This is a genomic window from Streptomyces sp. NRRL B-24484 (assembly GCF_000717715.1).
Classification (GTDB): Bacteria; Actinomycetota; Actinomycetes; order Streptomycetales; family Streptomycetaceae; genus Kitasatospora.
Genome location: NZ_JOAI01000012.1, coordinates 55772 through 112398, shown reverse-complemented (window position 1 = coordinate 112398; position 56627 = coordinate 55772). Strand labels below are relative to the sequence as shown.

Below are 56627 nucleotides of genomic sequence, written 5' to 3'. Positions count from 1 at the left end.
GCACGGTGTACCGGTACGAGAAGTCCGGCGTGGTGCACGGCCTGACCCGCGCCCGCGGCTTCACCCAGGACGACGCGCACATCTACTGCACCCGCGAGCAGATGGCGGAGGAGCTCGACTCCACCCTCACCTTCGTGCTCAACCTGCTGCGCGACTACGGTCTGACCGACTTCTACCTGGAGCTCTCCACCAAGGACCCGGAGAAGTACGTCGGCTCGGACGAGACCTGGGAGGAGGCCACCGCCGTCCTCGCCAGCGTGGCCGAGAAGCAGGGCCTGCCGCTCGTCCCGGACCCGGGCGGCGCGGCCTTCTACGGCCCGAAGATCTCCGTCCAGACCAAGGACGCCATCGGCCGCACCTGGCAGATGTCGACCATCCAGCTCGACTTCAACCTGCCGGAGCGCTTCGACCTGGAGTACACCGCGGCGGACGGCTCGCGCCAGCGCCCGGTGATGATCCACCGCGCCCTGTTCGGCTCGATCGAGCGCTTCTTCGCCGTGCTGCTGGAGCACTACGCCGGCGCCATGCCGCCGTGGCTGGCCCCCGTCACCGTGACCGGCATCCCGATCACCGACGAGCACGTGCCGTACCTGCAGGGCGTCGCGGCCGAGCTGAAGAAGCACGGCATCCGGGTCGAGGTCGACACCTCCGACGACCGCATGCAGAAGAAGATCCGCAACGCCCAGAAGCAGAAGGTCCCCTTCATGCTGATCGCGGGCAACGACGACGTCGAGGCGGGCGCGGTGTCCTTCCGCTACCGCGACGGCGAGCAGAAGAACGGCGTGCCGGTCGCCGACGCGGTCGCCGAGATCGTGGACGCGGTGCAGCGCCGCATCCAGGTCTGACCTCGAACGCACCGGGCCGGGGCGGGTCCGAACGGACCCGCCCCGGCCTGTTCGTCTCCCATGTCGGGACGCATATGCTGATCGGCATGACGAGTGAGCCCGAACTGCAGCGGGGCGTGGGGGAGCCGGACGGCTTCCGCCGCCTGTGGACCCCCCATCGGATGGCGTACATCCAGGGGGAGAACAAGCCCACCGGCCCGTCCCCGAACGACGGCTGCCCGTTCTGCAGCATCCCGGGGCTCAGCGACGAGGAGGGGCTGGTCGTGGCCCGCGGCACGTCCGTGTACGCGGTGCTCAACCTGTACCCGTACAACGGCGGCCACCTGATGGTCGTCCCGTACCGGCACGTCGCGGACTACACCGAGCTGGACGCGGCCGAGACCGCCGAGCTCGCCCTGCTCACCAAGCACGCGATGACGGCGCTGCGCACCGCCTCGGGCGCGCACGGCTTCAACATCGGCATGAACCAGGGCGCCGCCGCCGGCGCCGGCATCGCCGCCCACCTGCACCAGCACGTGGTGCCGCGCTGGGGCGGGGACACCAACTTCATGCCGGTGGTCGGCCACACCAAGGTGCTGCCGCAGCTGCTCGCGGACACCCGCAAGATGCTGGCCGACGCCTGGCCGCAGGGCTGAGCCCATCGCACGGACACACAGCAGGGCCGGTGCCGCGGGATCTCCTCGCGGCACCGGCCCTGCGGTGCGTCCGTGTCCGGAAGGGCGGGCGGCTCAGCCGGCGTCGTAGGCGTCGGCCTTGAACGGGCGGACGGCCTGGTTCTCCGAGCGGCTGATGTTGGCGCGGTTGGTGAACCGCTCGACGTCCACGTCGTGCTCGGCGAGGAATTCGACGGTGGTGGTCTGCACCATGTTGAAGATCGGCTGGGCGCTGTAGAGCACCGAGTCGCTCTTGGCCCGGCTGTCCCACGTCCGGTCCGTCCACGCCTGGCGGAGGCAGAACGGCTCCGGCAGGGCCAGCGAGCCGCCGAGCCAGTTCAGCAGCCCGGGGATCTTGTGGAACGGCGCCCGGACGGCCTGCCGGACGACCTCGTCGTCGTCGATCAGCGGGAGGACGATGGTCTTCTCCTCCCAGAACTTGCCGGTCTTCGGGACGCTCTTCTCCTTGGGCTTGGGCTTGGCGGTGAACAGCCCGTTCAGCGGCCCGAGGGCGTGCCCGTACACGGAGACCCGGAGGTTGCGGCCCAGCACGGTGACCTTCACGGTGACGGTGGCGACCACCTGGCCGTTGTGCAGCACCAGCTGCGCGGCCACGTTGGTGTCGGTGTCGGTGCCGATGGTCTGCCGGTTGGCGATCTGCTGGATGCCGAAGTCGCGCATCCGGTAGCCGTCCATCTCCGGGGTGGACGGGCGGCCGATCTCGTCCGCCCCCTCGGGGATGTCCTGCACCACCCAGTGGGCGACCGAGACGTGCGGCATGTCGCCGCCCGGCACCTCGCTGGCGGCGACCGAGCCCAGCCGCTCGGCGATCTTGCGGGCCAGGTCCCAGCGGTGGAAGGTCCGGAAGTCCGCGTGCCCCGCGGCCGGCCGGAGGTCCTCGTTCATCTCCACCGCGACCCAGCGCATGCCCGCGCCGAGCAGGCCCTTGCGGCCCGCGTAGTGGTGGATGTTGGTCTCCTGCTCGGCGGTCAGCCGCTCCAGGCTGGCGCGCAGGTCGGTGGCCTTGCGGTCGAGGTCGTCGCGCGGGACGGCCTGCGGCACGGTGGCCGCGACCACGCCGCCCTCCAGCAGGGACTGCCAGCGGGTCCGCAGGTCGATCGTGCTGCGCAGGCAGATCCGCCGGGCGATGAACCAGCCGACCACCGGGGCCAGCATCATCAGCCGGAAGTACAGCGACCACGGGCCGGCCACCGGGGGCCGGATCGCGAACAGCAGGGCCAGCCCGCAGGCGACCAGCAGCGCCAGCGTGCCGTAGAAGCCCTCCCGGGCCGGATGCGACTTCTTCAGCTGGGCGCGCAACTGGAAGGCGGCCAGCCAGACCAGTGCGCCGGGCAGGAAGAGCAGGCCACAGACCACGGTGACCAGGGCGAGCTGCCGGTCCCGGGCGTGGCGCAGGTCGTTGGCGGCCAGGCAGTGCTCGACCACCATCCGCACGTCGGTGCCGAAGGACGGCACCAGCGGGTTCCGCTTGGCCGGCAGCGTGCGGTCGATCACGGCCCGGCTGAACGCCTCGCCGGCGCTCGGCCGGAACAGCTCGAAGCGGCCGTTCTTCAGCTTGGCGCCGAGCTTCTCCTCCAACTCCCTGAAGGTGCCGTCGCGGTAGGCCGCGGAGGAGAGCGCCGAGGTGACGGCGGTCTGCGGGCCGACGTCCGTGCGGGGTACCTGCGCACCCGGGGTCATGTCGAGCTGGGTCACGGCGGCTGCCCCTCCTCCCCTGGATCCGCCCTTGTCGGCCGCAGGCTATCGCGCCTCCGGCCGGTCGCGGGCAAGATCGTCTGAACCGGCGTCAGCCGCCCGCGGCCGAGCACCGTGCGGGGATCATGCCCACTTCGCGGCCGGTTCGATCCTCCGGGGTGTCACACGGGCCGGCGGCGGCCCGCCGTGCGGGAGGATCGGGCCATGGCCGAACTCATCGCGCACGACCCCGTGCTGGTCTTCGACGGGGACTGCGCCTTCTGCACCAGCTGCGTGACCTGGGCCGAACGCTACCCGCGGGCCTCGCTCTCCTCGGGCGGCTGGCAGGCCGTGCCGTACCAGTTCGCCGACCTCGCGGCCCTGGACGCCGGGGCCGGCGGCCGGGGGCTGGTCACCGAGGAACGGGCCGGCCGGGAGGTGCTGTGGATCACCCCCGGCGGACGGGTGTACGGCGGGGCGCAGGCGGTCGCCCGGCTGCTGATGCGCTCCGGCGGCGCCTGGGCGTACGCGGGCGCTGTGCTGGCGCTTCCCCCGGTGCGGCCGATCGCCGCCGCCGTCTACCGGTGGGTCTCCCGCAACCGCCACCTGCTGCCGGCGGGGACGCCGGCCTGCGCGATGCCGCGGCGGCTGCCCTAGGGGCGCGTGGGGGCACCTCGTGGCCTTCGGCCGAAGGCTGGGAGGTGCCCCCACGCGCCCCTCGTGGCTTCCCTTCCCTACGAGGCGTGTTCGTAGCGGGCGGCGAGGGTGGCGGGCATCGGGGCGTGCCGCAGGTAGCTGCGGGAGAACTGCCCGGTGCCGTGCGAGATCGAACGCAACTCGACGGGGTAGCGGACGAGTTCGAGCTCCGGGACCTCCGCGCGGACGAGGCTCATCCCGGGCCCGCCCGGTTCGGTGCCCAGGACGTGGCCGCGCCGTGCGGACAGGTCGCTGAGCACCGCGCCCTGGTACTCGTCCGGCAGCAGCACCTGCACCTCGTCGACCGGTTCGAGCAGCTGGATGCGCCCGTTGGCGGCCGCCTCGCGCAGCGCCAGTGCGCCCGCGGTCTGGAAGGCCGCGTCGGAGGAGTCCACCGAGTGCGCCTTGCCGTCGGTGAGGGTGACCCGGACGTCGACCATCGGGTAGCCGGCCAGCACCCCGTGCGCGAGCTGGGCACGGACGCCCTTCTCCACCGAGGGGATGAAGTTGCGCGGCACCGCGCCGCCGACCACCTTGTCGACGAACTCGAAACCGCCGCCGGGCAGCGGTTCGACGGTGAGATCGCAGATCGCGTACTGGCCGTGCCCGCCGGACTGCTTGACGTGCCGGCCGTGCCCGCTGGAGCTGGCGGCGAAGGTCTCGCGCAGCGCGACCCTGTAGTCGACGGTGTCCACGTGCACGCCGTAGCGGGTGCGCAGCCGGTCCAGGACGACCGCCTGGTGGGCCTCGCCGGTGCACCAGAGCACGAGTTGGTGGGTGTCCGGGTTCTGCTCGACGCGCAGCGTCGGGTCCTGGGCGGTGAGCCGGCCGAGGGTCTGGGCGAGCTTGTCCTCGTCGGCCTTGCTGTGCGCCTGGACGGCGGCGGGCAGCAGCGCCTCGGGCTGCGGCCACGGCTCCAGCGCCTCGGTGCCCTCGGTGAGGGTGTCGCCGGTGCGGGCGGCGGTCAGCTTGGCGAGGCAGACCAGGTCGCCGGGGAGCGCGTGCGGGACGGGCCGCTGCTGCTTGCCGAACGGGCAGCTCAGGCCGGTGACCTTCTCGTCGGTGCCGCCGGGCACGTGCAGCACGGTGTCCGGCCGCAGCGTCCCGGAGAACACCCGGGCGAGGCTGAGCCGGCCGACGTACGGGTCCTCGCCGGTGTGCACGATCTGGGCGGCGAGCGGGGCGTCCGGGTCGCAGGCGGGCAGGTCGTCGGCGCGGTCGAGCGGGGAGGGGAAGACCGCCGCGATCAGGTCGAGCAGCTCGGCGGCGCCGGGCGCGGCGCCGGTCGGGTCGGTGGGCGGTGCGGTGGCGAGCACCGGGTGCACCGTGCCGGCCAGGAACTCGCGGCGCAGCGCGTCGCCGAGCGAGGCGGTGTCCAGCTCCTCGCCCGCGACCCAGCGCTCCAGCAACGCGTCGTCCTCGCCGGCGATGGCCTCGACCAGGTGGGTGCGGTCCTCGTCGACGGTGGGCAGGTCGCCGGGCTCGCCGTAGGTGCGGCCGGTGAGCAGGTCGACGGAGCCGAGCAGCCGGCCGTCCTTCAGCGCGCTGTCGTGCAGCTGCAGGACGGAGTCCGGGTGGCCCTCGCCGAAGGCGTCCTGGAGGGTGGCGAGCACCTCGTCGAGGTGGACGCGGACGGCGTTGAGGTGGGTGAGGGCGATCGCGGTGGGCAGGTTCCGCAGCCGGACCTCCCGCCACAGGGCGAGGGTGTGCGCGGAGACCGGGTCGGTGGCGGAGACCACCAGGACGGCGGCCTCGGCGGCGCGCAGCGCGGCCTGCAGGTCACCGGCAAAGTCGGCGTAGCCGGGCGCGTCCAGCAGGTTGATCTTGCAGTCCTGCCAGGCCAGCGGCAGGAGCGCGAGCTGGACGGAACGCTGCTGCTGGTGCTCGACGTCCTCGTGGTCGGCGGCGGTGGTGCCGTCCGGGACGGTGCCGGCCCTGGTCAGCGCGCCCGCGGTGAGGGCGAGGGACTCGGCGAGGGTGGTCTTGCCGGCTCCGGTGGCGCCGATGAGGACGACGTTGCGGAGCCGGTCGGGTCGTTCGACGGTGGGGGCCGCGGTGTGGGTGGCTGCTCGGTCCGCCATGGCTGCTCTCCTGCTGTTCGCGGGTGGCTGCGGCGCGCTCGCGCGGGTCACAAGCGGTGCTCACGGCCGGGGCGTCGGTCGCCTCCGTGCCGTGCGTGGTGGGCCGGTCGGGCCGGCGGGCTGCTCGGGGGCGTGGGGCGGCGAGGCCCCGCGATCAGCGTGGATACCATTGTCCAGCCGGGCGGGCCGATCCGCTCGGCCGCCCGGCGGCACAGGGGCCGCGGGCGGAGTCCGGTGAGATCGGAGCGGTCCGGAAGGCCATGCTCAACAAATACGCGCGTGCCTTCTTCACACGTGTTCTGACGCCGTTCGCCGCGATGCTGCTGCGCTGGGGCGTCAGCCCGGACGCCGTGACGCTGATCGGGACGGCCGGGTCGGTGGCGGGCGCCCTGGTGTTCTTCCCCCGCGGGGAGTTCTTCTGGGGCACGATCACCATCACCCTCTTCATCTTCTCCGACCTGGTCGACGGAAACATGGCCCGCCAGGCCGGGCGCTCCTCGAAGTGGGGCGCGTTCCTCGACTCGACGCTGGACCGGGTCGCGGACGCCGCGATCTTCGGCGGTCTGGCGCTCTGGTACGCGGGCACCGGGAACAACGACCTGCTCTGCGCCGTTTCGGTGTTCTGCCTGGCCAGCGGCCAGGTGGTCTCCTACACCAAGGCCCGCGGCGAGAGCCTGGGCTTCCCGGTGAACGTCAACGGCCTGGTCGAGCGGGCCGAGCGGCTGGTGATCAGCCTGGTCGCGGCCGGTGTGGCGGGCCTGCACGCGTTCGGCCTGCCGTACGTGGAGTGGCTGCTGCCGTTCGCCCTCTGGGTGGTCGCGGCGGGCAGCCTGGTGACGGTGATGCAGCGCATCCTGACGGTGCGGCGGGAGGCCCAGGAGGCCGACCGGGAGACGGCGGGAGTCGAGGGGGCGGCGTGAAGGACCGATTGGTCTACTGGCTGTACGCGACCGGCTGGGCGGTGGTGAAGCGGCTGCCCGAGCGGGTGGCCCGTGCGCTGTTCGAGCGGATCGCCGACCGGGTGTGGCGCGGCCGCGGCAAGGGCGTGCTGCAGTTGGAGGCCAACCTGCGCCGGGTGCACCCGGAGGCGGACGAGGCACGGCTGCGCGAGCTGTCCCGGGCCGGGATGCGCTCCTACATGCGGTACTGGATGGAGTCGTTCCGGCTGCCGGCCTGGAGCCTGCCGCGGATCGCCGACGCCATGCGGATCAAGGGCCTGGAGCAGCTGAACGAGGCGATGGCCGCCGGCCGCGGCGCCGTGCTCGCGCTGCCCCACATGGGCAACTGGGACCTCGCCGGCGCCTGGATCGCCTCGGCGGGCGGCTACCCCTTCACCACCGTCGCCGAGCGGCTGAAGCCGGAGCAGCTGTTCGACCGTTTCGTGGCGTACCGCGAGGGCCTCGGCATGGAGGTGCTGCCGCTGACCGGCTCCGACGTGTCGGTGATCGGCACGCTCGCCCGCCGGCTGCGCCAGGGCAAGCTGGTCTGCCTGCTGGGCGACCGAGACCTGTCCGCCGCCGGCCTCCAGGTCGACTTCCTCGGCGAGCCGACCCGGATGCCGGCCGGACCGGCCGCGCTGGCGCTGCGCACCGGCGCGGCGCTCTTCCCGGTGACGCTCTGGTACGACGGCCCGCTGATGCACGCCGAGATCCACCCGGAGATCCCGCCGCCCGCCGAGGGCGAGCAGCGCGAGCGGACCTCCGCCATGGTGCAGGCCCTCGCCGACGTGTGGGCCGAGGGAATCCGGGAGCACGCCGAGGACTGGCACATGCTGCAGAAGCTGTGGCTGTCCGACCTCGGCACCGATCGCGCCGCCGGCGCGGGGCAGGGGGCGCAGCGTTGAGGATCGGCATCGTCTGCCCGTACGACTGGGACGTTCCCGGCGGCGTGCAGTTCCACATCCGCGACCTCGCGGAGCACCTGATCCGGCTGGGCCACGAGGTCTCGGTGCTGGCCCCGGCCGAGGACGAGTCGGCGCTGCCGCCGTACGTCGTCTCGGCGGGCCGGGCCGTCGCCGTGCCCTACAACGGCTCGGTGGCGCGGCTCAGCTTCGGCATCCTGTCGGCCGCCCGGGTGCGGCGCTGGCTGAACGACGGGCGCTTCGACATCCTGCACGTCCACGAGCCCTCCTCGCCGAGCCTGTCGATGCTGGCCGCCTGGTCGGCGTCCGGGCCGATGGTGGGCACCTTCCACACGTCCAACCCGCGGTCGCGGGCGATGATCGCCGCCTCGCCGATCCTGCAGCCGGGGCTGGAGAAGATGTCCGCCCGGATCGCGGTCAGCGAGTACGCCCGGCGCACCCTGGTCGAGCACCTCGGCGGCGACGCGGTGGTCATCCCGAACGGCGTGGACGTCCGCTTCTTCGCCGACGCCAAGCCCGATCCGCGCTGGCGGGGCGGCGTGCTCGCCGGCACCGGCGCCCCGGCGACGATCGGCTTCATCGGCCGGATCAACGAGCCGCGCAAGGGCCTGCCGACACTGCTCGCCGCGCTGCCCCGGATCCTGGAGGAGCGGCCCGGCACCCGGCTGCTGGTCGCCGGCAAGGGCGACCGCGAGGAGGCCGTCGAGGGGCTGGCCCCCGAGGTGCGGGCCCAGGTCGAGTTCCTCGGCATGGTGAGCGACGAGGAGAAGGCCCGGCTGCTGCGCAGCGTGGACCTCTACGTCGCGCCGAACACCGGCGGCGAGAGCTTCGGCATCATCCTGGTCGAGGCGATGTCGGCCGGGGCGCCGGTGCTCGCCAGCGACCTCGACGCCTTCCGGCAGGTGCTGGACGGCGGCGCGGCCGGCGAGCTGTTCCCGGTCGAGGACGCCGATGCGCTGGCCGCGGCCGCGGTGAAGCTGCTCGGCGACCCGGAGCGGCTGCGCGACCTGCGCGAGGCGGCCTCCCGGCACGTCCGCCGGTTCGACTGGGAGACGGTCGGCGCGGACATCCTGTCGGTCTACGAGACGGTCACCGACGGCATGCCGCCGGTGGCCGAGGACGAGCGGGTGGGCTGGCGGGAGCGGTTCGGCCTGGCCGCCCGCGACTGACCCGCACACCCGCAGGCCCGACCGTCGGGCGAGCGCACACACCAGAGGGGGCCCCGTGCCGCAGATCTCCGTCGACTACTCGCCGCGCCTCGGTTTCGACCGCCGGGCCTTCGCCGCCGAGCTGCACCCGCTGGTGGCGGCCGCGATCGACACCACGGTCGAGTCGTGCAAGACCCGCTTCCGCCCGGTCGAGGACACCTTCCTCGGCGACGGCGACCCGGAGCGGGCCATGGTGTACCTGGAACTGAAGATCCTCGCCGGGCGTGCCCCCGAGGCCCGGACGGCGCTGAGCGAGGCCGTGCTGGACCTGCTGAAGCGGCACGTCGGCGGCGGGCGGGTGCACCTGGCCGTCAACGTGGTGGAGCTGGACCGCGACGTCTACCGGGCGGCCGCCCTGTAGCCTGACCGGCCGTGACTACCTGGATCTGGGCCGCCGTCGCGGTCGTGCTCTTCGCGATGTACCTGAGCTGGACGGCCGGCCGGCTGGACCGGCTGCACGCGCGGATCGACGCCGCCCGGGCCTCGCTCGACGCCCAGCTGGTGCGCCGCGCCTCGGTGGCCCAGGAACTGGCCACCTCCTCGCTGCTCGACCCGGCGGCCTCGCTGCTGCTGTACGAGGCCTCGCACGCCGCCCGACAGGCCGAGGACGAGCACCGGGAGGTCGCGGAGAGCGAGCTGAGCCTGGCGCTGCGCGCGGTCTTCGCCGAGCCCGAGCAGGTCGCGGCGCTGCTGGACGCGCCCGGCGGCAAGGAGGCCGTGACGGATCTCACGGCCGCGGTGCGCCGGGTGCCGATGGCGCGGCGGTTCCACAACGACGCCGTCCGGGCGGCCCGTGCGGTGCGCGAGCACCGCCTCGTCCGGTACTTCCGGCTGGCCGGGCGCGCGCCCTTCCCGATGGCGTTCGAGATGGACGACGAGCCCCCGGCGGCGCTCACCCCCGAAGGCGCACCGGCCTGAACGGCTACTGTTTGTCGTACCCGGACGGTCCGGCTGGACTGTATGGCGCATCGGTAAGGGGCGTTCCGGGCCTACGATAAGTCGATAGCACTGGTTCATCTTCGAGTGAGGTCTTACGTGTCCACCACCCCCATCACCGCAGACCAGCCGCAGATCGGCACCGCCCGGGTCAAGCGCGGCATGGCCGAGCAGCTCAAGGGCGGTGTGATCATGGACGTGGTCAACGCCGAGCAGGCGAAGATCGCCGAGGACGCCGGTGCCGTCGCGGTCATGGCCCTGGAGCGCGTGCCCGCCGACATCCGCAAGGACGGCGGCGTGGCCCGGATGTCCGACCCGAACATGATCGAGGAGATCATCTCCGCGGTCTCCATCCCCGTCATGGCCAAGTCCCGCATCGGCCACTTCGTCGAGGCCCAGGTCCTCCAGTCGCTCGGTGTCGACTACATCGACGAGTCCGAGGTCCTCACCCCGGCCGACGAGGTCAACCACTCCGACAAGTGGGCGTTCACCACTCCCTTCGTCTGCGGCGCCACCAACCTCGGCGAGGCCCTGCGCCGCATCGCCGAGGGCGCGGCCATGATCCGCTCCAAGGGCGAGGCCGGCACCGGCAACGTCGTCGAGGCCGTCCGCCACCTGCGCCAGATCAAGAACGAGATCGCCAAGCTGCGCGGCTTCGACAACAACGAGCTGTACGCCGCCGCCAAGGAGCTGCGCGCCCCGTACGAGCTCGTCAAGGAGGTCGCCGAGCTCGGCAAGCTGCCGGTCGTGCTGTTCTCCGCCGGCGGTGTCGCCACCCCGGCCGACGCCGCGCTGATGCGCCAGCTCGGTGCCGAGGGCGTCTTCGTCGGCTCCGGCATCTTCAAGTCCGGCGACCCGGCCAAGCGCGCCGCCGCCATCGTGAAGGCCACCACCTTCTTCGACGACCCGAAGATCATTGCGGACGCCTCCCGCAACCTCGGCGAGGCCATGGTCGGCATCAACTGCGACACCCTGCCGGAGACCGAGCGCTACGCCAACCGCGGCTGGTAACCACCCGCGCCACGCCGGCCCGCCGCACAGCACGTCCGCGCGGCGGGCCGGCGCACGTCCCCCCGCCACGACCGAAGAGGTAACCACCGTGTCCAGCAGCACCCCGACCATCGGCGTCCTGGCCCTCCAGGGCGACGTCCGCGAGCACCTCATCGCGCTGGCCGCCGCCGACGCGGTCGCCCGGCCGGTGCGCCGTGCCGAGGAGCTCGCCGAGGTGGACGCGCTGGTGATCCCCGGCGGTGAGTCCACCACCATGTCCAAGCTGGCGCTGCTGTTCGGCGTGATGGACCCGCTGCGGGCCCGGGTGGCCGACGGCATGCCCGTCTACGGCACCTGCGCCGGCATGATCATGCTGGCCGACAAGATCCTCGACGGGCGGGACGACCAGGAGACCGTCGGCGGCATCGACATGACGGTGCGCCGCAACGCCTTCGGCCGGCAGAACGAGTCCTTCGAGTCGGCCGTCGACTTCCGCGGCCTGGAGGGTACGCCGGTCAACGGCGTGTTCATCCGCGCCCCCTGGGTCGAGTCGGTCGGGGCGGGCGTCGAGGTGCTGGCCGAGGTGCCGGCCGCCGACGGCCCGGACAGCCGGATCGTGGCCGTCCGCCAGGGCCACCTGCTGGCGACCTCGTTCCACCCCGAGCTCACCGGCGACCACCGGGTGCACGAGTACTTCGTGCGCATGGTCGAGGACGCCCGGCGCTGAGTCCCGCGGACGGCGCGCTGACCGTGTGCCACCTCGCGGTGACGACACCGGTAAGATCTCCTCTGTTCATTTCCCTTTGGCGACGTAAAGGAGCTGGCGATGTCCGGCCACTCTAAGTGGGCTACCACCAAGCACAAGAAGGCCGTGATCGACGCCAAGCGCGGCAAGCTCTTCGCCAAGATGATCAAGAACATCGAGGTGGCGGCGCGCACCGGCGGCGGCGACCCGGCCGGCAACCCCACGCTGTACGACGCCATCCAGAAGGCGAAGAAGAGCTCCGTCCCGATCGACAACATCAACCGGGCCGTCAAGCGCGGCTCCGGTGCCGAGGCCGGCGGCGCGGACTACTCGACGATCATGTACGAGGGCTACGGCCCGAACGGCGTGGCCGTCCTCATCGAGTGCCTCACCGACAACCGCAACCGCGCGGCCTCCGACGTCCGCGTCGCGATGACCCGCAACGGCGGCTCGATGGCCGACCCGGGCTCGGTGTCCTACATGTTCACCCGCAAGGGCGTCGTGATCGTCCCCAAGGCCGACGGCGTGGACGAGGACAAGGTGCTCGACGTCGTCCTGGAGGCGGGCGCCGAGGAGGTCAACGACCTCGGCGAGGCCTTCGAGGTGGTCTCCGAGGCCACCGACCTGGTCGCCGTCCGCAGCTCGCTGGTCGACGCCGGCATCGACTACGACTCGGCCGACGCCAACTTCGTGCCCAGCGTGCAGGTCGAGCTGGACGCCGAGGGCGCCCGCAAGATCTTCAAGCTGATCGACGCGCTGGAGGACAGCGACGACGTGCAGAACGTCTTCGCCAACTTCGACGTCTCCGACGAGATCATGGCCGAGCTCGACGCCTGATCACGCCCGTCCCGCCGCCCGGCAGTCCCCGTGACCGCCGGGCGGCGGCGTGTTCGGGTGCGGTGGCGCGGGCGTTGTCGGTGCCGCCCGGTACCCTGCGGAGGGCCGCGGGAGCGGGCCGGGCGACGACACGGAAGACGGGGTGCGGAGTGCGGGTACTGGGCGTGGACCCGGGGCTGACCAGGTGCGGTGTCGGCGTGGTCGACGGCGCCCCCGGCCGGCCGCTGCGGATGGTCGGCGTCGGCGTGGTGCGCACCCCGGTCGACGCGGAGATCGGCGTGCGCCTGCTACAGATAGAGCAGGGCCTGGAGCAGTGGCTGGACGAGCACCGGCCCGACCTGGTCGCCGTCGAGCGGGTCTTCGCCCAGCACAACGTCCGCACCGTGATGGGCACCGCCCAGGCCAGCGCCGTAGCCATGCTCTGCGCCACCCGCCGCGGCATCCCCGTCACCCTGCACACCCCGAGCGAGGTCAAGGCCGCCGTCACCGGCTCGGGCCGGGCCGACAAGGCCCAGGTCACCGCCATGGTGCAGCGCCTGCTCCGGCTGGACGCCCCGCCGAAGCCGGCCGACGCCGCCGACGCCCTCGCCCTCGCCATCTGCCACATCTGGCGGGGCGGCGCCCAGGGCCGCATCGCCGCCGCACTCGCCAAGGCCGCACCGGCGCCCGCCGCGCCCGCGGCCCGACGCCCCGCCGCACGTCAGGAGCACCGCCGATGATCGCCTTCGTCCAGGGCCCGGTGGCCCACATCGCGGCCGGCACGGCCGTCGTCGAGGTCGGCGGGGTCGGCATGGCCGTCCAGTGCACCCCGAACACGCTCGCCGGGCTGCGGCTCGGCGAGACCGCCCGGCTCGCCACCTCGCTGGTGGTGCGCGAGGACTCGCTCACCCTGTTCGGCTTCGCCGACGACGACGAGCGGGCCCTCTTCGAGATCCTGCAGGCCGCCCCCGGCGTCGGCCCGCGGCTGGCCCAGGCGATGCTCGCCGTGCACAGCCCGGACGCGCTGCGCGCCGCGGTCGCCGGCGGCGACGAGAAGGCGCTGATCGCGGTGCCCGGCATCGGCAAGGCGAAGGCCGCCAAGCTGCTGCTGGAGTACAAGGACAAGCTCGGCGCCCCGCACGGCGCCGTCCCCGCGCAGAAGCCGGTCGCCACCGGCCCGGCCCCCTGGCACGAGCAGCTGCACGCGGCCCTGGTCGGTCTCGGCTACGCTCCCCGCGAGGCCGACGAGGCCGTCGCCGCGGTCACCCCGGAGGCCGAGGCGCAGCCGGTGCCGGACGTCGGCGCCCTGCTGCGGGCCGCCCTGCGCGGCCTCAACCGGACGCGCTGACCGGCCGCGACCGGGCCCGCCGGCCGGCCGCGACCGCCGCCGGACCCGTCCGACCGCCGACGCTTTGACCATCTGACGACCAGTCGTCATGTCGACTTTGGAGCCGCTCCCGATGAGCCCGTACGACACCGACCCCGCCGACCGCCCGGCGGCAGACCGGCTGGTGGGGGCGGCCGCCGACGGCGAGGACCAGGCCGTCGAGGCGGCCCTGCGGCCGAAGCTGCTGGAGGAGTTCATCGGCCAGGAGCGCGTCCGCGAGCAGCTCTCCCTGGTGCTCCAGGCCGCCCGCCAGCGCGGCACCGCCCCGGACCACGTGCTGCTCAGCGGCCCGCCCGGGCTCGGCAAGACCACCCTGTCGATGATCATCGCCGCCGAGCTGGGCGCGCCGATCCGGATCACCTCCGGCCCGGCCATCCAGCACGCCGGCGACCTCGCCGCGATCCTCTCCTCGCTCACCGAGGGCGAGGTCCTCTTCCTCGACGAGATCCACCGGATGTCCCGGCCGGCCGAGGAGATGCTCTACATGGCGATGGAGGACTTCCGGGTCGACGTCATCGTCGGCAAGGGACCCGGCGCCACCGCCATCCCGCTGGAGCTGCCGCCGTTCACCCTGGTCGGCGCCACCACCCGGGCCGGCCTGCTGCCGCCCCCGCTGCGCGACCGCTTCGGCTTCACCGGCCACATGGAGTTCTACGCCCCCGCCGAGCTCCAGCAGGTGGTGCACCGCTCCGCCGCCCTGCTGGACGTCCACATCGACCCGGCGGGCGCCGCCGAGATCGCCGGCCGCTCCCGCGGCACCCCGCGCATCGCCAACCGGCTGCTGCGCCGCGTCCGCGACTACGCGCAGGTCAGGCACGACGGCCGGGTCACCCGCGAGATCTCCGCCCAGGCGCTGGACGTGTACGAGGTGGACGCCCGCGGCCTGGACCGGCTGGACCGCGCGGTGCTGGACGCGCTGCTGCGGCTGTTCGGCGGCGGCCCGGTCGGCCTGTCGACCCTCGCCGTCGCGGTGGGGGAGGAGGCCGAGACGGTCGAGGAGGTCGCCGAGCCCTTCCTCGTCCGCGAGGGTCTGCTGGCCCGGACGCCGCGCGGCCGGATCGCGACCGCCGCGGCGTGGCGGCACCTCGGGATGGCCCCGCCCGCACAGGGCGGCGGGGCGAAGACGACCGACCAGGCCGCTTTGTTCCCGGACGGCCTGTAGCCGACAACCGAAAAACGGGAGCATGCCAAGGGTCGCCACTTTCGGCGGCACACTGGCATGCTTGGCGTTGTCCGTACAGTGCGGGTCGCCTAGACTCCGCCGGACCGCCCCTCTCGACCGACGGGCCGACGTATACCAGGCCGCCGGCCGAGGCGGCCCGCAAAGGACCCTGGCTGTGGCTAATCTCATCATCCTCATCCTCCCGATCGTCGCGATCTTCCTGATGTTCCGCTCGCAGAAGAAGCGGCAGCAGCAGGCGGCGTCGATGCAGGCGACCCTCCAGCCGGGCGCCGGCGTGCGGACGATCGGTGGCATGTACGCCCAGGTCAAGGCGGTCAACGACGAGACCGTCGAGCTGGAGGTCGCCCCCGGTGTCGTGGCGCACTACACCAAGGGCGCCATCGCCGCCGTCCTGGAGCCGCTCGAGTACGACGCGATCATCAACGGCCGCCCGGTGGAGGCCGACGAGGAGCCCGTCGAGGCCGAGGGCGTCGAGGACGGCGAGAAGCCGCTGAGCCTCTCCAAGGACGCCGAGGCCGACGCCTCCGAGACCAAGTAGTACGGTCGGGCCCACCCAGGCCGTGCGGCAACCGGCCGCCGGCCCAGATGACCTCAGGGCCGCCCTGCGCCGCCGTCCTCCGTCCCGCCTCACGCCGGACCGGGGCGCGGCCCGCGGCGGCATGGACAGGGAGAAACGAGCAAGGTGGCAACACCCAAGTCGCGCCAGCGCGACGGTTACCCGGGGCGGGCGCTGGCCCTGATCCTGGTGGTCACCGTCGGACTGGTCGCCCTCATGTTCGGGACGGGCGTCAAGACGCCCCGTCTCGGAATCGACCTCGCCGGTGGCACCAGCGTCACCCTGACCGCCAAGTCGGACGACAAGGCCGCGATCAACAAGTCCAACATGGACATCGCGACCGGCATCATCCAGAAGCGCGTCAACGGTATGGGCGTCTCCGAGGCGGAGGTCCAGACCCAGGGCGACAGCAACATCATCGTCAACATCCCCAACGGCGGTGACAAGCAGGCGGCGATCGAGCAGATCGGCACGACTGCCAAGCTCTACTTCCGTCCCGTGGTCGCGCTCGCGCCGACCGGGGTCGACCCCTCGGCGCTGAACACCGGCTCGCCGTCCCCGTCCGGCTCCGCCACCCCGTCCGCGGGTGCCTCGGCGGGCGCCTCGGGCGCCTCCGCGACCCCGTCCGGCAAGGCCTCCACCGCTCCCAGCGCCAGCGCCAGCAAGGCCGGCCGCGCGGTCAGCGACGCGCTGAAGGCCGACCCGTCGGCCTCCGCCTCGCCCTCGGCCACCGCGTCCGGTTCGGCCTCCGCGGCCCCGAGCGGCGGCGCCACCCCGTCCGCGCCGACCAGCATGAGCCCCGAGCAGCTGACCGCGGCCCTCACCCAGGGCACCGTGCCGGCCGACGTCCAGCAGCAGTTCGCCGCGCTGGACTGCTCCAAGCCCGAGCAGCGCAAGGACTACCAGACCGACCCGAAGAAGAACGCGGTCGGCTGCTCCTACGACAAGGAGCAGGGCGTCTGGTACAAGTTCGCGCTCGGCCCGGTCGCCGTGAACGGCTCCGACGTGTCCAAGGCCTCGGCCCTGTTCGACACCCAGCGGGCCGGCGGCTGGCAGGTCGACCTGTCGTTCAACGACAACGGCTCCAAGGCCTTCGCGAGCACCACCGGTGCCCTGGCCACCCAGGCCTCCCCGGCCAACCAGTTCGCCATCGTCCTGGACGGCAAGGTGGTCTCCCACCCCTACGTCAGCCAGTCGATCACCGGCGGCTCGGCCACCATCTCCGGCAGCTTCAGCCAGGAGGACGCCAAGGGCCTGGCCAACGTGCTGAGCTACGGCGCGCTGCCGCTGACCTTCGACATGAGCGACGTCACCACCGTCTCCCCGCAGCTCGGCGGCGACCAGCTGCAGGCCGGCCTGATCGCCGGCGCCATCGGCCTGGCGCTGGTGGTCGTGTACTCGCTCGTCTACTACCGCGGCCTCGGCCTGGTCTCCATCGCCGGTCTGCTCGTCTCGGCGATCCTGACCTACGCGATCATGTGCCTGCTCGGCGGCAGTATCGGCTTCGCGCTGAACCTGCCCGCGGTCTGCGGCGCGATCGTCGCGATCGGTATCACGGCGGACTCCTTCATCGTGTACTTCGAGCGCATCCGCGACGAGGTCCGCGACGGCGCCCCGCTGCGGCCCGCCGTCCAGCGCGCCTGGCCGCGCGCCCGCCGCACCATCCTGGTCTCCGACTTCGTGTCGTTCCTGTGTGCCGCGGTGCTGTACGTCGTCTCGGTCGGCAAGGTCCAGGGCTTCGCGTTCACGCTGGGCCTGACCACGCTGCTCGACATCGTGGTGATCTTCCTGTTCACCAAGCCGCTGATCACCCTGCTGGCACGGCGGAAGTTCTTCGCGAACGGCCACCCGTGGTCCGGTCTCGACCCGAAGCGGCTCGGCGCCCGCCCGCCGATCCGCGGCAGCCGTCGCCGTCCCTCCGCCAACGCCCCCAAGGAGGCCTGACGCCATGTCCCTTCGGAACATCGGCCACCGGCTCTACCAGGGCGAGGTCAGCTTCGACTTCGTCGGCAAGCGCAAGATCTGGTACTCCATCTCGGGCGTCATCGTCCTCGTGGCGGCGATCGGCCTGGCGATGGGCCTGCACCTGGGCATCGAGTTCAAGGGCGGCTCGGTCTACACCGTCCAGAAGCAGGGCCTGACGGTCTCGCAGGCGCAGGACGCCGCCAACCACATCACCGGTGACACCACCGCGCAGGTCCAGAAGACCGGCGACGGCAAGATCCGCATCCAGGTCAGCTCCGAGGAGAAGGTCAGCGGTCCGGCGTTCTCGCAGGAGCTGTCCAAGGAGATCGGCGTCCCGACCAAGGACATCGACGCCCAGGTGATCGGCCCCTCCTGGGGCAAGCAGATCTCCCAGAAGGCGCTGCTCGGCCTGGTCGTCTTCATGGTGCTGGTCACCGCCTACCTGGCCATCGCCTTCGAGTGGCGGATGGCGCTGGCGGCGCTGGTCGCCCTGATCCACGACCTCCTGATCACCATCGGCGTCTACGCCCTGGTCGGCTTCGAGGTCACCCCCGGTACCGTGATCGGCTTCCTGACGATCCTCGGCTACTCGCTCTACGACACGGTCGTCGTCTTCGACACCGTGAAGGAGAACACCCGGGGCATCGCCAAGCAGAACAAGCGCACCTACAGCGAGGCCGCCAACCTGGGCCTCAACCAGACCCTGGTGCGTTCCGTCAACACCACCGTGGTCGCCCTGCTGCCCGTGGCCGCCCTGCTGTTCATCGGCGGCGGCATGCTCGGCGCCGGCACGCTGAACGACATCTCGCTCGCGCTGTTCATCGGTCTGGCGGCCGGCGCGTACTCGTCGATCTGCGTCGCCACCCCGCTGCTCGCGCAGCTGAAGGAGCAGACCCCGGAGATGCGCGCGCTCGCCAAGCGCGTCGCCCAGCGCCGGGCCGCGGACGCCAAGGCCGCCGAGGCCGCGGAGACCGAGCACGAGGACGGCGACGAGGTCGCCGCCGGCGTGGTCGGCCAGCGCAACCAGCCGGTCGCCCGCTCCCGCGGCAAGAACCGCCCGTCCGGCAAGCGCTGACCGGACGACGCAGCACCGCACGGTCCGGCCGGCCCGAGGAGACTCGGGCCGGCCGGACCTTTTCCGTTACCGGGTGTCGCTGCGGGTAAGGTCGAACCGCAGACCGGGCCCCCGCTGCCCGTCCGGCCCGCTGTGCACGTCCGGGCCCGTAGGCCCCCGCCGACCACCCCGAAGGAACCCACGTGACCTCCCCCGACCCCGTCCTCGCAGATCTGCTCACCAGCCGGATCAAGGACGTCCCGGACTACCCGAAGCCCGGCGTGCTGTTCAAGGACATCGCGCCGCTGCTCGCCGACGCCGAGGCCTTCGGTGCGCTCACCCGGGCGCTCGCCGGCCGCGCCGCCGAGCTCGGGGCGACCAAGGTGGTCGGCCTGGAGGCCCGCGGCTTCGTGCTGGCCGCCCCGGCGGCGTTCGCGGCCGGCCTCGGCTTCGTGCCGATCCGCAAGAAGGGCAAGCTGCCCGGCGACGTCTTCGCCCGCTCCTACGACCTCGAGTACGGCTCCGCCACGCTGGAGGTCCAGTGCGACGCCTTCGCGCCGGGCGAGAAGGTGCTGGTGGTCGACGACGTCCTCGCCACCGGCGGCACCCTCGGCGCCTCGCTGGACCTCGTCCGGGAGGCCGGCGCCGAGCTGGCCGGCGTGGTCGTGCTGATGGAGCTCGGCTTCCTCGACGGCCGGGCGCGGCTCGGCGGCCACCTCGCCGGGGCGCCGCTGGACGCCCTCGTCACGGTCTGACCCCGCGGGACCCGGGCGCGGCGGCAGGTCCGCGGGCCGGCCGCCGCGCCCTCGGGTCCCGGTTCCGCGCCGGGCGGCCGACCGGCCGGGCCGCACTCTCGGTACCATGAAGATTCATCCCCTCTCGGTTGCACGACCGACGGGTGCGACCGACGGCGCGACCGCCCGTACGAGGGGGAGGCCCTTGCGCCCCCGAGGAGTGTCCTTGCCCGACGAGGTTGTGCCCACCGCGGAGGCCGCCGCGCCCGAGAGCCGTCCCGCATCCTCCGGGACCGGCCCGGCGCGTCCCGCCCCGCCGCCCGCCCACCGGTCCACCTCCGGCGGCGGCATGCGCGCCCGCCTCGCCCGGCTCGGCGGCCAGCGCAGCAGCGCGGTCAACCCCGTCCTGGAGCCGCTGTTCCGCACCATTCGGGCGAACGACCCGAAGGCCGACCCGGTCCTGCTCAGGGAGATTGAGAAGGCCTACGCGGTCGCCGAGAAGTGGCACCGCGGGCAGAAGCGCAAGAGCGGCGACCCGTACATCACCCACCCGCTCGCGGTGGCGACGATCCTCGCCGAGCTCGGCATGGACGCCCCGACCCTGATGGCGGGCCTGCTGCACGACACCGTCGAGGACACCGACTACGGCCTGGAGACGCTCCGGCAGGACTTCGGCGACTCGGTCGCGCTGCTGGTCGACGGCGTCACCAAGCTGGACCGGGTCAAGTTCGGCGAGGCCGCGCAGGCCGAGACCGTGCGCAAGATGGTCGTCGCGATGGCCAAGGACCCGCGCGTCCTGGTGATCAAGCTCGCCGACCGCCTGCACAACATGCGCACCATGCGCTACCTCAAGCGGGAGAAGCAGGAGAAGAAGGCCCGCGAGACGCTGGAGATCTACGCCCCGCTGGCGCACCGGCTGGGCATGAACACCATCAAGTGGGAGCTGGAGGACCTCGCGTTCGCGATCCTCTACCCCAAGATGTACGACGAGATCGTGCGCCTGGTGGCCGAGCGCGCGCCCAAGCGGGACGAGTACCTGGCCACCGTGATCGACCAGGTGCAGGGCGACCTGCGCGGTGCCCGGATCCAGGCCCAGGTCACCGGCCGGCCGAAGCACTACTACTCGGTCTACCAGAAGATGATCGTGCGGGGCCGCGACTTCGCCGAGATCTACGACCTGGTGGGCATCCGGGTCCTGGTCGACACCGTCCGCGACTGCTACGCGGCGCTGGGCACCATCCACGCGCGGTGGAACCCGGTGCCGGGGCGGTTCAAGGACTACATCGCGATGCCCAAGTTCAACATGTACCAGTCGCTGCACACGACGGTCATCGGGCCCGGCGGCAAGCCGGTCGAGCTGCAGATCCGCACCTTCGACATGCACCGCCGCGCCGAGTACGGCATCGCCGCGCACTGGAAGTACAAGCAGCGCGCGGTGGCCGGCGCCTCCAAGGTCCGCACCGACACCCCGGCGCACGCCCGCAAGCACGACAAGGCCGACGCCGTCAACGAGATGGCCTGGCTGCGGCAGCTGCTCGACTGGCAGAAGGAGACCGAGGACCCGAGCGAGTTCCTGGAGTCGCTGCGCTTCGACCTCTCCAGCAACGAGGTCTTCGTCTTCACCCCCAAGGGCGACGTGATAGCGCTGCCCGCCAAGGCCACCCCGGTGGACTTCGCCTTCGCCGTGCACACCGAGGTCGGCTACCGCTGCATCGGCGCCCGGGTCAACGGCCGCCTGGTGCCGCTGGAGTCCGAGCTGGAGAACGGCGACACCGTCGAGGTCTTCACCTCCAAGGCGGAGAACGCCGGACCCTCCCGGGACTGGCTCACCTTCGTCAAGTCGCCGCGCGCCCGCAACAAGATCCGCGCCTGGTTCTCCAAGGAGCGCCGCGAGGAGGCCATCGAGCACGGCAAGGAGGCCATCGCCCGGGCCATGCGCAAGCAGGGCCTGCCGATCCAGCGCATCCTCACCGGCGACTCCCTGGTCACCCTCGCGCACGAGATGCGCTACCCCGACATCTCCTCGCTCTACGCCGCGATCGGCGAGGGGCACGTCGCGGCGCAGTCCATCGTGCAGAAGCTGGTGCAGGCGCTCGGCGGCGAGGAGGGCGCGACCGAGGACCTCGCCGAGACGGCCACCCCGACGCACCAGAGCCGCTCGCTGCGCCGCCGCGCCAAGGGCGACCCGGGTGTGATCGTCAAGGGCACCGAGGACGTCTGGGTCAAGCTGGCCCGCTGCTGCACCCCGGTGCCGGGCGACCCGATCGTCGGCTTCGTGACCCGTGGCAACGGCGTCTCGATCCACCGGTCGGACTGCGTGAACGTCGAGGCGCTCTCGCAGCAGCCGGAGCGGATGATCGAGGTCGAGTGGGCGGCCACCCAGTCCTCGGTCTTCCTGGTGGCGATCCAGGTCGAGGCGCTGGACCGCTCGCGACTGCTCTCGGACGTCACCCGGGTGCTCTCGGACCAGCACGTCAACATCCTGTCGGCGGCGGTGCAGACCTCCCGCGACCGGGTGGCGATGAGCCGCTTCACCTTCGAGATGGGCGACCCGAAGCACCTCGGCCACGTCCTGAAGGCCGTCCGCGGCGTCGAGGGCGTCTACGACGTCTACCGGGTCACCTCGGCGAAGAAGTAGGGCTCACCCTCAGGGGCAGCAGCCGGGGCGCGGGGAACTGCACGGTTCCCCGCGCCCCTCGGCGTTCACCCTCCTTCGCGGAGGTGCCGGATCTGGCGCTCGGCGAGTTCGGTGGTGCGGCGCATGTGGCGGGCGAGGAAGGCGAGTTCCTCGTCGGTGTACTCGGCGAGCATCGCGGCCCAGCCCTCGCCGAGTTCGCCCCAGAGCTCGCCGACGCGGGCCGCGGCCTCGGGCACCGGCTCGACCAGCACCCGACGGCGGTCCTCCTCGTCGCGCCGCCGGGTGACGTACCCGGCCCGCTCCAGCCGGTCGACCAGACGGGTGGCCGAGCCGCTGGTGAGACCGGTCAGCTCGGCGATCCGGCCGGTGGTGAGCGGTCCCTCCTCCAGGCCCAGCAGGTTGAGGCACTGCACGTCGGTGGGGTGCAGCCCGAGCCGGTCCGCCACCGCCTGGTTGAACAGCGCGTACGAGGCGAGGTAGCGGCGGGAGTCGGCTTCCAGGTCGTCCGGCCGCACGGGCATGGCGTCCCTCCGAGAAAATATCTGCGCGACGCAGAGAAGTCGTCCTACAGTGTCTGCATGACACAGACATCATATGTCGCAGTGGCCGGAGCCACCGGTACCCAGGGCGCCGCCGTGGTCGACGCCCTCCTCGCGCACGGCCTGCCCGTGCGCGCCCTCACCCGCACCCCCGACTCCGCCGCCGCCCGCGCGCTCGCCGCCGCCGGCGCCCGGGTCGTGGCCGCCGACTTCGACGACCGGGAGTCCCTGGACGCCGCGCTCGCCGGAGCCGCCGCCCTCTTCGCCATGTCGACGCCGTTCGGCACGGACCTCGCCACCGAGGTCCGCCAGGGCACCGCCCTGGTCGAGGCCGCCGCCGACGCCCGGGTCGGCCACATCGTCTTCACCTCCGCCGCGCACGCCGACCGCGACACCGGCATCCCGCACTTCGACAGCAAGTACCGGATCGAGCGACGGCTCGCCGGGCTCGGCGTGCCGTGGACCGTCCTCGGCCCGGCCGCCTTCATGGAGAACTACGCGGGGGAGTGGACCCTGCAGGGCCTGCGGGAGGGCAGCTTCGTGCTCCCCATGCCGCCCGAGCGCCCGCTCGCACTCGTCCCCGCCCGCGACATCGGCGCCTTCGCCGCCCTCGCGCTCACCCGTCCCGACGAGTTCGCCGGCCGCCGGATCGACCTCGCGTCCGACGCCCTCACCTGCCCCGGGATCGCCGAGGCGCTCAGCTCCGCCACCGGCCGGCCGATCGGCTTCCGCCGCCTCCCGCTCGCCGAGATCGAGGCGTACTCCGCGGACCTCGCCGCGATGTTCCGCTACTTCACCGAGCCCGGCCTGGACATCGACACCGCGGCGCTCCGCCGCGACTTCCCCGAGGTCGGCTGGCAGGACTTCCACGGCTGGGCGCACGGCCGTACCTGGCCGCTGTGAGCGGCGGCCCCCGGCCGGAGATCCCGTGACCGGAGGACCGGGACGGCCCCCGGGCGGAACGCGGGCACCGTGCGGCCACCGTGCGGCCACCATGCGGAAGGCCCCCGCCGCGGCGGGGGCCTTCCGGTCGTGCACGGGGGAGCGGGGCGTCAGCCGCCGAACTCCTCCAGGCTCTTCAGGGCCTGGTCCAGCAGGGCCTGACGGCCCGCCAGCTCGGACTCCAGCTTGGCGGCCCGGTTCGTGTTACCGGCCGCACGGGCCTTGTCCAGGTCCGCCTGCAGCTTGTCCACGGCCTGCTGCAGCAGACCGGTCATGCCGGCCGCGCGGGCCTTCGCCTCGGGGTTGGTGCGCTTCCACTCGACGTCCTCCGCCTCGCGGACCGCCCGCTCGACGGCGTTCAGCCGGCCGTCCAGCTGACCGCGGGCGGTGCGCGGCACGTGACCGATCGCCTCCCAGCGCTCGTTGACGTCGCGCAGGGCCGCCTTCGCCGCCTTGAGGTCGGTGATCGGCAGGATCGCCTCCGCCTCCAGCAGCAGCGCCTCCTTGAGCTTCTGGTTCTCGCCCTGCTCGGCGTCGCGCTCGCTGAACGCGGCGGACCGGGCCTGGAAGAACACGTCCTGGGCGCCGCGGAACCGCGCCCACAGCTCCTCCTCGGCGTCCCGCTGCGCCCGGCCGGCCGACTTCCACTGCGCCATCAGGTCGCGGTAGCGGGCGGCCGTGTCGCCCCACTCCGTCGAACCGGAGAGCGCCTCGGCCTCGGCGACCAGCTTCTCCTTGGTCTGCCGGGCGTGCTCGCGCTCGTTGTCCAGGGCCGCGAAGTGCGCCTTGCGGTGCTTGGAGAACACCGAGCGGGCGTGCGAGAAGCGGTGCCACAGCTCGTCGTCGCTCTTGCGGTCCAGCCGGGGCAGGCCCTTCCAGGTCTCCACCAGGGCGCGCAGCCGGTCACCGGCCTCCCGCCACTGGGTCGACTCGGCGAGCTGCTCGGCCTCGGCGACCAGCGCCTCCTTGGCCGAGCGCGCCTCCTCCTGGGCCTTCGCCCGGGCCGCGCGCCGCTCGACCTGGCGGGACTCGATCTCGCCGCTCAGCGTCTCGAGGCGCTTGGCGAGCCCCTCCAGGTCACCGACCGCGTGGGCCTCGGCCACCTGGGCCTTGAGGTGGTCCAGGGCGACCTGGGCCTCCTTGGCGGCCAGGTCGGTCTTGCGGACGCGGTGCTCCAGCAGGCCGATCTCGGCCTCCAGCCCCTGGTACTTGCGCTCGAAGTACGCGAGGGCCTCCTCCGGGGAGCCGGCCTGCCAGGAGCCGACGACGCGTTCGCCCTCGGCCGTCCTGACGTACACGGTCCCCTGCTCGTCGACACGGCCCCACGGGTCGCTGCTCACAGCGCCTCCTCCAATGACGTCCCGCCCGCCGCAGGGGCGTCGGAACGTCGTCCACAGTTGAATGTGCGGCGGACCGGTGGAGTCCGCCGTCCTGCCGCCGAATGGTGCCGAGGGTGACGGCCGACGGTCAGGGCACCCTATACAACAGCAACATAGGCGACCAGCGTCGGTGCTGTCCGCATCCGGGCCGGGTGATTTCCCGGCCGATCGCGGTGACCCGCCGGCCGCCGGCCGCCGGGTCACCGCGCCCGGGGATCAACCCTTGGTCGTCGTCACCGAGTTGAGCACCATGTCGGCGACCGGCGCGCCGTCCCCGCCGCCGCCCTGCACGCCGCCCGCGGCGATGTTCTGCAGGACGTCGAGGCCGCCCGTCACCTTGCCGAACGGGGTGTAGCTCGGCGGGAGCTGGGTGTCCTTGTAGACCAGGAAGAACTGGCTGCCGTTGGTGCCCGGGCCCGCGTTCGCCATCGCGACGGTGCCGGCCGGGTAGGTCGCGCCGGTCAGGTTCTCGTCCGCGAACTGGTAGCCGGGGCCGCCGGAGCCGGTGCCGGTCGGGTCGCCGCACTGCAGCACGTAGATGCCCTCGGTGGTGAGCCGGTGGCACTTGGTGTGGTCGAAGTACTTCTCGTTCGACAGGAACGCGAAGGAGTTCACCGTGTGCGGGGCCTTCGCGGCGTCCAGCGCGATGGTGATCTTGCCGCAGCTGGTGTCCAGGGCCATCGTGTACGAGGCCTTGGTGTCCACCGTCATCGCCGGCTCGGTCTTGAACTGCTTGCCGTTCGGGGAGCCCGGGGCGGGCGTGGTGCAGCCCTTGACCGGGGTGGCCGCCGCGGTCGGCGTCGGGGCCGCGGCGCTGTCCTTCGCGGGGCCGTCGTCCGAGGCGCTGAGCGCCCAGGCGCTGCCCGCGATGCCGACCACCAGGACGGCCGCGGCCGCGCCGATCAGCGTGTTGCGCTTGCGTGCCTTGCGCCGGGTCTCGACCCGGCGCTGCATCTGGCGCTCGTACTTCTCGCGGGCGAGCTGCCGCCGCCGCTGTTCGCTGCTGACCACCGGCCGTGTCTCCTGTGAATGCTGATGCGGGGATTGGGGGCGTTCCGGTGCGGATCATCGCATCCGCAGGCGGCCAAGTGTAAGGACCCCGAGCGTAAGTACGAGATCAAACGGCGCCGCCACTGGGCTATCTGGTTCGCTCCCGGTGCCGTGCCGCCGGTAGGCTGCGGTGTGACCGCGCGGTGACACGACCGCCCGCGACCTCCCGACTCGACCGAAGGACTCACGTGTTCGTCGCCGGATTTCCCGCCGGAGCCTGGGGCACCAACTGCTACCTGGTCGCACCGGCCGCCGGCGAGGAGTGCGTGATCGTCGACCCCGGCCACGAGGCCGCGCAGGGCGTGGAGGACCTCGTCCGCGAGCACGGGCTCAAGCCGGTCGCGGTGCTGCTCACCCACGGGCACATCGACCACATCGCCTCCGTGGTCCCGGTCTGCGGCGCCCGCGGCGTCCCGGCGTGGATCCACCCCGAGGACCGCTACATGATGAAGGACCCGGGCCGCGGCCTGGGCCGCGCGCTCGGGCAGCAGATCATGGGCTCGATCACCGTCGGCGAGCCGGACGACGTCCGCGAACTCACCGACGGCAGCGTGCTGGAGCTCGCCGGCCTGGAGCTCACCGTCGACCACGCGCCCGGCCATACCAGGGGGTCGGTGACCTTCAGGACGCCCTCGTCGGACCGGATCCCGCCGGTCCTGTTCTCGGGCGACCTGCTGTTCGCCGGCTCCATCGGGCGCACGGACCTCCCGGGCGGGGACAGCGAAGCGATCATGCGGTCGCTGACCCGGGTGTGCCTGCCCCTCGACGACGAGACCGTGGTCCTGTCCGGCCACGGCTCCCAGACCACCATCGGCCGTGAGCGCGCCACCAACCCGTACCTCCTGCAGGCGGCCGGTGCGCAGGACGCTCCGGCCCACCCGCGACGAGGAATGTGACGGAAGAGACGTTGAGCACCTTCTCCGCCCCCAAGGGCACCTACGACCTGCTGCCCCCGAGCTCCGCGACCTTCCTGGCGATCCGCGAGCGCCTCTCCGCGCCCGCCCGCCTGGCCGGGTACGGCTACATCGAGACGCCGGTCTTCGAGGACGTGAAGCTCTTCTCCCGCGGTGTCGGCGAGTCCACGGACATCGTCACCAAGGAGATGTACACCCTCACCACCAAGGGCGGCGACGAGCTCGCGCTGCGGCCCGAGGGCACCGCCTCCGTCCTGCGCGCCGCCCTCCAGGCCAACCTGCACAAGCAGGGCAACCTGCCGGTCAAGCTCTGGTACTCGGGCTCGTACTACCGCTACGAGCGCGCCCAGAAGGGCCGCTACCGCCAGTTCGCCCAGGTCGGCGCCGAGGCGATCGGCGCGGAGGACCCGGCGCTCGACGCCGAGCTGATCGTCCTCGCCGACGACGCCTTCCGCTCGCTCGGCCTGAGCGACTACACGCTGCTGCTCAACAGCCTCGGCGACAAGCAGTGCCGCCCGGTCTACCGCGCCGCCCTGGTCGAGTTCCTGGCCGGGCTCGACCTCGACGAGGACACCCGCCGCCGCGCGGAGATCAACCCGCTGCGCGTGCTGGACGACAAGCGCGAGTCGGTGCAGGCCCAGCTCGGCGGCGCCCCGATGCTGCGCGACTACCTCTGCGAGGACTGCAAGGCGTACGACGAGAAGGTCCGCGAGCTGCTCACCGCCAACGGCGTGGCCTTCACCGACGACCCCAAGCTCGTTCGCGGCCTGGACTACTACACCCGCACCACCTTCGAGTTCGTGCACAACGGCCTCGGCGCGCAGTCCGCGGTCGGCGGCGGCGGCCGCTACGATGGCCTCTCCGAGATGATCGGCGGCCCCGCGCTGCCGTCCGTCGGCTGGGCCCTCGGGGTGGACCGCACCTACCTCGCCATGGAGGCCGAGGGCGTCGCCCTGGACCTGCCCGCGCCCACCGCCGTCTACGCCGTCGCGCTCGGCGAGGAGGCCAAGAACGTCCTCTTCGCCAAGGTGGTCGAGCTGCGCCGCGCAGGGGTGGCCACCGACCTCGCCTTCGGCGTCAAGAGCATCAAGAACGCCATGAAGTCCGCCGACCGTTCCGGCGCCCGCTTCGCCCTGGTCGCCGGGGACCGAGATCTCGCCGCCGGGGTCGTCCAGCTCAAGGACATGACCACCGGCGAGCAGGTCCCCGTCGCCCTCGAAGCACTCGTATCCACCCTGAAGGAGAAGCAGCTGTGATCCGCACGCACGACGCGGGCACGCTCCGCGCGGAGCACGCCGGAACGACCGTCACCCTGGCCGGCTGGGTCGCCCGCCGCCGCGACCACGGCGGCGTGGCCTTCATCGACCTGCGCGACGCCTCCGGCACCGTGCAGATCGTCGTCCGCGACACCCTTGACGCCGCCGGCGAATCAGTCCACGAGCTCCGCGCCGAGTACTGCGTCAAGGTCGTCGGCGAGGTCCGCGTGCGCCCCGAGGGCAACGAGAACCCCGACATCGCCACCGGCGCCGTCGAGGTCGTCGTCAGCGCGATCGAGGTGCTCTCCGAGGCCGCCCCCGTCCCGTTCCCGGTCGCCGAGTACGAGCCCGGCACGGTCAACGAGGAGGTGCGCCTGCGCTACCGCTACCTGGACCTCCGCCGCGAGGGCCCGGCCCGCGCGCTGCGCCTGCGCTCCAAGGTCAACAACATCATCCGCCGGGTGATGGAGGAGAACGACTACCTCGACATCGAGACGCCGTACCTCACCCGCTCCACCCCCGAGGGCGCCCGCGACTTCCTCGTCCCCGTCCGCCTGCAGCCCGGCCACTGGTACGCCCTGCCGCAGTCGCCCCAGCTGTTCAAGCAGCTGCTGATGGTGGCCGGCATGGAACGCTACTACCAGATCGCCCGCTGCTTCCGCGACGAGGACTTCCGCGCCGACCGCCAGCCGGAGTTCACCCAGCTCGACATCGAGGCCTCGTTCGTCGACCAGGAGGACGTCCTGGCCCTCGGCGAGAAGATCATCGGTGCGATCTGGCGCGACGTCCACGGCTACGAGGTCCCGAACCCGCTGCCGCGGATGACGTACGCGGACGCGATGGCCCGCTACGGCTCCGACAAGCCGGACGTCCGCTTCGGCCAGGAGCTGACCGACCTCACCGCGTACTTCGCCGGCACCGAGTTCCGCGTGTTCCAGGCCCCGTACGTCGGCGCGGTCGTCATGCCCGGCGGCGCCTCGCAGCCGCGCAAGCAGCTCGACGCCTGGCAGGACTGGGCCAAGGCCCGCGGCGCCCGCGGTCTCGCCTACGTCCTCGTCGACGCCGAGACCGGCGAGCTCCGCGGCCCGGTCGCCAAGAACCTCTCCGAGGAGCACCTGGCCGGCCTCGCCGCCGCGGCCGGTGCCAAGCCCGGCGACGCGGTCTTCTTCGCCGCCGGCAAGAAGGCCCCCTCGCAGGAGCTGCTCGGCGCCGCCCGCCTGGAGATCGGCCGCCGCTGCAACCTGATCGACGAGTCCCAGTGGGCCTTCCTCTGGGTCGTCGACTTCCCGATGTTCGAGCCCATCGAGGACGACAAGGGCGAGTTCCAGGGCTGGCACGCGGTGCACCACCCCTTCACCGCGCCCACCGCCGAGTCGCTGGCCACCTTCGACACGGACCCGGGCAGCGCCCTCTCGAACGCCTACGACCTGGTGCTCAACGGCTCCGAGCTGGGCGGCGGTTCGATCCGTATCCACCAGCGGGACGTCCAGAAGCGCGCGTTCGACGCGATCGGCCTCTCCGAGGAGGAGGCGACCTCGCAGTTCGGCTTCCTGCTGGACGCCTTCAACTACGGCCCGCCGCCGCACGGCGGTGTCGCCTTCGGCCTCGACCGCATCGTCACCCTCCTCGGCGGGTACGACACCATCCGTGACGTCATCGCCTTCCCGAAGACGTCCACCGGTGGCGACCCGCTGACCGGTGCCCCGACCCCGATCACCCCCGCGCAGCGCCGCGAGGCCGGGGTCGACGCCAAGCCCAAGTCGGAGACCGAGCCCAAGGCCTGACCCAGGTCGGCTACCCTGTCACGGCCCCGGTCGGTGCATCGCACCGACCGGGGCCGGTCCACAACGGCGTGCGACGACAGAGGAGTGCACCACATGGCCGTCCGTACCAGAGTCGAGCTCCCGTCGGATGCTCCCGCCACCCGGCGGGTGCACATGGCGGCGTTTCCGGGCCCCGACGAGGCCGACCTCGTCGACGCGCTGCGCCGCGACCCGGCCTGGCTGCCCGACCTCTCGGTGGTCGCCGTCGAGGACGAACTGGTCCTGGCCCACGCCCTGCTGACACGCCTTCAGGTCGGTGACGGCTGGGCGGTCGCGCTCGCCCCGGTCGCCGTCGCCCCCGAGTGGCAGCGCAAGGGCATCGGCGCCCAGGTCGTCCGCGCCGCACTGACCGCCGCCGAGGAGGCCGGCGAGCGCCTGGTCGTGGTCCTCGGCGACCCCGGCTACTACTCCCGGTTCGGATTCATGCCGGCCTCCCGCCACGAGGTGACCGGGCCGTACGACGTCCAGGACGACTGCTTCCTCGTCCTGCCGCTGCCCGGTTACGACGGCTCGCCGCGGGGCCTGTGCCGCTACCCCGCCCCGTTCGACGCCGTCTGATCCACCGCGCCCGTGGGCGGCCGCACCCGGCCGCCCACCGCCACCGTCTCCCGGCAGCTGAGCACGAAGGCCTCCGCGGCCGCCGTCGGCGGCCGGTCCGCCGGCCAGTAGAGCCCGGCCCGGCTCGGCCCGAGCCCCCGCACCGGCCGGAACACCACGTCCGGACGGCCCGCCAGCGCGCCGAGCGAGGCCGGCGCGAAGCCGATGCCCTGCCCGCAGGCCACCGCCGCCAGCCACTCGTCCGGGCTGTGCACCACCGCGCCGACCCGCACCGGCCGTCCTCCGCGGGCGTCCGCGCCGACCCAGTGGTCCCGCCAGAAGCCCGCCACCGCCGGCACCGAGACCACCGCCTCCTCCAGCAGGTCCGCCATCGCCAGCTCGCCGCGGCCGGCCAGCCGGTGTCCGGCCGGCAGCACCACCCAGCGCTCGTCCAGGCCGAGCGGTGCGCAGCCGTACCGGCCGTCCGCGGTCGCCCCGCCCTGCTCGCCCTCCTCCGGCGGGGCGTGCCACAGCGCCAGGTCGATCTCCCCGGCGTCCAGTGCCGCCCCCGAGTCGAAGCCGTTGAACTGCCGCAGCCGCACCTGCCAGCCGGGCATCCGCCGGGCGAAGGCCTCCACCGTCGCGAGCCCCACCAGGTGGATCGTGCCGCTCTCGAACCCCACCCGGAGCACCGCGGGCCGGCCGGCCGCCGCCCGGGCCGCGGCCAGCGCGTCCGCCCAGCCGTCCAGCAGCGCCGGCACCCGGGTGGCCAGTTCGTGCGCCGCCGGCGTCGGCGCCATCCCGCTGCGCGACCGCTCGAACAGCCGGACCTCCAACTGCGCCTCCAGCAGCCGGATCCGCTTGGTCAGCGTCGGCTGGGCGACGCCGAGCCGGGACGCCGCGGCGGTGAGCTGTCCCTCCTCGACCACCGCCGCGAACGCCCGCAGCAACCGGGTGTCGATGTCCATGCCCACAGGGTATGGATCACGGAATTGGACCGGGAGGCCGGGGCTGGTGCAGAGTCGGCCGCTCACGGGGGGATCGGTACCGGCGGTGCAGGGGGCTGCCGGTGCCGTCCGCCGTGCCGCTCCCCGCACTCGGCGGTGATCCCCCGTAGCGTGGGTGCCCACCGTGCGGACGGAGGGCACACCTGTGGGGAAGACCGATCGGCTCGCGAAGAAGCCGTACGAGCGCGAGCTGCTGCGTCTCCAGCACGAGCTGGTCCGCCTGCAGGAATGGGTCCGCAGCGAGGGCGTCCGGCTGGTCGTCGTCTTCGAGGGCCGGGACGCCGCCGGCAAGGGCGGCGCGATCAAGCGGGTCACCGAGTACCTCAACCCGCGCATCGCCCGGATCGCCGCCCTGCCCGCCCCGACCGAGCGGCAGCGCGGCCAGTGGTACTTCCAGCGCTACGTCGAACAGCTGCCGGCCGCCGGCGAGATCGTCCTGTTCGACCGCAGCTGGTACAACCGGGCCGGCGTCGAGCACGTCATGGGGTTCTGCACCGAGGGGGAGTACCGGCTCTTCCTGCACCAGACCCCGCTCTTCGAGCAGATGCTGGTCGAGGCCGGCATCCTGCTGCGCAAGTACTGGTTCTCGGTGAGCGACACCGAGCAGGAGAAGCGGTTCCGGGACCGCCTCAGGGACCCGATGCGCCGCTGGAAGCTCTCGCCGATGGACATCGAGTCCATCACCCGCTGGGAGGAGTACTCCCGGGCCAAGGACGTGATGTTCGCGCACACCGACATCCCCGAGTCGCCCTGGTACGTGGTGGAGAGCGACGACAAGCGGCGGTCCCGGGTCAACATGATCGCCCACCTGCTCTCCACCGTCCCGTACCTGGCGATCGAGCCGCCCAAGGTCGAGCTGCCGCCGCGGCCGGCCTCCACCGGCTACCGCCGTCCGCCGCGCGACCTGCAGACCTTCGTCCCGGACCACGCGGCGAAGCTGGCGGACTGACCCGGGCCGCCGGACCGGCTCAGGTCGCCGAACCGGCCGCGGCACCGGTCGCCAGGTCCGGGCCCCAGCGGTCCAGCGCGGCCTGCAGGTCGAGCGGGCCCGGCCGGGCGTCCGACTCGGCGGCCGGCCAGTCCTCGCGCGGGACGCGCCACATGACCTCGAACTCGTTGCCGTCCGGGTCCTTGGCGTAGAAGGACTTGGACACCAGGTGGTCGGTCGAGCCGACCAGCGCCTTCAGCGCGGCGAGTCTCGTCCCGATCTCCGCCAGCTCGCCGAGCGTGCCGACCTCCCAGGCCAGGTGGTACAGGCCGACCCGGCCCTGCTCCGGGCCGGGCGCGTCCTCGCCGATCGCGAACAGGCCGAGGTCGTGGTCGTTCAGCGTGTCCGGCGCCGACAGGAACGCCGCCCGGCCCGGGATCAGGTGGCCCACCGAGAAGCCGAAGACGTCGGTGTAGAAGGCGACCGAGCGGTCGACCTCGCGGATCCACAGCACGGCGTGGTTCAGACGGCGGACGGGCATGGCGCACTCCTTCGGCGACGGGGGGAGCCCCCAGCGTACGCCCTCAGGTTCAAATTCGAACTACCCGGGCCGGGGCGTCGGTCCGCTCGCATACCCTTGCGCCCGTGGACGAACCGGACCTCTTCACCGCCGCAGCCGAGGAACGCCAGGCCAAGGAGCCCGGCCGGGCCCCGCTCGCCGTACGGATGCGCCCGCGCACCCTGGACGAGGTCGCCGGGCAGCGGCGCCTGCTCAAGGACGGCTCCCCGCTGCGCCGCCTGGTCGCCGGCTCCCGCGGCCCCGCCGCCACGAGCTCGGTCATCCTCTGGGGCCCGCCCGGCACCGGCAAGACCACCCTCGCCCACGTGATCAGCCAGGCCGTCGAGGGCCGCTTCGTCGAACTCTCCGCCATCACCGCCGGCGTCAAGGAGGTCCGGGCGGTCATCGACGGCGCCCGCCGCGCCGTCGGCATGACCGGCCGCGAGACCGTGCTCTTCCTCGACGAGATCCACCGCTTCTCCAAGGCCCAGCAGGACTCCCTGCTGCCCGCCGTCGAGAACCGCTGGGTCACCCTGATCGCCGCCACCACCGAGAACCCCTACTTCTCGGTGATCTCCCCGCTGCTCTCCCGCTCGCTGCTGCTCACCCTGGAGTCGCTCACCGACGACGACGTGCGCACCCTGCTGCGCCGCGCGGTGACCGACGAGCGCGGGCTGGGCGCCGCCGTCGCGCTCTCCGCGGAGGCCGAGGACCACCTCGTCCGGCTCGCCGGCGGCGACGCCCGCCGGGCACTCACCACCCTGGAGGCCGCCGCCGGGGCTGCCCTGGAGCAGGGCGCGGCGGAGATCACCCTGGCCGCCACCGAGACCGCCGTCGACCAGGCCGCCGTCCGCTACGACAAGGACGGCGACCAGCACTACGACGTGGCCAGCGCGCTCATCAAGTCGATCCGCGGCAGCGACGTGGACGCCACCCTGCACTACCTGGCCCGGATGATCGAGGCGGGGGAGGACCCCCGGTTCATCGCCCGGCGGCTCATGATCTCCGCCAGCGAGGACGTGGGCCTGGCCGACCCGACCGCGCTCGCCACCGCCGTCGCCGCGGCCCAGGCGGTCGCCATGATCGGCTTCCCGGAGGCCCGGATCATCCTCGCCGAGGCCGCGATCGCGCTGGCGCTCGCGCCCAAGTCCAACGCCGCCTACCTGGCCATCGACGCGGCCCTCGCCGACGTCCGGCAGGGCCTGGCCGGGCCCGTCCCGCCGCACCTGCGGGACGCCCACTACGGCGGCGCCGGCAAGCTCGGCCACGGCAAGGGCTACCAGTACCCGCACGACCTCCCCGAGGGCATCGCCCCCCAGCAGTACGCGCCGGACGCGGTGCACGGCCGGGAGTACTACCGGCCCACCCGGCGCGGAGGCGAGGCCCGCTACGCCGAGACCGTCGAATGGACCAGGTCCCGGCTCAGGGGCGAGTGACCCCGGCGGCCCGGGCCGCTCCGGGGGCTCCCGCGGAGCGGCCCGGGGCGGTCATCCGGGCCGTCGGCCGGGCGGTATACTCGGGCGGAGTGCCGTGTCCCGGGCACGGCGGCGGGTGAGAACCGGCCGACCGTCCGCACCAGCGGGGCACCGGCCACGAGGCCCCTCCTCCGGGAGGGCCTCCAGGAGCGTCGCGCACCGGTTCCGGTGTCGCGGGCAGCCCACCACCCCCGCGGTCGGTGGGCCACTCGTGTGCAAGCACGCACGTGCCCGGCTCGGAGAGCGGCTGACCACCACGGTGGTTTTTCTCCGGGTCGCGAGAAGCGGCCTCCGTCAACACCTGGTGAAGCCGTATTCGCACACCGAAAGAGGTATTGGTTCCATGGCGAACCAGAAGCGCCCCAAGGTCAAGATCGCTCGTGCCCTGGGCGTCCCGCTGACCCCGAAGTCCGTCAAGTACTTCGAGGCCCGCCCGTACCCGCCCGGCCAGCACGGCCGTGGCCGCAAGCAGAACTCTGACTACAAGGTCCGTCTGACCGAGAAGCAGCGTCTGCGCGCGCAGTACGACCTCAGCGAGAAGCAGATGGCCCGCGCCTTCGAGTCGGCCAAGAAGGTCGAGGGCAAGACCGGTGAGGCGCTCGTCGCCCTGCTCGAGGTCCGCCTCGACGCCCTGGTCATGCGTTCGGGCATCGCCCGCACCATCTACCAGGCCCGCCAGATGGTCGTGCACGGCCACATCGAGGTCAACGGCAGCAAGGTCAACAAGCCGTCGTTCCAGATGAAGCCGGGCTACGTCGTCACGGTCAAGGAGAAGTCGAAGGAGAAGGTTCCCTTCCAGGTGGCTCGCGAGGGCGGCAACGCCGGCGAGGGCCAGACCCCGAAGTACCTCGAGGTCAACCTGAAGGCCCTGGCCTTCCGCCTGGACCGCGCGCCGCAGCGCCGCGAGGTCCCGGTCGTCTGCGACGAGCAGCTGGTCGTCGAGTACTACTCGCGCTGACCCGCGAGCGGTACCACTGCAGCACCGAGCCCCCGCAGCCGCACGGCTGCGGGGGCTCACCCCTGTCAGGACCACGGGTACGGCACAAGAGGCAGCCTCACGCACCCCTGAACCGGCCCCGGCGCCCGTCCCTAGCGGGCCGGCACCGGTGAGGGTTCGGCCGGGCACGGGTCCGGGGGGCGGCCGTCCGCGTCGAACGGCGGCTCCGGCAGCCCGCCGCCGCCCAGTGCCCGCCGCACCGCAGCGTCCAGGTCGAGCGCCGCGCCCCGCGCGAACGCGTCCTCGAACTCCTCCTCGGTCAGCCCCGACCGGGCCCGCTCCTCGCCCTCCCGGTGCGGCCCGTTGAAGCTCCGCGACCCGAAGAACGGCGTCCCCACGCCCTGCCACATCCGGTGCGCCGCCCCCTGCAGCACCCGTGCCTCCACCAGGTCCGCCTCCGGACCCTCGGTCTCCAGCACGGCCAGCAGCTCCACTCCCAGCACGATGCCCAGCAGGTCCCGGAACCGGTGGTTGAGCCGCACGCACTCGCGCGCGTACGCCCGGGCCCGCCACAGCTCGCCCGTCGTCCAGCTCGCGTGCGCGTAGGCGTACAGCCCGTAGGCGTAGGCCCACTGCTCGCCGTGCTCCTCGCAGATCTCCCGCACCCGCTCGATCCAGGCCGTGCCCGACTCGGCGTCCCCCTGGAACAGCCGCGCCAGCCCCAGCTCGAACATCGCCATCAGGACGTTGCTGTTCAGCTCGCCCAGCGTGTCGTAGTGCCAGAGCGCCTCCTCGAACAGCTCGGCCGCCCGCACCGGGTCGTCCGCGATCAGCGCCGCGCAGCCCTGCCGGTGCACCGCGTACGCCAGCGCCCGGTCGTCCCCGGTCTCCACCGCCTGCCGCCGGCACTCCTCCAGCGCCGGTGCGGCCCGCACCAGGTCGCCCTGCAGCGTCGCCATGTAGCCCGTCACCCAGAGCGCCTTCGCCCGCGCCCCCGTCGGCTCCGGCGCCAGCGCCAGCGCCCGGTCCAGCCAGTGCCGGCCCTCGCCCAGGTGGCCCGAACCGACCCAGTAGAACCACAGCGTCCCGGCCAGCACCAGCGCCTGCTGCTCCTCGCCCGGCTCGGCCAGGCAGAACTCCAGCGCGGCCCGCAGGTTGGAGTGCGCCAGCCGGGTCCGCTCGGCCGTCTCGGCCTGCCGCGGCCCGAACCACTCCACCTCGCCCCAGGTGGCCACCCCCAGGTACCAGTCCCGGTGCCGGCGCAGCAGCCGCTGCTCCTCGCCGGCCGCGGACAGCCACTGCCCGCCGTACTCGCGCAGCGTGTCGAGCATCCGGAAGCGCACCGCGTCGCCGCCGTCCAGCCGCAGCAGCACGGACTTGTCCACCAGATCGGCGAGCAGGTCCGGCACGCCGTCCGGGTCGATGCCGTCGCCCGCGCAGACGTACTCCGCCGCCTCCAGGTCGAAGCCGCCGGCGAACACCGAGAGCCGGGCCCAGAGCAAACGTTCCTGCGGGGAGCACAGTTCGTGGCTCCAGCCGATCGTGGTGCGCAGCGTCTGGTGCCGCGGCGGCGCGGTGCGGGCGCCACCGGTCAGCAGCCGGAACCGGTCGTCCAGCCGGATCGCGATCTGCTCCACGGAGAGCGCGCGCAGCCGGCCCGCCGCCAGCTCCACGGCCAGCGGGATGCCGTCCAGCCGGCGGCAGAGCAGCGCCACGTCGTCGGCGTTCTCCGCGGTCAGCGCGAAGTCCGGCACCACCGCCGCGGCCCGGTCCGCGAACAGCCGCACCGCGTCCGGCCGCCGGCCGTCCCGCGCCTCCACCGGCAGCGGCGCCAGTGGCAGCAGGTGCTCGCCGTCCACCCGCAGCGACTGCCGGCTGGTCGCGAGGACCCGCAGCCCCGGCGCGCCGCGCAGCAGCACGTCGGCCAGCTCGGCGCAGGCGTCGACCAGGTGCTCGCAGCCGTCCAGCACCAGCAGCATCCGGCGGTCGGCGAGCTGGTCCACCAGCACGTCGAGCGGAGGACGCGCGGTGGAGTCGGTGAACTCCAGCGCCTCCATCACCGCGTGGCCGAGCAGCAGCCCGTCCTGCACCGGACCGATCTCGGCGAGCCGGACGCCGTCCCGCAGGTCCCGGCCGGCCGCGGCCGCCGCCCGCAGCGCCAGCCGGGTCTTGCCGACCCCGCCGGGGCCGGTCACGGTGACCAGCCGTGAGACGTCCAGCAGCCGTGCCAGAGCGGCGAGTTCGGAACGGCGGCCGACGAAGCCGGTGAGGTCGGCGGGCAGTCGGCCGCGCGCCGACCGCCTTCGCCCGTCCGCCGCGGGTTCGCTCGACACCGGAGCCCCCATGTCGTCGGTGGGATGGATGTGCGGGCCGGCCGCCCGGCCGCCCGTTCCGATCAACGAGGTGACCGCCGGGTGGGTCACGCCCGCCCGTGCCGTGGTGCCGCACCCCGCGACGCGGCCCCGCCGCCCTTATCCGGTCGGGAAACCGCCCGTGGTCACGATAGGGTTCCCTTCGGAGGAAGCTGCAAGGCGAGGGAGCGCACAAGGTGTCCGTGGGAGAACTGGCCGGCCTGTTGGTGGCCGTGTTCTGGGCGGTTCTCGTGACGCTGCTGGCCGTCGTGCTCGTCCGGCTCTCCAAGGTGCTCAAGGAGGCCACCGTGCTGGTCTCCGCCGTCACCGAACAGGCCGTGCCGCTGCTGGTCGACGCGGGCACCGCCGTCCGCAGCGCCAACGAGCAGCTGGAGCGGGTGGACGAGATCACCGCCAACGTGCAGGACGCCGCCGCCAACGCCAACGCCCTCTCCTCCACCGTCGCCGCCACGATCGGCGGGCCGCTGGTCAAGGTCGCCGCGTTCAGCTACGGCGTCCGCAAGGCCGTCGCCCGCCAGCAGGGCACCGCGGCCGTCCCCGAGCAGGCGGCCGACCGCGACGCGCTGGCCCGGCTGGTCCGGGCCGAGGTCCGCGCGGCCACCGCGCCGCGCAGCGGCGGGCTGCTGGCCCGCGTCCGGCGAGCGGTGAGGGGCTGACACGGTGGTTCGACGCATCTTCTGGATGGCGGTCGGCGCCGGCGCCGCCGTCTGGGCCATGGGCAAGGCCAACGAGGCCGTGCACCGGCTCACCCCGGACAGCATCTCCGGCACCGCCGCCCGCGGCGCCCTGCGGCTCGGCGACGCCGCCAAGCGCTTCGCCCAGGACGTCCAGGCCGGGATGGCCGAGCGCGAGCAGGAGCTCCGCGCCGACCTCGGCCTCGACGGCACCGCCGTGGTCGAGCCGCCGCGCCGCCGCAGCGCGCTGCGCCCCGAGCCCGGCCACCGAGCTATCTCGGCGGCCCCGGGCTCCCCGGCCGCCGCCCTGCCCCCGAAGCGCAGCACCACCACCAAGAGCATTGCCGAGCCCCGCCAGCGCCGAGCGCTGCCGGGCAGCAACCCAACCGGAAGGACCACTGATGGAGTCGGCTGAGATCCGCCGCCGCTGGCTGCGCTTCTTCGAGGAGCGCGGCCACACCGTCGTACCGTCGGCGTCGCTCGTCGCCGACGACCCCACCCTGCTGCTGGTCAACGCCGGCATGGTGCCCTTCAAGCCGTACTTCCTCGGCGAGGTCAAGCCGCAGTACACCCGCGCCACCTCCGTCCAGAAGTGCGTCCGCACGCTGGACATCGAGGAGGTCGGCAAGACCACCCGGCACGGCTCGTTCTTCCAGATGTGCGGCAACTTCTCCTTCGGCGACTACTTCAAGGAAGGAGCCATCAAGTTCGCGTGGGAGCTGCTCACCACGCCCGTCGCGGACGGTGGCTACGGCCTGGAGAAGGAGAAGCTCTGGATCACCGTCTACAAGGACGACGACGAGGCCGAGCAGATCTGGCGCGACGTCATCGGCGTCCCGTCCGAGCGCATCCAGCGCCTCGGCATGAAGGACAACTTCTGGTCGATGGGCGTCCCCGGCCCCTGCGGCCCGTGCTCGGAGATCAACTACGACCGCGGCCCCGCGTACGGCGAGGAGGGCGGCCCGGCCGTCAACGGCGAGCGCTACCTGGAGATCTGGAACCTGGTCTTCATGCAGTACGAGCGCGGCCACGGCGACGGCAAGGACGGCTTCGAGATCCTCGGCGACCTGCCGAGCAAGAACATCGACACCGGCCTCGGCCTGGAGCGCCTCGCCGCCATCCTGCAGGACGTCGACAACCTCTTCGAGATCGACACCAGCCGGATGATCCTCGACCGCGCCGCCGAGCTCACCGGCCACACCTACGGCCGCGACCACAAGTCGGACGTCTCGCTGCGCGTGGTCACCGACCACTTCCGCACCGCCATCATGCTGATCGGCGACGGCGTGACCCCGGGCAACGAGGGCCGCGGCTACGTGCTGCGCCGCATCCTGCGCCGCGCGATCCGCAACATGCGTCTGCTGGGTGCCACCGAGCCGGTGGCCAAGGAGCTCACCGACATCACCGTCAAGGCGATGGCCCCGCAGTACCCGGAGCTGGAGGCCGACCGCAAGCGCATCGAGACGGTCGTCACCTCCGAGGAGACGGCCTTCCTGCAGACGCTGAAGGCCGGCACCAGCCTGCTGGACGCCGCCGTCACCGAGACCAAGCAGTCCGGCGGCGCGGTGCTCTCCGGCGACCAGGCGTTCAAGCTGCACGACACCTACGGCTTCCCGATCGACCTCACCCTGGAGATGGCCGAGGAGCAGGGCCTCCAGGTGGACGAGGCGGGCTTCCGCCGCCTGATGCAGGAGCAGCGGGACCGCGCCAAGGCCGACGCCAAGGCCAAGAAGATGGGCCACGCCGACGTCGCCGCGTACCGCGAGGTCGCCGACAAGTCCGGCGCTTCCGTCTTCACCGGCTACACCGCCACCGAGGGCGAGGCCACCGTCGTCGGCCTGCTGGTGAACGGCGCCCCGGCGCCGGCCGCCACCGAGGGCGACGAGGTCGAGATCATCCTCGACCGCACCCCGTTCTACGCCGAGGGCGGCGGCCAGCTCGCCGACCACGGCCGGATCCGGCTGGACTCCGGCGCGGTCGTCGAGATCCGCGACGTCCAGCAGCCGGTGCCCGGCGTGACCGTGCACTCCGGCGGCGTGCTGTTCGGCGAGGTCGTGCTCGGTGCCTCCGCGTACGCCACCATCGACGTGGAGCGCCGCCGCGCGGTCTCGCGCGCCCACTCGGCCACCCACCTCACCCACCAGGCGCTGCGCGACGCGCTCGGCCCGACGGCCGCCCAGGCCGGCTCCGAGAACGCGCCCGGCCGCTTCCGCTTCGACTTCGGTTCGCCGGCCGCCGTTCCCGGCTCGGTGCTGACCGACGTCGAGCAGAAGATCAACGAGGTGCTCGTCCGCGAACTCGACGTCACCGCCGAGGTCATGACGATGGACGAGGCCCGCAAGCAGGGCGCCATCGCGATGTTCGGCGAGAAGTACGGCGACGCCGTGCGCGTGGTCACCATCGGCGACTTCTCCAAGGAGCTGTGCGGTGGCACGCACGTCGGCAACACCGCCCAGCTGGGCCTGGTGAAGCTGCTCGGCGAGTCCTCGATCGGCTCCGGCGTGCGCCGGGTCGAGGCGCTGGTCGGCGTCGACGCGTACAAGTTCCTGGCGCGCGAGCACACCGTGGTCTCGCAGCTCACCGAGCTGGTCAAGGGCCGCCCGGAGGAGCTGCCGGAGAAGATCTCCGGCATGCTCGCCAAGCTGAAGGACGCCGAGAAGGAGATCGAGCGCTTCCGCGCGGAGAAGGTCCTCGCGGCCGCCGCCGGTCTCGCCGACTCAGCCGAGGACGTCCACGGTGTGGCCCTGGTCTCGGCCCGGGTCGCCGACGGCGTGGGCGCGGACGAGCTGCGCAAGCTGGTGCTGGACGTCCGGGCCCGCCTGGGCTCGCGCCCGGCCGTGGTCGCCGCCTTCACCGTGGCGAACGACCGCCCGCTCACCGTGATCGCCACCAACGAGGACGCCCGCGCCCGCGGTGTGAAGGCCGGCGAGCTGGTCCGCACCGCGGCCAAGACGCTCGGCGGCGGCGGTGGCGGCAAGGACGACGTCGCCCAGGGCGGCGGCTCCAACCCGGCCGCGGTGGACGAGGCGATCGCCGCCGTCCGCGCCCTGGTCGCGGAGCGCGCCTCCTGATGACCGAGGAGCAGCCCGAGAAGGTCTTCCGGCGGGGCCGGCGGATCGCCGTCGACGTGGGTGACGCCCGGATCGGGGTCGCGTCCTGCGACCCCGACGGGCTGATCGCCACGCCGGTGGAGACCGTGCCCGCCGGGGGCCGCTCCCAGGCGCGGCTCAAGGAGATCGTCGGGGAGTACGACGCGATCGAGGTCGTGGTCGGCCTGCCCCGCTCGCTGAGCGGCAAGGAGGGGCCGGCCGCGGCGAAGGTCCGGGCGTACGCCGGGCGGCTGGCGGCGCTGCTGGCGCCGGTCGGTGTCCGGCTGGTGGACGAGCGGATGACCACGGTCACCGCCGCCCAGGGCCTGCGGGCCTCCGGCCGTTCCTCGAAGAAGGGCCGCTCGGTGATCGACCAGGCCGCGGCCGTGGTGATCCTGCAGGCGGCACTGGAGGCCGAACGGGTGAGCGGCCGGGCGCCCGGCGAGAGCGTCGAGCCGACCGGCTGAGCAGTTCGTACTAACGTCCCACAAGGGGTCCGTGCGGAGGTGTCCGCACGGGCCCCTTCGCGTTGTCGCCGTTGTTGGAGCAGCCCGGTACCGCCGGCTGCCGACGGAGGGGCCGTCGTGACCGACCCGTTCACCGCACCCGGCCTGGGGCCGGGCGTCACCCCCGGGCACCTGGGCGCCCCCGCCGAGGAACCCGACGGGCGCCCGCCCGGACAGCCGTACGCGGTGGAGCCGCCGGACCCGGAGAAGGTGCGGTCGGGGGTGGCCTGCTGCCTGAGCGTGCTGGCGCTGTTCGGGGTGGCCTGCGTGCTCGCGGTCGCGGCCTACCTGGTGTGGCCGAAGGCCGAGCCGCCGGCGGCGGACTTCGCGGGCGGCGGCAGCGGGACGGTGGAGGTCTCGGTGGCGCAGGGCGCCAGCCTCACCACGATCGGCCGGTCCCTGGTGAAGAGCGGGGTGGTGGCCAGCACCAAGGCGTTCACCGACGCGGCCGCCAGGCACCCGGCCGGCAACACGATCCAGCCCGGCACCTACACCCTGAAGCTGAAGATGTCGGTCGCGTCGGCGCTCGGCGTGCTGCTCGACCCGGCGAACGCCAACGCCCTCACCGTCCCGGAGGGGCGCCGCGCCGAGCAGGTGTACGCCGCGATCGACGAGCGGCTGCACCTCGCCCCCGGCACCACCAAGGGCATCGCCCAGCAGCACGCGGGCGACCTGGGCCTGCCGGAGTCGGCCAAGGACAACCCCGAGGGCTACCTCTTCCCGTCGACGTACGCCGTCACCGACGACACGACCCCGCTCGCCCTGCTGCAGCAGATGGTCTCCGAGAGCGGGCGGGCGCTGGAGTCCGGCGGTGTGGACGACGCCGCCACCGCATTCGCACAGACCCCGTACGGGATCCTCACCGTGGCCAGCCTGGTCGAGGGCGAGGCCGACAACGCCGAGGACATGGCCAAGGTCGCGCGGGTGATCTACAACCGGTTGGCCAAGAACATGCCGCTGCAGCTGGACTCGTCGATCAACTACGCCCTGGGGCGCTCCACCCTCACCACCACGGACACCGACACCAAGCTGGACTCCCCGTTCAACACGTACCTGCACACCGGACTGCCGCCGACACCGATCTCCAATCCGGGCCGGGAGGCCCTGCGTGCCGCGGCCGATCCCGCCGAGGGTGACTGGCTGTACTTCGTCACCGTGCGTCCCGGCGACACCAGGTTCACGGACAGTTTCGAGCAGCAGCAGAAGAACGTCGCAGAGTTCAACGCCTACCAGGCGCAACAGAGTTCCCCGCCCCCGGGGGACGGTCACTGACGGTGTGCGTGCGGCGGATCGGCAATGCTGCGGTACGGTAACGTCTCCCTCCGGATGATGCCGTAGCACGCCGGTTCGACTCGGCGGTACGCATAAGGGGTTCGATGACTGACCTGGGCGGGGGCTACCGCCCCCAGGGAGAGCAGCCGTGGCACCCGGGCGACCCCGGCCACGGCATCCCGCAGCAGCCGCAGTCCGCCGACCAGACCGGCTCGTGGCAGGTGCAACCCGACGCGTTCGGGCAGCAGCAGTACGGGCAGCAGGGCTACCCGCAGCAGCAACAGCAGGGCTGGCAGCAGCAGCCCTCGTACGGGCAGCAGGGGTACCCGCAGCAGGGCCAGATGCCGCAACAGGGCCAGGCGCCGCAGCAGCAGTACCGGCAGCAGGCCCCGCAGCAGCAGGGCGGTTACGGACAGCAGCAGCAGTACGGGCAGCAGGCCGGCCAGCACACCGGCTCCTGGCAGGTCCCGCAGGGGCTGCAGCAGCAGGGCCAGGCGCCGCAGCAGCAGGGCTACCCGCAGCAGGGCCAGATGCCGCCGCAGCAGATGCGCGGCGGAATGCAGCAGGCCCCGGGGCAGCCCGGTCGGATGCAGCCGGGTCAGATGCCGCCCGGTCAGGCGCAGGGCCAGATGCCGCCGCAGGCACGGGGCCCGCAGGGCTTCCCCCAGCAGGCCGGCCAGCAGCCGGGCCGCCCGCCGCAGCAGGGCTCGCCCGTGCCGCCGCCGCGCCGCTCCGAGGCGCGTCCGTCGGGTCCCGGCCCGGACGGCATCGACTGGGAGGCCGAGGCCGCGGCGCTCGACGGCCCGGCCGAGGCCGAGGCCGAGGAGTGGGAGGAGGACCTCGACGAGTACGCCGAGGAGGACGGCGCCGACGAGGGCTCGTTCTTCGGCGCCGAGGAGGACACCTCCCGCGAGGGCGAGCGCAAGCGCAAGGAGAAGGGCAAGAAGGCCGGCCGCCGCAACCGCGGCGCCTGCCTGGTGGTCGCGCTGGTGCTGCTCGGCGGCATGGGCGGCGCCGGCTGGTGGGGCTACGGCTTCTACCAGGACCACTTCGGCCCGGCACCGGACTACACGGGCGCCGGCACCGGTTCGGTGACCGTCGAGGTCAAGCAGGGCGCCGGCGGTTCGGTCATCGCCGCGTCGCTGTTCAAGGTGGACGTGGTCAAGAGCGCGGACGCCTTCGTCGAGGCCTGCCAGAAGAACCCCAAGTGCGGCACCATCCAGCCGGGCTTCTACACGATGAAGCACAAGTTGCCGGCCGCCGCCGCCGTCACGTTCATGGTGGAGTCGGCGGGCGGCAACGTCCTCGACCTCCCGCAGGGCATGAAGGCCGTCGACGTCTTCGCGATGGTCGACAAGAAGCTGAAGGTCCCGGCGGGCACCACCGCCAAGACCGCCAAGGACGAGGTCAACAACCTCGGCCTGCCCGCCTACGCGCAGGGCAACGTCGAGGGCTTCCTGTTCCCGACCCGCTATCCGCTCAGCGAGGGCATGAAGCCGGTCGACCTGCTCAAGCAGATGGTCGCCAACGCCAACCAGCAGTTCACCGAGCTGGACCTGGAGGGCTCGGCGAAGAAGCTGGGCCTGAAGAGCGGCTACGACGCCCTCATCGAGGCCAGCATCCTGCAGGCCGAGGGCAACAACAGCGAGGACTTCGGCAAGATGGCCCGGGCGATCAGCAACCGCCTGACCACCAACGTCACCCAGCACAAGCTCGGTCTGGACACCACGCTCCAGTACCAGCTGGGCCGCAAGGAGCTCACCAACAAGGAGATCCACGACGGCTCGCTGAAGTACAACACGTACGTGAACGCCGGCCTGCCGCCCACGCCGATCTCCAACCCCGGCCTGGACGCGATCAGGGCGGTGCTCAACCCGCCCCCGGGCGACTGGGTCTTCTGGCTGGCGATCTCGGCCGAGGAGACCAAGTTCGCCGCCACCGGCGCGGAGCACGCGAAGAACACCGAGGACTGGTGCATCTCCCGGGGCAAGACGTTCAACAAGGCGACGGTCACCTGCAACTGAGCCGTGGGCGCGGCCGGTCGGTGCGACCGGCCGCGCCGCGGTGTCAGTACCGCTGGCAGCCGCCGCCGGAGTGCCCGAGGAAGAGCATCGCGTTGCGGGTCTGCGGGCCGTAGACGCCGTCCGGGTAGACGCCCGCGGTGCCCTGCACCCGGCGGAGTGCGGCCTTGGTGGCCGGGCCGAAGACGCCGTCGGCGGCGATGTTCTCGCCGTAGCAGTAGTGCATGGCGCTCTGCAGCACGTCGACGGCCTCGCCCTGGTTGCCCACGCCCAGTACGCAGTCCACCGAGCCGCCGTCGGTGCCCGGGACGAACACCCCCATGTCGGCCACGGCGCGGGTACAGGACGGCAGGGAGGCGGCGCCGGCCGGGGCGGTGCCCAGCCAGAGTCCGGACAGCGCCAGCGCGGCGGCGGCGGCGGTGCGTACGATGCGGGACATCCGGTGCTCCTACGGCCAGGTCGAACAACTGTTTCGACATCGTGCGTCCACGATCCGCCCGGCTCCAGCCGTTCCGGCGGAGGTGGCCGGAACGCCGCGGTCACCTGTCCGGATCCACCGCCCTGTCCTGATCCACCGCCCCGAGGGGACTCACGTGACGACACAGCTGCGGGCCGCCGTACTCGGCTCGCCGATCGCCCATTCGCTGTCTCCGGCGCTGCACCGCGCCGGCTACGCGGCGCTCGGGATGGCGGAGCGCCGGTACGACCGGTTCGAGGTGGACGAGGCCGGGCTGCCGGAGTTCATCGAAAGGATCGATCCCGCCGAGTGGGCCGGTCTGTCGCTCACCATGCCGCTCAAGCGGGCGATCGTCCCGCTGCTGGACGAGGTGAGTCCGACCGCGCTCGCCGTGGACGCGGTGAACACCGTCGTCTTCGGCCGGGACGGCCGGCGCAGCGGCGACAACACCGACGTGCCCGGCCTGGTCAACGCGCTGCGCGAGCGCGGGGTGGAACGGGTCGACTCGGCCGCCGTGCTGGGCGCCGGCGCCACCGCCTCCTCGGCGCTGGCCGCCCTGGCCGAGGTGTGCACCGGCGAGGTCACCGTCCACGTCCGCAGCGCCGAGCGGGCGGCCCTCATGCAGGAGCTCGGCGACCGCCTCGGCCTGCGCGTCCGCACGGCTGCCTGGGAGGACGGCGCCGAGGCGCTGGCGCACCCGCTGACGATCTCCACCACCCCGGCCGGCGCCACCGACGGCTTCGCCGGGGCGCTGCCGGCCGAACCCGGGGTGCTCTTCGACGTGCTGTACCACCCGTGGCCGACCCGGCTGGCGGCGGCCTGCGCCGAGCGCGGCGGCACCGTGCTCGGCGGGCTGGACCTGCTGGTGCACCAGGCGGTGCTCCAGTTCGAGGCCTTCACCGGGGTGAAGCCGGGCCCGCTGACGGCGATGCGCGCCGCCGGCGAGGCGGCGCTCGCGGAGGGCTGAGCACGATACCCGGGGCCGGGTGCCGCAAACCTGTGAGTGTCCATCCGGGTGTCCGCCACGCGGACCACGCGCCGGACCGGCCCCGGGGCATGAAAGGATCGGAGCCGAGTGCGGGCCGGTGGCCTCCTGTCCGAGCACGGGCCCGCCGGACGAAAGCCCCGGTCGGCCCGCGTTGCGCGGGCCGGGCCGCTGACGAAGGAGCTCCGTTGGGTAGGTTGCGCTGGCTGACGGCGGGGGAGTCGCACGGCCCCGCACTGGTCGCGACGCTGGAGGGCCTGCCGGCCGGTGTGCCGGTCACCACCGCGATGGTGGCCGACGCCCTGGCCCGCCGCCGGCTCGGCTACGGCCGCGGGGCCCGGATGAAGTTCGAGCAGGACGAGGTGACCTTCCTCGGCGGCGTCCGGCACGGCCTGACGATGGGCAGCCCGGTCGCGGTCATGGTGGGCAACACCGAGTGGCCGAAGTGGGACCAGGTCATGTCGGCCGACCCGGTCGACCCGGAGATCCTCGCGGGCCTCGCCCGCAACGAGCCGCTGACCCGCCCGCGCCCGGGCCACGCCGACCTCGCCGGCATGCAGAAGTACTCCATCGAGGAGGCCCGCCCGATCCTGGAGCGCGCCTCCGCCCGCGAGACCGCGGCCCGGGTCGCGATCGGCACCGTCGCCCGGTCGTACCTCAAGGAGACCTGCGGCATCGAGCTGGTCTCGCACGTCGTCGAGCTCGGCGCCGCCCGGGCCCCGCTCGGCCTGTACCCGCTGCCCGCCGACGAGGCCGGCCTCGACGCCGATCCGGTGCGCTGCCTGGACGCCGACGCCTCCGAGCGGATGGTCGCCGAGATCGACCAGGCCCACAAGGACGGCGACACCCTCGGCGGCGTCGTCGAGGTGCTGGCCTACGGCGTGCCGGTCGGCCTCGGCTCGCACGTGCACTGGGACCGCCGCCTGGACGCCCGCCTCGCCGCCGCGCTGATGGGCATCCAGGCCATCAAGGGCGTCGAGGTCGGCGACGGCTTCGAGCTGGCCCGGGTGCCCGGCTCCAAGGCGCACGACGAGATCGTCCCGACCGCCCAGGGCGTGCGGCGCACCTCCGGCCGCTCCGGCGGCACCGAGGGCGGCCTGTCCACCGGCGAGCTGCTGCGGGTGCGCGCCGCGATGAAGCCGATCGCCACCGTGCCGCGCGCCCTGCAGACCCTGGACGTGCGCACCGGCGAGGTCGCCAAGGCCCACCACCAGCGCTCGGACGTCTGCGCGGTGCCCGCCGCCGGCATCGTCGCCGAGGCGATGGTCGCCCTGGTGCTGGCCGACGCGGTGGCCGAGAAGTTCGGCGGCGACCACGTCGCCGAGACCCGCCGCAACGTGCAGTCCTACCTCGACCACCTGATCGTCCGATGAGCGGGGGCGCACCGGTCGTCGTCCTGGTCGGCCCGCCCGGGGCCGGCAAGTCGACGGTCGGCCGGCTGCTCGCCGAGCGCCTCGGCGTCGGCTTCCGGGACACCGACGCCGACATCGAGGAGACCGCCGGCAAGCCGATCCCGGAGATCTTCATCGACGAGGGCGAGCCGCACTTCCGCGAACTGGAGGTGCGGGCCGTCCGCACCGCCGCCGGGACCCACCCCGGGGTGCTCGCGCTCGGCGGCGGCGCGGTGATGGCCGACGCCACCCGCGCCCTGCTGGCCGGCCTGCCGGTGGTGTACCTGGAGGTCGCGCTCGGCGACGCGGTCAAGCGGGTCGGCCTGGACGCGCCGCGCCCGCTGCTCGCGGTCAACCCGCGGGCCCGCTGGCGCGAGCTGATGGAGGCCCGCCGCCCCCTCTACCTGGAGGTGGCCAAGGCCGTCGTGGACACCGAGGGCCTCACCCCGGAGCAGGTCGCGGACGCCGTAATGGAAGCACTGGAGCTGAAGCAGGCATGACCGACACCGTCACCATCCACGTCGGCGGCAGCGCCGGCCACGACCCGTACGACGTGCTGGTCGGCCGCCAGCTGCTCGGCGAGCTCGCCCCGCTGATCGGCGGCAAGGCCAAGCGGGTCGCGGTCATCCACCCGGAGGCGCTCTCCGCCACCGGCGAGGCGGTCCGCGAGGACCTCGCCGCCGAGGGCTACGAGGCGATCGCCCTCCAGATCCCCAACGCGGAGGACGCCAAGAGCGCCGAGGTCGCCGCCTACTGCTGGTCGGTGCTCGGCCAGACCGGCTTCACCCGCAGCGACGTCATCGTCGGCCTCGGCGGCGGCGCCACCACCGACCTCGCGGGCTTCGTCGCGGCCACCTGGCTGCGCGGCGTGCGCTGGATCTCCATGCCCACCACCCTGCTCGGCATGGTGGACGCCGCCGTCGGCGGCAAGACCGGCATCAACATCGCCGAGGGCAAGAACATGGTCGGCGCCTTCCACCCGCCGGCCGGCGTGCTCGCCGACCTCGCGACCCTGGAGACGCTCTCCAAGCACGACTACGTCTCCGGCCTCGCCGAGGTGATCAAGGCCGGCTTCATCGCCGACCCGGTCATCCTCGACCTGGTCGAGGCCGACCCGGAGGCCGCCACCGGCCCGGCCGGCCCGCACACCGTGGAGCTGATCCGGCGGGCGATCCAGGTCAAGGCCGACGTGGTCTCCGGCGACCTCAAGGAGGCCGGCCGCCGCGAGATCCTCAACTACGGCCACACCCTCGGCCACGCCATCGAGCGCAACGAGCGCTACAAGTGGCGGCACGGCGCGGCGATCTCCATCGGCATGGTCTTCGCCGCCGAACTCGGCCGCCTCGCCGGACGGCTGGACGACGAGACCGCCGACCGGCACCGCCGGGTGCTCGGCTCGGTCGGCCTGCCGCTCAGCTACCGGGCGGACGCCTGGCCGCGGCTGCTCGACGCCATGAAGATCGACAAGAAGTCCCGCGGCGACCTGCTGCGCTTCGTCGTCCTGGACGGCCTGGCCAAGACCTCCATCCTGGAGGGGCCCGACCCGTCCCTGCTGGTCGCCGCCTACGCGGAGGTGTCCGGATGACCACCCGGGTGCTCGTCCTCAACGGGCCCAACCTCGGCCGGCTCGGCAGCCGCGAACCCGACGTGTACGGCGCGACCTCCTACACCGGTCTCGTCCAGCGCTGCACCGCGCTCGGCGCCGAACTCGGCCTCGACGTCGAGGTCCGGGAGACCAACTCCGAGCTGCAGATGGTCGAGTGGCTGCACCAGGCCGCCGACGCGAAGACCCCGGTCGTGATCAACCCGGGCGCCTTCACGCACTACTCGTACGCGATGCGCGACGCCGCCGCCCAGCGGACGGCGCCGCTCATCGAGGTGCACATCTCCAACCCGTACGCCCGGGAGACCTTCCGGCACAACTCGGTGATCGCCTCGATCGCCTCCGGCACCATCGCCGGCTTCGGCCTCGGCTCCTACGAACTGGCGCTGCGCGCCCTCGCGGAGGAGCTCACCACCCGCTGACGTGCGGTCACACGGCCCGGTGGCGGACTGTGCCCGCCACCGGGCCGACGTGTAGTGTCCCGCTCGGGAGGTGACGATGTCGCAGTACACAGGGGGAGGGCCGATGCCCCCGCGACCCCTCGCGCCGCCGTACCCGGCCCGGCCCGGGGCAGCACCGGGGGTGGCCCGGCCGCCGTACCCGCAACAGCCCGCGGGGCAGCCGCAGCCCGGCGCCGCAGCGCCTCCCGCGGCGCCCGCGGCGAGCGTGCCGCCCGGTGCCACCGGCCACTTCGTCCTGCCGGCCGGTGCGCCCGTCCAACTGCCCGCGCACCCCCCGCAGCAGCAGCTGCCCGCCGGCCCGATAGCCGTGCTGCTGATCGGCCCGGCCGGCGCCGGCAAGACCACCGTCGCCCGGCACTGGGCCGAGCGGCAGCCGATGCCGACCGCCCACATCAGCCTGGACGACGTCCGCGAGTGGGTGCAGTCCGGTTTCGCCAACCCGCAGTCCGGCTGGAACAACGCCTCCGAGGCCCAGTACCGGCTGGCCCGCCGGACCTGCGGCTTCGCCTGCCGCAACTACCTCGCCAACGGCATCTCGTGCATCATCGACGACGCCGTCTTCCCGGACCGCCCGGCGATCGGCCTCGGCGGCTGGAAGCGCCACATCGGCCCCGGCATGATCCCCGTCGTCCTGCTGCCGGGCCTCGACTCCGTCCTCGCCCGCAACGCCCGCCGCAACGGCAACCGCCGGCTCAGCGACGAGGAGGTCGCCCGCATCCACGGCCGGATGGCCGGCTGGCGCACCTCCGGCCTCCCGATCATCGACAACTCCCAGCTCGACGTCCCCACCACGGCCGCCGCCCTGGACCGTGCCATCATGTCCCGCCTCACCGGCAGGCCGTGACCGGTCCTCCCGCCCGCCGCGGGAGCGCCCCGGACGGACTGCTGCCCCACCGGCCGCCGGGCCGACCCGGAGGCCGACCGCGAGGACCACGACGGGGATCGCGCCGCTGCCGAGCGGGCCCGCCGCACGTGCCTCCGGCCGGTCCGCCGAGCCTCCCACCGGCGTCCGGGTGTCACTGCGGGCTGGGATGATGGAGGGGCCGCAACGGACCCGACGAGGAGCTGACGCCCGTGCCCGAGGGCCACATCATCCACCGCCTCGCCCGCGAGAACCAGCGGGTGTTCGCCGACCGACCGGTACGGGTCAGCAGTCCGCAGGGGCGGTTCGCCGAGGGCGCCGCGCGGCTGGACGGCCGCCCGCTCGACGAGGCCGAGGCCCACGGCAAGCACCTCTTCCTCGGCTTCGGCGAGGACTGGCTGCACATCCACCTGGGGCTCTACGGCGGCTTCACCTTCGGCGCGGGCGACGCCCCCGTCCCGGTCGGCGAGGTCCGGCTGCGGATGGCGAACGACGAGGGCTGGGCCGACCTGCGCGGCCCCAACACCTGCGAACTCCTCGACCCCGCCGCGAAGGAGGCCGTCCATGCCCGGCTCGGCCCCGATCCGCTGCGCCCCGACGCCGAGCCGGACGCCGCCTGGCGGCGGATGGCCCGCAGCTCCACCACCGTCGCCGCCCTGCTGATGGACCAGAAGGTGCTGGCCGGCGTCGGCAACGTGTACCGAGCCGAGGTGCTGTTCCGCCTCGGCATCAGCCCGCACCGGGAGGGTCGCAGGGTCGCCCGCGAGGAGTGGGACGCGATCTGGGCCGACCTGGTCGCCCTGATGCACGCGGGCGTCGGTGCGGGCCGGATCGACACCGTCCGCCCGGAGCACACGCCGGAGGCGATGGGCCGGCCGCCGCGGGTCGACGACCACGGCGGCGAGGTGTACGTCTACCGCCGCACCGACATGCCCTGCCTGGTCTGCGGGACACCGGTGCGCACCGAGTCGCTGGCCGCCCGCAACCTCTTCTGGTGCCCCGGCTGCCAGCAGCGCTGAGCGTCGCCCTGCCCGGCCGCCGGCCGGGCAGGGCGACGATCCGTCGGCCGCGTCAGCCGCGCGGCAGCACCAGGGACTGCACCTGGGGCAGCTTGCGCCAGTCGCTGGAGACGATGCTGGCGTGTGCGGCCGCGAGCTGGGTGACCCGGGCCCGGGCCTGGTCGGCGGTCGGGTCGGTGGCGCTGATCGCGGGTGCCACGCTGTGGGCGTCGGTCATCACCAGCAGGTAGTGCCGGGCGTCGTACCAGCCGGTGTCGATGCCGCCGACGTACGCCGAGGCGTCACCGTCGAAGACCACGAACCACGGGCGGATGCTCGTCTCGCCGTAGGCGTTGCGCGGGTCCCCGGAGACGGCGCCGTGCACCACCGGGAAGACCTGGGCCTGCCCCGCCCTGCCGGCCGTGGCGAGGTCGCGCAGGTAGCGGCTGTACTCGACGTCGGTGTGCAGGGTGTCGAAGGGGTTGCCCTCCTCGACGGTGCCGGGGATCACGTCCACCAGGACCCGGCCGGCGAGGGCGTCGCGGCTCGGCCAGTTGCCGGCCTTCGCGGCCTCGTCGAGGTTCGGGTAGCTGCCGCCGCCGGGCTTGGCGAGCAGGTCGGCCGGACGGAAGACCGCGCTGCCCAGGTGGGCGGCTATCAGGGCGTCCAGCTGGGCCGGGCCCATGCCGCGGTTGGCGGCGAACCCGCCCTTGAGCTCCAGCTTGACCACCAGCGGGCCGCTCGACGGGTGCGCGGCGAGCCAGATCCGCAGGTCGTCGAGGCAGTACTCGAGGTTCTTGTTGGTGCCGCCGCTGTACAGCGTCGCCGGGCCGGTGGCGGCGGTGCAGTTGTTGGCGTTGCCGAGCGGGTTGGAGTGGCTGACCTTCCACTCCTTGGTGACGGTGTCCGTCCACGCGTCGAGCTCGATCATGCCGGTGCCGGTGTCCAGGCTCTGCGCGAGGAAGGGGAAGGCGGCCGGGTCGTAGGTGTTGTGGATCCCGACGGCGGTGGCCGAACCGAACGGCAGCCCGCCGCCGGTGGCGGCGCCGGACTGGTGCGCGGGGAGCAGGGTGGCGGCCGCGGCCAGCAGCCCCACGGCGAACGTACGGCGAAGCTTCACGGGTGTCTCCTCGTCAGGAGCCTGGGAACGACGGCCCGGACGGACCGCCTCCGGAAGCATGGGCCACCGGAACGGCTTCGAGGTGACATGACAAGAAAACTTGGCTGAAGCTGACCCCCCGTCGCACTGACAAAACGTCAGGAAGTCCCCATTCCGCGCGGGCCCCATTCCGTGCGGGACCGTCTCGCGCGGCGGGTTCACTCGGTGCGGGGTTCAGTCGGTGCGCCCCAGCACCCCGTGCTCCAGCACCTCGGCCACCGCCGGATCGGTCAGCCGGTACCGCACCACCCGGCCGTCCCGCTCGCCCTCGACCACGCCCGCGGCGCGCAGCAGCCGCAGCGCCTGGGAGACCGCCGGGTCGCGCATCCCGGTGGCCAGCGCCAGATCGGTGACGGCCAGCGGCCCGGTGGTGTGCAGGGCCAGCAGCAGGGCGAGCCGCCCGGGGTCGGCGAGCAGTCCGAACAGCTCCGCCCAGGCCCGGACCCGCCCGGTGTCGCCGATCCCGGCGATCGCCTCGCAGACCCGGTGCCCGTCGATGGTCCGGTGGCCGGCGCGGTCGGCGGGGAGGAGGTGCATGGCGGCATTCTCGCAGGCCCACCGGCCGTGATCTACGACACCTGCGCGGTTGTGCAGGCTTGCAGCTGTCGGTCCGTCACCCCTACGGTGGAGCAGCCGTGGTGCTCGGGAAGACCGGTGCAGGACCTCAGGGTCCGAGTCCGGAGCGGCCCTCGCCACTGTGAACGGGGAGTCAATCCGTACCCCTCGCGGGTCACTGGGCGCAGCGCGCCCGGGAAGGCCGGGTACGGGCACCGTCAGAACCTCCCCGTGAGCCAGGAGACCGGCCACGGCACCTCACGACGTCATTCCACGAGGTGCTGGAGCGTGAACCGCAGATGACCCTGCCCGCAACCGGTACGGCCGCGCCGCCGACCGCCCCCGGCCTGCCCGCCTTCCGCTGGCGCCGGGAGGACACCCTCCGCACGGCCGGCCTGCTGGCGGTGATCCTGGCGATGCACGTGGCGGCCTTCGGCACGCTCTTCCTGCTGGTCGTGCCGGAGCACTACGAGGTCGGCACCCAGGTGTTCGGCGCCGGACTCGGCATCACCGCCTACACCCTGGGCATGCGGCACGCCTTCGACGCCGACCACATCGCGGTGATCGACAACACCACGCGCAAGCTGATGGCGGACGGCCGGCGGCCGGTCTCGGTGGGCTTCTGGTTCGCGCTCGGCCACTCGTCGATGGTGGTGCTGATGGCCGCCCTGGTCGCGGGCGGCGCCCAGCTGGCCGGGGTGCTGATGGACGACGGATCGACCGCCCACCAGGTGCTCGGCACCATCGGCACCACCGCCTCCGGGGCGTTCCTCTACCTGATCGCCGCGCTCAACCTGGCGGCGCTGCTCGGCATCCTGCGGGTCTTCCGGGCGATGCGGGCCGGCACCTACGACGAGGCGGAGCTGGAACGGCAGCTCGACTCCCGCGGTCTGATGAACCGCATCCTCGGCCGGGCCACCCGCTCGATCTCCCGCCCCGGCCAGATGTTCCCGGTCGGCATGGTGCTCGGGCTGGGCTTCGACACCGCCACCGAGGTCACGCTGATGGTGATGGCCGGCTCGGGGGCCGCCGCCGGCCTGCCCTGGTACGCGATCGTCTGCCTGCCGCTGCTGTTCGCCGCCGGGATGAGCCTGTTCGACACCCTCGACGGCACCTTCATGAACTTCGCCTACCAGTGGGCCTTCTCCAACCCCGTCCGCAAGGTCTTCTACAACCTCGCCATCACCGGCCTGTCGATCGCGGTGGCCTTCGTGATCGGTACCATCGAGCTGGTCACGGTGCTGCACGACAAGCTCGGCCTGAGCGACCCGGTGAGCGGCTGGATCGCCGGCCTCAGCCTGGACAACGTCGGCTTCGTCATCGTCGGCCTGTTCGTGGTGGTCTGGGCGGCGGCGATCGGCTACTGGCGGATCGCCCGGGTCGAGAAGCGCTGGGCGCCCGGCCGGGCGGGCTGAGGTGGCCCGCCCGCGGCCGGTCCGACCGGCGGACGGGGCGTCAGCCCGCCGCCAGCAGCAGCGTGCCCGCCACGGCCAGGCCCGCGCCGAGCACCTGGACGCGCCGCAGCCGCTCCTTGAGCAGCCCGCGGGCCATCAGTGCGGTGACCACCGGGTAGAGCGAGGCCAGCACGGCGGCCACGGCCACCGACCCGTGGTGCGAGGCGGCGGCGAAGGCGCCGTTCGCGGCGACGTCGGCCACCCCGACCACGGTCAGCGCGGGCAGGACCTGCCGCAGCGTGCCCGGGGCGCCGGGCACCCGGCCGCCCCGCCCGGCCAGCAGCACGGCGCCGCCGACCGCCACGTTGCAGAGCCGCTGCACGCACAGCACCAGCAGCAGCCCGCCGCCGTCGGAGGCCCGGGCGATCAGGGCCATCACCGTGCCCATCCCGAGGGCGGCCGACAGCGTCAGTGCCAGGACCCGCACCCCGACCGTGCCGCCGCCGCGCCGCGGGCCGCCGGCCAGCGCGACGCCGAGCACGGCGACGGCGATCCCGGCGGCCTGCGCCGGGCCCGGGCGCTCGCCGAGCAGCAGCCCGAGCCCGACCGGCACGGCGACGCCGACGGTGGCCAGCGGGGAGACCACGCCCATGGGGCCGAGAGCCAGGGCGCGGTAGAAGGCGAGCAGCGCGAACGGCCCGACGACGCCCGCCGCGACCGCGTACCAGAGGTCCGCGGACACGGCGCCCGGGCCGCCGGTGGCGAGGACGGCCACCACCAGCAGGACGGCCGCGGCGGCCTGCGAGGCGACCACCACGGTCGGCGCGGGCAGCCGCCGGGTCAGCGAGCCGCCGCCGTAGTCGGCCATGCCCCACAGCAGGCTGGCGGCGAGGGCGAGAAGCTGGGACAGCACAGTGGACTCCGGAGTACGGTCGGGTGGACGCTCGGTGTCCCAGCAGCTTAGGTCAACAGAGTAAACCTTACGAATCAATTCATTGGACTGGAATGCCCGACCCCGATCTGATCACCCAGGCCCTGGCCCGCAACCTCAAGCGGCTGCGCGCCGACCGCGGGCACACCCTCGACGCACTCGCGGCCCGCTCCGGGGTGAGCCGCGGCATGATCGTGCAGATCGAGCAGGGGCGGACCAACCCGAGCGTGGGCACCGTCGTCCGGCTCGCCGACGCCCTGGGCGCCTCGATCGCCCGGCTGCTCGACTACGACGAGACCTCCACCGTCCGGATCGTCCCCGACGCGGAGGCCGTCCAGCTCTGGACGGGCGCCGCGGGCGGCACCGGGGTGCTGCTCAACGGCATCGAGGCGCCCGGCCCGCTGGAGCTCTGGCAGTGGCTGATCCTGCCGGGGGAGGGGCACAACTCGGACCCGCACCCCGTCGGGACGGTGGAGATCGCCCGGGTCGAGGAGGGCGAGCTGACCCT

Annotated in this window: 54 protein-coding genes and 1 riboswitch (2 of these 55 running past the window's edge); of the genes, 42 read left to right on the top strand and 12 right to left on the bottom strand. The window is 73.1% G+C overall.

All coding sequences use genetic code 11. The features are described from left to right. Positions 1-845: the 3' end of a threonine--tRNA ligase gene (gene thrS, locus IE98_RS0113440; protein WP_030268549.1), read on the top strand. Its footprint begins 1135 nt before the window's first position; only the last 845 of its 1980 coding nucleotides appear in the window; its start codon lies off the left edge, out of view; it ends in the stop codon at positions 843-845. Between the two features lie 74 nt (positions 846-919). Continuing rightward, positions 920-1480, top strand: a complete 561-nt coding sequence (locus IE98_RS0113435) for an HIT family protein (protein ID WP_030268548.1) — start codon at positions 920-922, stop codon at positions 1478-1480. A gap of 93 nt (positions 1481-1573) precedes the next feature. Here the strand turns inward: IE98_RS0113435 and IE98_RS0113430 are convergent, their stop codons facing one another. Beyond that, complete coding sequence (locus IE98_RS0113430) at positions 1574-3214, bottom strand: hypothetical protein (RefSeq protein WP_052390476.1); 1641 nt, start codon at positions 3212-3214, stop codon at positions 1574-1576. A 204-nt stretch (positions 3215-3418) separates the two neighbouring features. Between IE98_RS0113430 and IE98_RS0113425 the strand changes: the two genes are divergently transcribed. After that, entirely contained in the window at positions 3419-3850 is a 432-nt protein-coding gene (locus IE98_RS0113425) for a thiol-disulfide oxidoreductase DCC family protein (protein ID WP_030268544.1), read from the top strand. A gap of 77 nt (positions 3851-3927) precedes the next feature. Here the strand turns inward: IE98_RS0113425 and IE98_RS0113420 are convergent, their stop codons facing one another. Next, the gene (locus IE98_RS0113420; protein WP_030268543.1) at positions 3928-5970 is read right to left on the bottom strand and encodes an elongation factor G; all 2043 of its coding nucleotides are present in this window, start codon (positions 5968-5970) and stop codon (positions 3928-3930) included. A 260-nt stretch (positions 5971-6230) separates the two neighbouring features. Between IE98_RS0113420 and pgsA the strand changes: the two genes are divergently transcribed. The 16 genes from pgsA (at position 6231) to IE98_RS0113340 (ending at position 22043) form a co-directional block, all read left to right on the top strand. Then, entirely contained in the window at positions 6231-6890 is a 660-nt protein-coding gene (gene pgsA, locus IE98_RS0113415; RefSeq protein WP_030268541.1) for a phosphatidylinositol phosphate synthase, read from the top strand. Then, on the top strand, positions 6887-7813 hold the full coding sequence (locus IE98_RS0113410; protein WP_030268539.1) for a phosphatidylinositol mannoside acyltransferase: 927 nt from the start codon (positions 6887-6889) through the stop codon (positions 7811-7813). Before pgsA ends, IE98_RS0113410 begins: the two co-directional genes overlap by 4 nt. After that, positions 7810-9000 carry a glycosyltransferase family 4 protein gene (locus IE98_RS0113405; RefSeq protein WP_030268537.1) on the top strand — a complete coding sequence of 397 codons (1191 nt, stop codon included), beginning with the start codon at positions 7810-7812 and terminating at the stop codon, positions 8998-9000. The genes IE98_RS0113410 and IE98_RS0113405 overlap by 4 nt, the downstream gene beginning before the upstream one ends. 55 nt (positions 9001-9055) lie before the next feature. Then, positions 9056-9400 (top strand): 5-carboxymethyl-2-hydroxymuconate Delta-isomerase, encoded by a 345-nt coding sequence (locus IE98_RS0113400; RefSeq protein WP_030268535.1) that lies wholly within the window; start codon positions 9056-9058, stop codon positions 9398-9400. An 11-nt stretch (positions 9401-9411) separates the two neighbouring features. Next, a complete protein-coding gene (locus IE98_RS0113395; RefSeq protein WP_030268533.1) occupies positions 9412-9957 on the top strand; it encodes a membrane protein in 546 nt (181 codons plus the stop codon). 117 nt (positions 9958-10074) lie between these two features. Next, positions 10075-10986 (top strand): pyridoxal 5'-phosphate synthase lyase subunit PdxS, encoded by a 912-nt coding sequence (pdxS, locus tag IE98_RS0113390; RefSeq protein ID WP_030268531.1) that lies wholly within the window; start codon positions 10075-10077, stop codon positions 10984-10986. 88 nt (positions 10987-11074) lie between these two features. Beyond that, complete coding sequence (gene pdxT / locus IE98_RS0113385) at positions 11075-11692, top strand: pyridoxal 5'-phosphate synthase glutaminase subunit PdxT (protein WP_030268529.1); 618 nt, start codon at positions 11075-11077, stop codon at positions 11690-11692. A 99-nt stretch (positions 11693-11791) separates the two neighbouring features. Continuing rightward, positions 11792-12547: a YebC/PmpR family DNA-binding transcriptional regulator gene (locus tag IE98_RS0113380; protein WP_030268527.1), complete on the top strand. Its 756-nt coding sequence runs from the start codon at positions 11792-11794 to the stop codon at positions 12545-12547. Positions 12548-12696: 149 nt separating this feature from the next. Continuing rightward, positions 12697-13266: a crossover junction endodeoxyribonuclease RuvC gene (gene ruvC, locus IE98_RS0113375; RefSeq protein ID WP_030268526.1), complete on the top strand. Its 570-nt coding sequence runs from the start codon at positions 12697-12699 to the stop codon at positions 13264-13266. Continuing rightward, positions 13263-13874, top strand: a complete 612-nt coding sequence (gene ruvA, locus IE98_RS0113370) for a Holliday junction branch migration protein RuvA (RefSeq protein ID WP_030268524.1) — start codon at positions 13263-13265, stop codon at positions 13872-13874. Before ruvC ends, ruvA begins: the two co-directional genes overlap by 4 nt. A 112-nt stretch (positions 13875-13986) precedes the next feature. Next, positions 13987-15075, top strand: a complete 1089-nt coding sequence (gene ruvB, locus IE98_RS0113365; protein ID WP_030268522.1) for a Holliday junction branch migration DNA helicase RuvB — start codon at positions 13987-13989, stop codon at positions 15073-15075. Positions 15076-15250: 175 nt separating this feature from the next. Continuing rightward, the gene (gene yajC / locus IE98_RS42420; RefSeq protein ID WP_234443531.1) at positions 15251-15634 is read left to right on the top strand and encodes a preprotein translocase subunit YajC; all 384 of its coding nucleotides are present in this window, start codon (positions 15251-15253) and stop codon (positions 15632-15634) included. A 144-nt stretch (positions 15635-15778) separates the two neighbouring features. Continuing rightward, a complete protein-coding gene (secD, locus tag IE98_RS0113355; RefSeq protein ID WP_030268519.1) occupies positions 15779-17596 on the top strand; it encodes a protein translocase subunit SecD in 1818 nt (605 codons plus the stop codon). Positions 17597-17600: 4 nt separating this feature from the next. After that, positions 17601-18692 (top strand): protein translocase subunit SecF, encoded by a 1092-nt coding sequence (secF, locus tag IE98_RS0113350; RefSeq protein ID WP_030268517.1) that lies wholly within the window; start codon positions 17601-17603, stop codon positions 18690-18692. Between the two features lie 182 nt (positions 18693-18874). Further along, on the top strand, positions 18875-19426 hold the full coding sequence (locus IE98_RS0113345; protein WP_030268515.1) for an adenine phosphoribosyltransferase: 552 nt from the start codon (positions 18875-18877) through the stop codon (positions 19424-19426). A gap of 106 nt (positions 19427-19532) precedes the next feature. Then, positions 19533-22043, top strand: coding sequence for a RelA/SpoT family protein (locus IE98_RS0113340; protein WP_420706180.1), 2511 nt, complete (start codon positions 19533-19535; stop codon positions 22041-22043). Positions 22044-22108: 65 nt separating this feature from the next. Here the strand turns inward: IE98_RS0113340 and IE98_RS0113335 are convergent, their stop codons facing one another. Next, positions 22109-22564 (bottom strand): MarR family winged helix-turn-helix transcriptional regulator, encoded by a 456-nt coding sequence (locus IE98_RS0113335; RefSeq protein ID WP_030268511.1) that lies wholly within the window; start codon positions 22562-22564, stop codon positions 22109-22111. A gap of 57 nt (positions 22565-22621) precedes the next feature. On the opposite strand from IE98_RS0113335, the gene IE98_RS0113330 reads away from it, so the two are divergent. Continuing rightward, positions 22622-23485, top strand: coding sequence for an NmrA/HSCARG family protein (locus IE98_RS0113330; RefSeq protein ID WP_030268510.1), 864 nt, complete (start codon positions 22622-22624; stop codon positions 23483-23485). Between the two features lie 149 nt (positions 23486-23634). Here the strand turns inward: IE98_RS0113330 and IE98_RS0113325 are convergent, their stop codons facing one another. Continuing rightward, positions 23635-24864 carry a DUF349 domain-containing protein gene (locus IE98_RS0113325; protein ID WP_030268508.1) on the bottom strand — a complete coding sequence of 410 codons (1230 nt, stop codon included), beginning with the start codon at positions 24862-24864 and terminating at the stop codon, positions 23635-23637. Positions 24865-25119: 255 nt separating this feature from the next. Next, a complete protein-coding gene (locus IE98_RS0113320; protein ID WP_030268507.1) occupies positions 25120-25914 on the bottom strand; it encodes a peptidylprolyl isomerase in 795 nt (264 codons plus the stop codon). Positions 25915-26141: 227 nt separating this feature from the next. Here IE98_RS0113320 and IE98_RS0113315 point away from each other — a divergent pair, with 227 nt between their 5' ends. The 4 genes from IE98_RS0113315 to IE98_RS0113300 all read left to right on the top strand — a co-directional run bounded on the left by IE98_RS0113315 (position 26142) and on the right by IE98_RS0113300 (position 30504). Next, positions 26142-26849: an MBL fold metallo-hydrolase gene (locus IE98_RS0113315; protein ID WP_030268505.1), complete on the top strand. Its 708-nt coding sequence runs from the start codon at positions 26142-26144 to the stop codon at positions 26847-26849. Positions 26850-26860: 11 nt separating this feature from the next. Then, positions 26861-28123, top strand: a complete 1263-nt coding sequence (gene hisS / locus IE98_RS0113310; RefSeq protein WP_030268503.1) for a histidine--tRNA ligase — start codon at positions 26861-26863, stop codon at positions 28121-28123. Continuing rightward, positions 28120-29907 (top strand): aspartate--tRNA ligase, encoded by a 1788-nt coding sequence (aspS, locus tag IE98_RS0113305; protein ID WP_030268502.1) that lies wholly within the window; start codon positions 28120-28122, stop codon positions 29905-29907. Before hisS ends, aspS begins: the two co-directional genes overlap by 4 nt. Before the next feature lie 93 nt (positions 29908-30000). Continuing rightward, positions 30001-30504, top strand: coding sequence for a GNAT family N-acetyltransferase (locus IE98_RS0113300; protein WP_030268501.1), 504 nt, complete (start codon positions 30001-30003; stop codon positions 30502-30504). Here IE98_RS0113300 and IE98_RS0113295 read toward each other — a convergent pair. After that, on the bottom strand, positions 30477-31451 hold the full coding sequence (locus IE98_RS0113295; protein WP_078661003.1) for a LysR family transcriptional regulator: 975 nt from the start codon (positions 31449-31451) through the stop codon (positions 30477-30479). The two genes, IE98_RS0113300 and IE98_RS0113295, sit on opposite strands and share 28 nt — an antisense overlap. Before the next feature lie 184 nt (positions 31452-31635). On the opposite strand from IE98_RS0113295, the gene ppk2 reads away from it, so the two are divergent. After that, complete coding sequence (gene ppk2 / locus IE98_RS0113290; protein ID WP_030268497.1) at positions 31636-32439, top strand: polyphosphate kinase 2; 804 nt, start codon at positions 31636-31638, stop codon at positions 32437-32439. Positions 32440-32458: 19 nt separating this feature from the next. Here ppk2 and IE98_RS0113285 read toward each other — a convergent pair whose 3' ends face one another. Then, entirely contained in the window at positions 32459-32959 is a 501-nt protein-coding gene (locus tag IE98_RS0113285) for a VOC family protein (RefSeq protein ID WP_030268496.1), read from the bottom strand. Between the two features lie 104 nt (positions 32960-33063). Between IE98_RS0113285 and IE98_RS0113280 the strand changes: the two genes are divergently transcribed. Then, the gene (locus tag IE98_RS0113280) at positions 33064-34413 is read left to right on the top strand and encodes a replication-associated recombination protein A (protein ID WP_030268494.1); all 1350 of its coding nucleotides are present in this window, start codon (positions 33064-33066) and stop codon (positions 34411-34413) included. A 382-nt stretch (positions 34414-34795) separates the two neighbouring features. Further along, complete coding sequence (gene rpsD / locus IE98_RS0113275) at positions 34796-35410, top strand: 30S ribosomal protein S4 (RefSeq protein WP_030268492.1); 615 nt, start codon at positions 34796-34798, stop codon at positions 35408-35410. A 131-nt stretch (positions 35411-35541) separates the two neighbouring features. On the opposite strand, the gene IE98_RS51930 is transcribed toward rpsD, so the two are convergent. Continuing rightward, entirely contained in the window at positions 35542-37722 is a 2181-nt protein-coding gene (locus IE98_RS51930) for an ATP-binding protein (protein ID WP_159400903.1), read from the bottom strand. Between the two features lie 215 nt (positions 37723-37937). On the opposite strand from IE98_RS51930, the gene IE98_RS0113265 reads away from it, so the two are divergent. The 6 genes from IE98_RS0113265 (at position 37938) to mltG (IE98_RS0113240) (ending at position 45326) form a co-directional block, all read left to right on the top strand. Next, positions 37938-38417, top strand: coding sequence for a DUF948 domain-containing protein (locus IE98_RS0113265; RefSeq protein WP_030268488.1), 480 nt, complete (start codon positions 37938-37940; stop codon positions 38415-38417). A gap of 4 nt (positions 38418-38421) precedes the next feature. After that, positions 38422-38850 (top strand): DUF6167 family protein, encoded by a 429-nt coding sequence (locus IE98_RS44550; protein WP_159400902.1) that lies wholly within the window; start codon positions 38422-38424, stop codon positions 38848-38850. Beyond that, positions 38837-41506, top strand: a complete 2670-nt coding sequence (alaS, locus tag IE98_RS0113255) for an alanine--tRNA ligase (protein ID WP_030268484.1) — start codon at positions 38837-38839, stop codon at positions 41504-41506. The genes IE98_RS44550 and alaS overlap by 14 nt, the downstream gene beginning before the upstream one ends. Continuing rightward, positions 41506-41991 (top strand): Holliday junction resolvase RuvX, encoded by a 486-nt coding sequence (ruvX, locus tag IE98_RS0113250; protein ID WP_030268478.1) that lies wholly within the window; start codon positions 41506-41508, stop codon positions 41989-41991. The genes alaS and ruvX overlap by 1 nt, the downstream gene beginning before the upstream one ends. Positions 41992-42108: 117 nt before the next feature. After that, on the top strand, positions 42109-43302 hold the full coding sequence (gene mltG / locus IE98_RS0113245; protein WP_234443530.1) for an endolytic transglycosylase MltG: 1194 nt from the start codon (positions 42109-42111) through the stop codon (positions 43300-43302). Between the two features lie 104 nt (positions 43303-43406). After that, a complete protein-coding gene (mltG, locus tag IE98_RS0113240) occupies positions 43407-45326 on the top strand; it encodes an endolytic transglycosylase MltG (protein ID WP_052390474.1) in 1920 nt (639 codons plus the stop codon). A gap of 43 nt (positions 45327-45369) precedes the next feature. On the opposite strand, the gene IE98_RS0113235 is transcribed toward mltG (IE98_RS0113240), so the two are convergent. Continuing rightward, the gene (locus tag IE98_RS0113235; protein ID WP_030268473.1) at positions 45370-45762 is read right to left on the bottom strand and encodes a peptidoglycan-binding domain-containing protein; all 393 of its coding nucleotides are present in this window, start codon (positions 45760-45762) and stop codon (positions 45370-45372) included. 154 nt (positions 45763-45916) lie between these two features. On the opposite strand from IE98_RS0113235, the gene IE98_RS0113230 reads away from it, so the two are divergent. From IE98_RS0113230 to IE98_RS0113200, 7 genes are all read left to right on the top strand, one after another. Then, positions 45917-46747, top strand: coding sequence for a shikimate dehydrogenase (locus tag IE98_RS0113230; protein WP_030268471.1), 831 nt, complete (start codon positions 45917-45919; stop codon positions 46745-46747). A 206-nt stretch (positions 46748-46953) separates the two neighbouring features. Next, positions 46954-48138, top strand: coding sequence for a chorismate synthase (gene aroC / locus IE98_RS0113225; RefSeq protein ID WP_030268469.1), 1185 nt, complete (start codon positions 46954-46956; stop codon positions 48136-48138). Beyond that, complete coding sequence (locus IE98_RS0113220; protein WP_030268467.1) at positions 48135-48656, top strand: shikimate kinase; 522 nt, start codon at positions 48135-48137, stop codon at positions 48654-48656. Before aroC ends, IE98_RS0113220 begins: the two co-directional genes overlap by 4 nt. Next, complete coding sequence (aroB, locus tag IE98_RS0113215; RefSeq protein ID WP_030268465.1) at positions 48653-49741, top strand: 3-dehydroquinate synthase; 1089 nt, start codon at positions 48653-48655, stop codon at positions 49739-49741. Before IE98_RS0113220 ends, aroB begins: the two co-directional genes overlap by 4 nt. Then, positions 49738-50181, top strand: a complete 444-nt coding sequence (gene aroQ / locus IE98_RS0113210) for a type II 3-dehydroquinate dehydratase (protein ID WP_030268463.1) — start codon at positions 49738-49740, stop codon at positions 50179-50181. The genes aroB and aroQ overlap by 4 nt, the downstream gene beginning before the upstream one ends. 76 nt (positions 50182-50257) lie before the next feature. Next, positions 50258-51064, top strand: coding sequence for an AAA family ATPase (locus IE98_RS0113205; protein ID WP_030268461.1), 807 nt, complete (start codon positions 50258-50260; stop codon positions 51062-51064). A 230-nt stretch (positions 51065-51294) separates the two neighbouring features. After that, positions 51295-52101, top strand: coding sequence for an Fpg/Nei family DNA glycosylase (locus IE98_RS0113200; RefSeq protein ID WP_030268459.1), 807 nt, complete (start codon positions 51295-51297; stop codon positions 52099-52101). 52 nt (positions 52102-52153) lie between these two features. On the opposite strand, the gene IE98_RS0113195 is transcribed toward IE98_RS0113200, so the two are convergent. Further along, positions 52154-53200: a phosphatidylinositol-specific phospholipase C domain-containing protein gene (locus IE98_RS0113195; protein ID WP_030268458.1), complete on the bottom strand. Its 1047-nt coding sequence runs from the start codon at positions 53198-53200 to the stop codon at positions 52154-52156. 213 nt (positions 53201-53413) lie between these two features. Further along, positions 53414-53776 (bottom strand): ArsR/SmtB family transcription factor, encoded by a 363-nt coding sequence (locus IE98_RS0113190; protein ID WP_030268456.1) that lies wholly within the window; start codon positions 53774-53776, stop codon positions 53414-53416. Positions 53777-53858: 82 nt separating this feature from the next. Beyond that, a riboswitch (cobalamin riboswitch) is annotated at positions 53859-54062 on the top strand. Positions 54063-54093: 31 nt separating this feature from the next. Here IE98_RS0113190 and IE98_RS0113185 point away from each other — a divergent pair. Beyond that, on the top strand, positions 54094-55209 hold the full coding sequence (locus IE98_RS0113185; RefSeq protein ID WP_030268454.1) for a HoxN/HupN/NixA family nickel/cobalt transporter: 1116 nt from the start codon (positions 54094-54096) through the stop codon (positions 55207-55209). A 40-nt stretch (positions 55210-55249) separates the two neighbouring features. Here the strand turns inward: IE98_RS0113185 and IE98_RS0113180 are convergent, their stop codons facing one another. Further along, on the bottom strand, positions 55250-56098 hold the full coding sequence (locus tag IE98_RS0113180; protein WP_030268452.1) for a DMT family transporter: 849 nt from the start codon (positions 56096-56098) through the stop codon (positions 55250-55252). A gap of 95 nt (positions 56099-56193) precedes the next feature. Between IE98_RS0113180 and IE98_RS0113175 the strand changes: the two genes are divergently transcribed. Then, positions 56194-56627, top strand: the 5' portion of a protein-coding gene (locus IE98_RS0113175; RefSeq protein ID WP_030268450.1) for a helix-turn-helix domain-containing protein. It continues 148 nt past the right edge of the window; only the first 434 of its 582 coding nucleotides appear in the window; its start codon is at positions 56194-56196; the stop codon falls past the right edge of the window.

Bases quoted from the DNA above. Each gene is read 5' to 3' on its own strand.
- IE98_RS0113435 (WP_030268548.1), top strand. From the start codon at position 920: ATGCTGATCGGCATGACGAGTGAGCCCGAACTGCAGCGGGGCGTGGGG.
- IE98_RS0113425 (WP_030268544.1), top strand. From the start codon at position 3,419: ATGGCCGAACTCATCGCGCACGACCCCGTGCTGGTCTTCGACGGGGAC.
- IE98_RS0113420 (WP_030268543.1), bottom strand. From the start codon at position 5,970: ATGGCGGACCGAGCAGCCACCCACACCGCGGCCCCCACCGTCGAACGA.
- pgsA (WP_030268541.1), top strand. From the start codon at position 6,231: ATGCTCAACAAATACGCGCGTGCCTTCTTCACACGTGTTCTGACGCCG.
- IE98_RS0113380 (WP_030268527.1), top strand. From the start codon at position 11,792: ATGTCCGGCCACTCTAAGTGGGCTACCACCAAGCACAAGAAGGCCGTG.
- ruvA (WP_030268524.1), top strand. From the start codon at position 13,263: ATGATCGCCTTCGTCCAGGGCCCGGTGGCCCACATCGCGGCCGGCACG.
- ruvB (WP_030268522.1), top strand. From the start codon at position 13,987: ATGAGCCCGTACGACACCGACCCCGCCGACCGCCCGGCGGCAGACCGG.
- secF (WP_030268517.1), top strand. From the start codon at position 17,601: ATGTCCCTTCGGAACATCGGCCACCGGCTCTACCAGGGCGAGGTCAGC.
- IE98_RS0113340 (WP_420706180.1), top strand. From the start codon at position 19,533: ATGAAGATTCATCCCCTCTCGGTTGCACGACCGACGGGTGCGACCGAC.
- IE98_RS0113335 (WP_030268511.1), bottom strand. From the start codon at position 22,564: ATGCCCGTGCGGCCGGACGACCTGGAAGCCGACTCCCGCCGCTACCTC.
- IE98_RS0113330 (WP_030268510.1), top strand. From the start codon at position 22,622: ATGACACAGACATCATATGTCGCAGTGGCCGGAGCCACCGGTACCCAG.
- IE98_RS0113300 (WP_030268501.1), top strand. From the start codon at position 30,001: ATGGCCGTCCGTACCAGAGTCGAGCTCCCGTCGGATGCTCCCGCCACC.
- IE98_RS0113295 (WP_078661003.1), bottom strand. From the start codon at position 31,451: ATGGACATCGACACCCGGTTGCTGCGGGCGTTCGCGGCGGTGGTCGAG.
- IE98_RS0113285 (WP_030268496.1), bottom strand. From the start codon at position 32,959: ATGCCCGTCCGCCGTCTGAACCACGCCGTGCTGTGGATCCGCGAGGTC.
- rpsD (WP_030268492.1), top strand. From the start codon at position 34,796: ATGGCGAACCAGAAGCGCCCCAAGGTCAAGATCGCTCGTGCCCTGGGC.
- alaS (WP_030268484.1), top strand. From the start codon at position 38,837: ATGGAGTCGGCTGAGATCCGCCGCCGCTGGCTGCGCTTCTTCGAGGAG.
- ruvX (WP_030268478.1), top strand. From the start codon at position 41,506: ATGACCGAGGAGCAGCCCGAGAAGGTCTTCCGGCGGGGCCGGCGGATC.
- mltG (WP_052390474.1), top strand. From the start codon at position 43,407: ATGACTGACCTGGGCGGGGGCTACCGCCCCCAGGGAGAGCAGCCGTGG.
- IE98_RS0113235 (WP_030268473.1), bottom strand. From the start codon at position 45,762: ATGTCCCGCATCGTACGCACCGCCGCCGCCGCCGCGCTGGCGCTGTCC.
- IE98_RS0113220 (WP_030268467.1), top strand. From the start codon at position 48,135: ATGAGCGGGGGCGCACCGGTCGTCGTCCTGGTCGGCCCGCCCGGGGCC.
- aroB (WP_030268465.1), top strand. From the start codon at position 48,653: ATGACCGACACCGTCACCATCCACGTCGGCGGCAGCGCCGGCCACGAC.
- aroQ (WP_030268463.1), top strand. From the start codon at position 49,738: ATGACCACCCGGGTGCTCGTCCTCAACGGGCCCAACCTCGGCCGGCTC.
- IE98_RS0113205 (WP_030268461.1), top strand. From the start codon at position 50,258: ATGTCGCAGTACACAGGGGGAGGGCCGATGCCCCCGCGACCCCTCGCG.
- IE98_RS0113190 (WP_030268456.1), bottom strand. From the start codon at position 53,776: ATGCACCTCCTCCCCGCCGACCGCGCCGGCCACCGGACCATCGACGGG.
- IE98_RS0113185 (WP_030268454.1), top strand. From the start codon at position 54,094: ATGACCCTGCCCGCAACCGGTACGGCCGCGCCGCCGACCGCCCCCGGC.